52 protein-coding genes, 2 pseudogenes and 1 riboswitch (1 of these 55 cut by a window edge) are annotated in these 55831 nt (G+C 73.5%); of the genes and pseudogenes, 21 read left to right on the forward strand and 33 right to left on the reverse strand.

Annotation, left to right across the window (positions count from 1 at the left end):
• Positions 1–168: 168 nt before the first annotated feature.
• A complete protein-coding gene (locus ACP4IX_RS09960; RefSeq protein ID WP_426555287.1) occupies positions 169–1533 on the reverse strand; it encodes an FAD-dependent oxidoreductase in 1365 nt (454 codons plus the stop codon).
• A 218-nt stretch (positions 1534–1751) separates the two neighbouring features.
• Here ACP4IX_RS09960 and ACP4IX_RS09965 point away from each other — a divergent pair, with 218 nt between their 5' ends.
• Positions 1752–3224: an MFS transporter gene (locus tag ACP4IX_RS09965; RefSeq protein ID WP_426555288.1), complete on the forward strand. Its 1473-nt coding sequence runs from the start codon at positions 1752–1754 to the stop codon at positions 3222–3224.
• A gap of 37 nt (positions 3225–3261) precedes the next feature.
• Here ACP4IX_RS09965 and ACP4IX_RS09970 read toward each other — a convergent pair whose 3' ends face one another.
• Positions 3262–3408, reverse strand: a complete 147-nt coding sequence (locus tag ACP4IX_RS09970; RefSeq protein ID WP_426522575.1) for a hypothetical protein — start codon at positions 3406–3408, stop codon at positions 3262–3264.
• 153 nt (positions 3409–3561) lie between these two features.
• Here ACP4IX_RS09970 and ACP4IX_RS09975 point away from each other — a divergent pair, with 153 nt between their 5' ends.
• Complete coding sequence (locus ACP4IX_RS09975; RefSeq protein ID WP_073728798.1) at positions 3562–3735, forward strand: CsbD family protein; 174 nt, start codon at positions 3562–3564, stop codon at positions 3733–3735.
• Between the two features lie 211 nt (positions 3736–3946).
• On the opposite strand, the gene ACP4IX_RS09980 is transcribed toward ACP4IX_RS09975, so the two are convergent.
• Entirely contained in the window at positions 3947–6520 is a 2574-nt protein-coding gene (locus tag ACP4IX_RS09980; protein ID WP_426522576.1) for a SpoIIE family protein phosphatase, read from the reverse strand.
• Between the two features lie 265 nt (positions 6521–6785).
• A complete protein-coding gene (locus ACP4IX_RS09985) occupies positions 6786–9344 on the reverse strand; it encodes a SpoIIE family protein phosphatase (protein ID WP_426522577.1) in 2559 nt (852 codons plus the stop codon).
• Positions 9345–9585: 241 nt separating this feature from the next.
• Here ACP4IX_RS09985 and ACP4IX_RS09990 point away from each other — a divergent pair, with 241 nt between their 5' ends.
• Both ACP4IX_RS09990 and ACP4IX_RS09995 read left to right on the forward strand, forming a co-directional pair.
• Complete coding sequence (locus ACP4IX_RS09990) at positions 9586–10923, forward strand: endo-1,4-beta-xylanase (RefSeq protein ID WP_426555289.1); 1338 nt, start codon at positions 9586–9588, stop codon at positions 10921–10923.
• Positions 10924–11237: 314 nt separating this feature from the next.
• Complete coding sequence (locus ACP4IX_RS09995; protein ID WP_426522579.1) at positions 11238–11624, forward strand: ATP-binding protein; 387 nt, start codon at positions 11238–11240, stop codon at positions 11622–11624.
• 6 nt (positions 11625–11630) lie between these two features.
• Here the strand turns inward: ACP4IX_RS09995 and ACP4IX_RS10000 are convergent, their stop codons facing one another.
• Positions 11631–11996: an STAS domain-containing protein gene (locus ACP4IX_RS10000; protein WP_426522580.1), complete on the reverse strand. Its 366-nt coding sequence runs from the start codon at positions 11994–11996 to the stop codon at positions 11631–11633.
• A gap of 161 nt (positions 11997–12157) precedes the next feature.
• Here ACP4IX_RS10000 and ACP4IX_RS10005 point away from each other — a divergent pair, with 161 nt between their 5' ends.
• Positions 12158–12436 (forward strand): hypothetical protein, encoded by a 279-nt coding sequence (locus ACP4IX_RS10005; RefSeq protein WP_426522685.1) that lies wholly within the window; start codon positions 12158–12160, stop codon positions 12434–12436.
• A gap of 40 nt (positions 12437–12476) precedes the next feature.
• Here ACP4IX_RS10005 and ACP4IX_RS10010 read toward each other — a convergent pair whose 3' ends face one another.
• Both ACP4IX_RS10010 and ACP4IX_RS10015 read right to left on the reverse strand, forming a co-directional pair.
• Positions 12477–14066, reverse strand: coding sequence for a glycerol-3-phosphate dehydrogenase/oxidase (locus ACP4IX_RS10010; protein WP_426522581.1), 1590 nt, complete (start codon positions 14064–14066; stop codon positions 12477–12479).
• Positions 14063–14680, reverse strand: coding sequence for a TetR/AcrR family transcriptional regulator (locus tag ACP4IX_RS10015; protein WP_426522582.1), 618 nt, complete (start codon positions 14678–14680; stop codon positions 14063–14065). The genes ACP4IX_RS10010 and ACP4IX_RS10015 overlap by 4 nt, the downstream gene beginning before the upstream one ends.
• 79 nt (positions 14681–14759) lie before the next feature.
• Between ACP4IX_RS10015 and ACP4IX_RS10020 the strand changes: the two genes are divergently transcribed.
• Together ACP4IX_RS10020 and ACP4IX_RS10025 are read left to right on the forward strand one after the other, a co-directional pair.
• A complete protein-coding gene (locus ACP4IX_RS10020) occupies positions 14760–16358 on the forward strand; it encodes an FAD-binding oxidoreductase (protein ID WP_426522583.1) in 1599 nt (532 codons plus the stop codon).
• Positions 16359–16431: 73 nt separating this feature from the next.
• Positions 16432–17313: a YegS/Rv2252/BmrU family lipid kinase gene (locus tag ACP4IX_RS10025; protein ID WP_426522584.1), complete on the forward strand. Its 882-nt coding sequence runs from the start codon at positions 16432–16434 to the stop codon at positions 17311–17313.
• Between the two features lie 54 nt (positions 17314–17367).
• On the opposite strand, the gene catB is transcribed toward ACP4IX_RS10025, so the two are convergent.
• Together catB and ACP4IX_RS10035 are read right to left on the reverse strand one after the other, a co-directional pair.
• Positions 17368–19647, reverse strand: coding sequence for a catalase CatB (gene catB / locus ACP4IX_RS10030; RefSeq protein ID WP_426522585.1), 2280 nt, complete (start codon positions 19645–19647; stop codon positions 17368–17370).
• 137 nt (positions 19648–19784) lie between these two features.
• A complete protein-coding gene (locus tag ACP4IX_RS10035; protein WP_426522586.1) occupies positions 19785–20012 on the reverse strand; it encodes a hypothetical protein in 228 nt (75 codons plus the stop codon).
• A gap of 397 nt (positions 20013–20409) precedes the next feature.
• Between ACP4IX_RS10035 and ACP4IX_RS10040 the strand changes: the two are divergent.
• Positions 20410–20547 (forward strand): annotated as a pseudogene (locus tag ACP4IX_RS10040) (nuclear transport factor 2 family protein); the annotation flags it as partial.
• A 7-nt stretch (positions 20548–20554) separates the two neighbouring features.
• Here the strand turns inward: ACP4IX_RS10040 and ACP4IX_RS10045 are convergent.
• The 17 genes from ACP4IX_RS10045 to ACP4IX_RS10125 form a co-directional block, all read right to left on the reverse strand.
• Positions 20555–22468, reverse strand: coding sequence for a DUF2264 domain-containing protein (locus ACP4IX_RS10045; RefSeq protein ID WP_426555290.1), 1914 nt, complete (start codon positions 22466–22468; stop codon positions 20555–20557).
• Positions 22465–23496, reverse strand: coding sequence for a hydroxyacid dehydrogenase (locus tag ACP4IX_RS10050; RefSeq protein ID WP_426555291.1), 1032 nt, complete (start codon positions 23494–23496; stop codon positions 22465–22467). The genes ACP4IX_RS10045 and ACP4IX_RS10050 overlap by 4 nt, the downstream gene beginning before the upstream one ends.
• Positions 23493–24356 carry a carbohydrate ABC transporter permease gene (locus ACP4IX_RS10055; protein ID WP_426522589.1) on the reverse strand — a complete coding sequence of 288 codons (864 nt, stop codon included), beginning with the start codon at positions 24354–24356 and terminating at the stop codon, positions 23493–23495. The genes ACP4IX_RS10050 and ACP4IX_RS10055 overlap by 4 nt, the downstream gene beginning before the upstream one ends.
• Positions 24353–25339, reverse strand: a complete 987-nt coding sequence (locus ACP4IX_RS10060; RefSeq protein ID WP_426522590.1) for a carbohydrate ABC transporter permease — start codon at positions 25337–25339, stop codon at positions 24353–24355. The genes ACP4IX_RS10055 and ACP4IX_RS10060 overlap by 4 nt, the downstream gene beginning before the upstream one ends.
• A gap of 26 nt (positions 25340–25365) precedes the next feature.
• Positions 25366–26697 carry an extracellular solute-binding protein gene (locus tag ACP4IX_RS10065; RefSeq protein WP_426522591.1) on the reverse strand — a complete coding sequence of 444 codons (1332 nt, stop codon included), beginning with the start codon at positions 26695–26697 and terminating at the stop codon, positions 25366–25368.
• Between the two features lie 135 nt (positions 26698–26832).
• Positions 26833–27930 carry a substrate-binding domain-containing protein gene (locus ACP4IX_RS10070; RefSeq protein WP_426555292.1) on the reverse strand — a complete coding sequence of 366 codons (1098 nt, stop codon included), beginning with the start codon at positions 27928–27930 and terminating at the stop codon, positions 26833–26835.
• A gap of 150 nt (positions 27931–28080) precedes the next feature.
• The gene (locus tag ACP4IX_RS10075; protein WP_426555293.1) at positions 28081–28374 is read right to left on the reverse strand and encodes a gas vesicle protein K; all 294 of its coding nucleotides are present in this window, start codon (positions 28372–28374) and stop codon (positions 28081–28083) included.
• Positions 28371–28619, reverse strand: coding sequence for a gas vesicle protein (locus ACP4IX_RS10080; RefSeq protein WP_426522594.1), 249 nt, complete (start codon positions 28617–28619; stop codon positions 28371–28373). The genes ACP4IX_RS10075 and ACP4IX_RS10080 overlap by 4 nt, the downstream gene beginning before the upstream one ends.
• Positions 28616–29518, reverse strand: coding sequence for a GvpL/GvpF family gas vesicle protein (locus tag ACP4IX_RS10085; protein ID WP_426555294.1), 903 nt, complete (start codon positions 29516–29518; stop codon positions 28616–28618). The genes ACP4IX_RS10080 and ACP4IX_RS10085 overlap by 4 nt, the downstream gene beginning before the upstream one ends.
• Positions 29515–29859 (reverse strand): gas vesicle protein, encoded by a 345-nt coding sequence (locus ACP4IX_RS10090; protein ID WP_426555295.1) that lies wholly within the window; start codon positions 29857–29859, stop codon positions 29515–29517. The genes ACP4IX_RS10085 and ACP4IX_RS10090 overlap by 4 nt, the downstream gene beginning before the upstream one ends.
• Positions 29860–29877: 18 nt before the next feature.
• Positions 29878–30762 carry an SRPBCC family protein gene (locus ACP4IX_RS10095; RefSeq protein ID WP_426555296.1) on the reverse strand — a complete coding sequence of 295 codons (885 nt, stop codon included), beginning with the start codon at positions 30760–30762 and terminating at the stop codon, positions 29878–29880.
• Positions 30759–31295 (reverse strand): hypothetical protein, encoded by a 537-nt coding sequence (locus tag ACP4IX_RS10100; RefSeq protein ID WP_426555297.1) that lies wholly within the window; start codon positions 31293–31295, stop codon positions 30759–30761. The genes ACP4IX_RS10095 and ACP4IX_RS10100 overlap by 4 nt, the downstream gene beginning before the upstream one ends.
• A complete protein-coding gene (locus ACP4IX_RS10105) occupies positions 31292–31570 on the reverse strand; it encodes a gas vesicle protein GvpG (RefSeq protein WP_426522599.1) in 279 nt (92 codons plus the stop codon). Before ACP4IX_RS10105 ends, ACP4IX_RS10100 begins: the two co-directional genes overlap by 4 nt.
• 4 nt (positions 31571–31574) lie before the next feature.
• Positions 31575–32339 (reverse strand): GvpL/GvpF family gas vesicle protein, encoded by a 765-nt coding sequence (locus ACP4IX_RS10110; RefSeq protein ID WP_426522600.1) that lies wholly within the window; start codon positions 32337–32339, stop codon positions 31575–31577.
• Positions 32336–32854, reverse strand: coding sequence for a gas vesicle structural protein GvpA (locus ACP4IX_RS10115; protein WP_426522601.1), 519 nt, complete (start codon positions 32852–32854; stop codon positions 32336–32338). Before ACP4IX_RS10115 ends, ACP4IX_RS10110 begins: the two co-directional genes overlap by 4 nt.
• Before the next feature lie 36 nt (positions 32855–32890).
• Positions 32891–33208: a gas vesicle protein gene (locus tag ACP4IX_RS10120; protein WP_426522602.1), complete on the reverse strand. Its 318-nt coding sequence runs from the start codon at positions 33206–33208 to the stop codon at positions 32891–32893.
• Positions 33209–33290: 82 nt separating this feature from the next.
• The gene (locus ACP4IX_RS10125) at positions 33291–33947 is read right to left on the reverse strand and encodes a class I SAM-dependent methyltransferase (protein WP_426555298.1); all 657 of its coding nucleotides are present in this window, start codon (positions 33945–33947) and stop codon (positions 33291–33293) included.
• Between the two features lie 161 nt (positions 33948–34108).
• Here ACP4IX_RS10125 and ACP4IX_RS10130 point away from each other — a divergent pair, with 161 nt between their 5' ends.
• The 3 genes from ACP4IX_RS10130 (at position 34109) to ACP4IX_RS10140 (ending at position 37268) form a co-directional block, all read left to right on the forward strand.
• Complete coding sequence (locus ACP4IX_RS10130) at positions 34109–34534, forward strand: hypothetical protein (RefSeq protein ID WP_426555299.1); 426 nt, start codon at positions 34109–34111, stop codon at positions 34532–34534.
• A 241-nt stretch (positions 34535–34775) separates the two neighbouring features.
• The gene (locus ACP4IX_RS10135) at positions 34776–35447 is read left to right on the forward strand and encodes a lytic polysaccharide monooxygenase auxiliary activity family 9 protein (RefSeq protein ID WP_426555300.1); all 672 of its coding nucleotides are present in this window, start codon (positions 34776–34778) and stop codon (positions 35445–35447) included.
• Between the two features lie 120 nt (positions 35448–35567).
• Positions 35568–37268 carry a hypothetical protein gene (locus ACP4IX_RS10140; protein ID WP_426555301.1) on the forward strand — a complete coding sequence of 567 codons (1701 nt, stop codon included), beginning with the start codon at positions 35568–35570 and terminating at the stop codon, positions 37266–37268.
• 15 nt (positions 37269–37283) lie between these two features.
• Here ACP4IX_RS10140 and ACP4IX_RS10145 read toward each other — a convergent pair.
• A pseudogene (locus ACP4IX_RS10145) lies at positions 37284–37358 on the reverse strand (chemical-damaging agent resistance protein C); the annotation flags it as partial.
• A 77-nt stretch (positions 37359–37435) separates the two neighbouring features.
• Between ACP4IX_RS10145 and ACP4IX_RS10150 the strand changes: the two are divergent.
• The 5 genes from ACP4IX_RS10150 to ACP4IX_RS10170 all read left to right on the forward strand — a co-directional run bounded on the left by ACP4IX_RS10150 (position 37436) and on the right by ACP4IX_RS10170 (position 42241).
• Positions 37436–37822 carry a BlaI/MecI/CopY family transcriptional regulator gene (locus ACP4IX_RS10150; RefSeq protein ID WP_426522607.1) on the forward strand — a complete coding sequence of 129 codons (387 nt, stop codon included), beginning with the start codon at positions 37436–37438 and terminating at the stop codon, positions 37820–37822.
• Positions 37823–37828: 6 nt separating this feature from the next.
• Positions 37829–38761 carry a M56 family metallopeptidase gene (locus ACP4IX_RS10155; RefSeq protein WP_426555302.1) on the forward strand — a complete coding sequence of 311 codons (933 nt, stop codon included), beginning with the start codon at positions 37829–37831 and terminating at the stop codon, positions 38759–38761.
• 194 nt (positions 38762–38955) lie between these two features.
• Positions 38956–39141, forward strand: a riboswitch (cobalamin riboswitch).
• A 63-nt stretch (positions 39142–39204) separates the two neighbouring features.
• Positions 39205–40284, forward strand: a complete 1080-nt coding sequence (locus tag ACP4IX_RS10160; RefSeq protein WP_426522609.1) for an ABC transporter substrate-binding protein — start codon at positions 39205–39207, stop codon at positions 40282–40284.
• An 80-nt stretch (positions 40285–40364) separates the two neighbouring features.
• The gene (locus ACP4IX_RS10165) at positions 40365–41393 is read left to right on the forward strand and encodes a FecCD family ABC transporter permease (RefSeq protein WP_426555397.1); all 1029 of its coding nucleotides are present in this window, start codon (positions 40365–40367) and stop codon (positions 41391–41393) included.
• Positions 41390–42241, forward strand: coding sequence for an ABC transporter ATP-binding protein (locus ACP4IX_RS10170; RefSeq protein WP_426522610.1), 852 nt, complete (start codon positions 41390–41392; stop codon positions 42239–42241). The genes ACP4IX_RS10165 and ACP4IX_RS10170 overlap by 4 nt, the downstream gene beginning before the upstream one ends.
• Before the next feature lie 632 nt (positions 42242–42873).
• On the opposite strand, the gene ACP4IX_RS10175 is transcribed toward ACP4IX_RS10170, so the two are convergent.
• Positions 42874–43326, reverse strand: coding sequence for a flavodoxin family protein (locus tag ACP4IX_RS10175; protein ID WP_426555303.1), 453 nt, complete (start codon positions 43324–43326; stop codon positions 42874–42876).
• Between the two features lie 390 nt (positions 43327–43716).
• Between ACP4IX_RS10175 and ACP4IX_RS10180 the strand changes: the two genes are divergently transcribed.
• Entirely contained in the window at positions 43717–44244 is a 528-nt protein-coding gene (locus ACP4IX_RS10180) for a copper chaperone PCu(A)C (RefSeq protein ID WP_426555304.1), read from the forward strand.
• A 250-nt stretch (positions 44245–44494) separates the two neighbouring features.
• Positions 44495–45007, forward strand: a complete 513-nt coding sequence (locus ACP4IX_RS10185; protein ID WP_426555305.1) for a GNAT family N-acetyltransferase — start codon at positions 44495–44497, stop codon at positions 45005–45007.
• Positions 45008–45151: 144 nt separating this feature from the next.
• Here ACP4IX_RS10185 and ACP4IX_RS10190 read toward each other — a convergent pair whose 3' ends face one another.
• Both ACP4IX_RS10190 and ACP4IX_RS10195 read right to left on the reverse strand, forming a co-directional pair.
• Entirely contained in the window at positions 45152–46774 is a 1623-nt protein-coding gene (locus ACP4IX_RS10190; RefSeq protein WP_426555398.1) for an MDR family MFS transporter, read from the reverse strand.
• Between the two features lie 169 nt (positions 46775–46943).
• Entirely contained in the window at positions 46944–47627 is a 684-nt protein-coding gene (locus ACP4IX_RS10195; protein ID WP_426522614.1) for a TetR/AcrR family transcriptional regulator, read from the reverse strand.
• A gap of 615 nt (positions 47628–48242) precedes the next feature.
• On the opposite strand from ACP4IX_RS10195, the gene ACP4IX_RS10200 reads away from it, so the two are divergent.
• Complete coding sequence (locus ACP4IX_RS10200; RefSeq protein ID WP_426555306.1) at positions 48243–50633, forward strand: phosphoketolase family protein; 2391 nt, start codon at positions 48243–48245, stop codon at positions 50631–50633.
• Complete coding sequence (locus ACP4IX_RS10205) at positions 50630–53014, forward strand: glycoside hydrolase family 65 protein (protein ID WP_426522616.1); 2385 nt, start codon at positions 50630–50632, stop codon at positions 53012–53014. The genes ACP4IX_RS10200 and ACP4IX_RS10205 overlap by 4 nt, the downstream gene beginning before the upstream one ends.
• 70 nt (positions 53015–53084) lie before the next feature.
• Here ACP4IX_RS10205 and ACP4IX_RS10210 read toward each other — a convergent pair whose 3' ends face one another.
• Positions 53085–53567, reverse strand: a complete 483-nt coding sequence (locus tag ACP4IX_RS10210; RefSeq protein WP_426522617.1) for a hypothetical protein — start codon at positions 53565–53567, stop codon at positions 53085–53087.
• Positions 53568–54016: 449 nt separating this feature from the next.
• On the opposite strand from ACP4IX_RS10210, the gene ACP4IX_RS10215 reads away from it, so the two are divergent.
• On the forward strand, positions 54017–54319 hold the full coding sequence (locus tag ACP4IX_RS10215; RefSeq protein ID WP_426555307.1) for a hypothetical protein: 303 nt from the start codon (positions 54017–54019) through the stop codon (positions 54317–54319).
• 205 nt (positions 54320–54524) lie between these two features.
• Here ACP4IX_RS10215 and ACP4IX_RS10220 read toward each other — a convergent pair whose 3' ends face one another.
• The gene (locus ACP4IX_RS10220) at positions 54525–55388 is read right to left on the reverse strand and encodes a DMT family transporter (RefSeq protein ID WP_426555308.1); all 864 of its coding nucleotides are present in this window, start codon (positions 55386–55388) and stop codon (positions 54525–54527) included.
• A gap of 94 nt (positions 55389–55482) precedes the next feature.
• Positions 55483–55831, reverse strand: the 3' end of a protein-coding gene (locus tag ACP4IX_RS10225) for a hypothetical protein (RefSeq protein WP_426555309.1). It continues 473 nt past the right edge of the window; the window shows 349 of its 822 coding nt (coding positions 474–822); the start codon falls outside the window, past its right edge; its stop codon occupies positions 55483–55485.

Below are 55831 nucleotides of genomic sequence, written 5' to 3' on the forward strand. Positions count from 1 at the left end.
CCCCCCCGTTGTTTTCTCCCCCCCCCCCCCCCCCCAACCCCCCCCCCCCCCCCCCCCCACTCTCCTCTCCCCCCCCCCCCCCCCCCCCCCCCCCCCCCGTGCGCCGGCCCCCCCCCCCCCCCCCCCCCCCCCCCCCCCCCCCCCCGCGCCCGGTCACCGCAGCACGGATCAGGCGCCGCTCTCGCGGAGCATGTCCTCGCGCTCGACCAGCTTCACGCGCTCACGCCCCTGCGGCTCACCCAGCGCCTTCTCCGCGGCGTCGAGCTTGTACCAGCCGTCCCAGGTGGTGAAGCGGATGTTCCGCTCGGCGAGGAAGGCGTCCACGGCCTCCGGAGCGGGCGACGCGGGCGTGAGCAGCCTGTCGTTCGCGAAGTCGTCCAGCAGGTTGGACACCGTCTCGTTGGCGTCGCCCTTGGTGTGGCCGATCAGACCGACCGGACCGCGCCGGATCCAGCCGGTGACGTACGTGGACCGCAGGGGCTCACCGGACTCCTGGACGACCCGGCCGCCCTGGTCCGGGACCGTGCCCGAGTCGATGTCCCAGGGCAGCTTGGGGAGCTGGTCGGACAGGTAGCCGACGGCCCGGTAGACCGCCTGGACGTCCCAGTCCTTGAACTCGCCGGTGCCCTTGACGTTGCCGGTGCCGTCCAGCTCGGTGCGCTCGGTGCGCAGGCCGACGACCTTCCCGTCCTCGCCGAGGATCTCGGAGGGCGACTCGAAGAAGTGCAGGAACAGCTTGTGCGGCCGGTCGCCGACGTCGCGGATCGCCCAGTTCTCCAGGGTCTTGGCGACCATGTCGGCCTGCTTGTTGCCGCGCCGGGTCGCGATCGAGCCGTCGTCGTAGTCGATGTCCTCGGGGTCGACGATCACCTCGATGTTGGGGGAGTGGTCCAGCTCCCGCAGCTCCATCGGGCTGAACTTCGCCTGCGCCGGGCCGCGGCGGCCGAAGACGTGGACCTCCAGCGCCTTGTTGGCCTTGAGGCCTTCGTACACGTTCGGCGGGATCTCGGTGGGCAGCAGCTCGTCCGCCGTCTTGGTCAGGACGCGGGCCACGTCGAGGGCGACGTTGCCGACGCCGAGGACGGCGACCTTCTCCGCCTCCAGCGGCCAGGTGCGCGGCACGTCCGGGTGGCCGTCGTACCAGGACACGAAGTCGGCCGCGCCGTACGAGCCGTCGAGGTCGATACCGGGAACGGACAGCGCCCGGTCCGCCGTGGCGCCCGTGGCGAAGATCACACCGTCGTAGAAGGTGCGCAGGTCGTCCAGGCTGACGTCGGTTCCGTAGTCCACATTGCCGAAGAGGCGGATCTGCGGCTTGTCGAGCACCTGGTGCAGGGCCGTGATGATGCCCTTGATCCGCGGGTGGTCGGGGGCGACGCCGTAACGGATCAGTCCGAACGGGGCGGGCATGCGCTCGAAGATGTCTATGGACACACCGGGTTCGGTGGCCACCTCGGACTTGAGCAGGGCGTCGGCGGCATAGATCCCGGCCGGGCCGGATCCGACGATGGCTACCCGCAGAGGGCGGGGCATGTTCAGGTTCCCTTCGAGCGGTGACAGATCGACTCTGCGGGAAGCCTAAGCTAAGGCAAGCCTAAGTCGGTACGCGGGTCCGGTCTATGAGGCCATAAGGGAAGCTTATGAGTTCTCATGGTTCGGCTTTGCGGCCTGTTTGAACCACGTCCCACGGGTGACGCAGGCGTGAGGCGCGACGATCGCAGCCCCGCGTCCACCTCCTGAGGGGAGTCTCCGTGCACCGTCCGGACGCCCGCCCGGATCCGAACCGGTGGCGGGCCCTCTGGGTGACCCTGGTCGCCGGATTCATGACCCTGCTGGACGTGACGATCGTCGCCGTCGCCCTGCCCTCCATGCAGCGGGGACTGCACGCTTCGGCGGCGTCCGTGCAATGGGTCGTGTCCGGATACGCCCTCGCCTTCGCCCTGACGCTGGTGACGGCCGGCCGCATCGGTGACACGTTCGGCAGGCGCCGCGTCTTCCTCGCCGCGCTGGCCGCCTTCGTGGTCTTCAGCGCCGCGGCGGGGGCGGCACCGGGCATCGAACTGCTGGTGGTCGCCCGGCTGGCCCAGGGAGTCGCCGCGGGCAGCCTCGCGCCGCAGAACTCGGCGCTCATCCAGCAGATGTTCCGCGGCGCGGAACGCGGGCGCGCGTTCGGGCTGTTCGGCGCCACCGTGGGGGTGTCCAGCGCGGTGGGCCCGGTCGTCGGCGGTCTGATCCTGGCGCTGGCCGGCCCCGAGGGCTGGCGGTGGATCTTCTACGTCAACGTCCCGATCGGCGCTCTCGCCCTCCTGCTCGGCTTCCGCCTGCTGCCCCGGGTCGCCCCCGGTGGCCGGGGACACCTGGACCCGGTGGGAGTGGTGCTCCTCGGCACCGGAATCCTCGCCGTGATGCTGCCGCTGGTCCTCGCCGAGGGAGGCGGAGTGGGCCGGGTGTGGTGGCTGTTCCCGGCGGGGCTGCTCGTCCTGTTCGCCTTCGTACGGTGGGAGCGCCGCGTCGCCCGCCGCGGCGGACAACCGCTGCTGGACCCCGGGCTGCTCACCGAGACCCGGGGCTACGCCACCGGCGCGGGCCTCGCCGCCCTGTACTTCGTCGGGTTCAGCGGTGTGTGGCTGGTGTTCGCCCTCTTCTTCCAGAACGGGCTGGGCTTCTCACCCCTCGTGTCCGGCCTGGCGGTGACGCCGTTCGCGGTGGGCTCCGCCACCGCGGCGGCCGTGGCGGGCCGCCTGGTCGACCGGCTGGGACGGGCCCTGACCGTCTGGGGACTCGTCGCCGTCATGCTGGGACTCGGCGCGACCGCGCTGGTGCTCTGGCTCGCCCCCTCCGACCGAGCCGCCTGGCTGGCGGCCCCGGCGCTGCTGGTCGGCGGGCTCGGCAGTGGCTGTGTGATCTCCCCGAACATCACGATGACGCTGCGGGACGTCCCGGTGCGGATGGCGGGCGCGGCCGGGGGCGCCCTGCAGACGGGGCAGCGCCTCGGCGGCGCCGTGGGCACCGCCGCGCTGCCGGGGCTGTTCTACCTGACCCTGAACGCCACCCACGACGACTACCACGAGGCCGTCGCCCTGTCGGTCGGCTCCGGCGTCGCCGCCATGCTGTGCGCGCTGGCCGTCGCGGTCCTCGACTGGCGGCGGGACCGCCGCTCCGACCGCACCGGGCGCTGCCCGCCGGAGACGTCCCACAGCCACACCCACGCGGGGCAGTACTGACACGGTCCCGGCGCGACGGCGAACCGCCCCGGCGCGCTCAGCGGCGCTTGCCGAACCTCCGCAGCATCTCCTGGGCCTGCGCGCGACGGCGGGGGTCCGAGGCGGCCCGGCGCACCTGCTCCGCCGCCCGGCGGCCCTGCGGGCTGCGCGCGAAGCGCTTGATCCGGTCCAGCATTCCGGCCATGACGTGCCTCCGAGTCGGCGAGGGGTCTGCTTGTCCGTCCTCCTACCCCGCGGCCCTCCGCTCACCCCGGCGGCCGCACCCGGGTTTGACCGCTTCGTGTCGGGCGACCCGTGACGCGAGACATCGGAAGCGAACGCCGTGAGGTGAGCAGCTGTGGCCGGCAATCAGAAGTCCAAGGCCAAGATGGAGCAGGCCAAGGGGAAGGCCAAGGAAGCGGCCGGCCGGGCCGTCGGCAACGAGAGGATGACGGCCGAGGGCCGCGCCGAGCAGTCCAAGGGCGACGCCCGGCAGGCCAAGGAGAAGGGCAAGGACACGTTCCGGCACTGACACCGGAACCGGCGGGCGGTACGGAACGGGCCGCGGAACCCGGCGAACGCCGGTTCCGCGGCCCGTTCCGCCGGTGGGGCCGCTCTCAGGGTGTGGGGTCAGCCGCCGCGGCCGGTACGGCGCGCGGCGCCTGCGGGGTGCGCCGGGCCGGGGAGGGGCGGCGCGCGGAATCCCCGTGAGGCGGGCGAAGCCCCGTGCCCGCCCGTGTCCGTCAGGGCACCGGCTGCTCCGCCCAGATGACCTTGCCGGCCGGTGTGTAGCGGGTGCCCCAGCGCTCGGCGAGCTGTGCGACGAGGAACAGCCCGCGCCCGCCCTCGTCCGTCATGGCCGCGTAGCGCAGGTGGGGTGAGGTGCTGCTGCTGTCGAACACCTCGCAGATCAGGCTGCGGTCGCGCAGCACCCGGACATGGACGCTCTCGCCGCCGTACCGGATCGCGTTGGTGACCAGCTCGCTCAGGATCAGTTCGGTCGTGAACGCCAGCTCGTCCAGTCCCCACTCGGCCAGCCGCCCGGTGACCCGGGAGCGCACCTCGCCGACCGCCGCCGGGTCGTTCGGCACCTGCCACTCGGCGACCCGGTCGGGACCGAGCGCGTGGGTGCGGGCGACGAGCAGGGCGATGTCGTCGACCGGCCGGTCCGGGAGCCGGGCGTCGAGCACGGTCCGGCAGGTCTCCTCGGGCGACTCGCCGGCCGTCTCCAGCGCCCGGCGCAGGTGCTCGAGGCCGACGTCGATGTCGTGCTCCCGGTCCTCGACGAGCCCGTCGGTGTACAGCACCAGCCGGCTGCCCTCCGCCAGGCGCAGCTCGGTCGTCTCGAACGGGAGGCCGCCCAGGCCCAGCGGGGGGCCGACGGGCACCGCCGGGAACTCCACACTGCCGTCGGGCCGGATCAGCGCCGGCGGCGGGTGGCCCGCCCGGGCCATCACGCAGGAGCCGGAGACCGGGTCGTAGATCGCGTAGAGGCAGGTCGCGCCGGTGACCGGGGCGCTGCCGTCGTCGGCCGCCTCGTCCTGGTCGATGCGGCCGACCAGTTCGTCCAGCAGGCCCAGCAGCTCGTCGGGCGGCAGGTCGAGGGCGGCGAAGTTGTGCACCGCCGTCCGCAGCCGGCCCATGGTGGCGGCGGCGTGCAGCCCGTGGCCGACGACGTCGCCGACCACGAGCGCCACCCGGGCCCCCGACAGGGGCAGCACGTCGAACCAGTCCCCGCCGACCCCCGCCTGCGCGGGCAGGTACCGATAGGCGACGTCCAGGGCGTCCTGGTCGGGCATCCTGCGGGGCAGGAGACTGCGCTGGAGGGTCACCGCCATGCTGTGCTCGCGTGTGTAGCGGCGCGCGTTGTCGATGGAGACCGCGGCGCGCGCGACCAGTTCCTCGGCGAGGGCCAGCTCGTCCTCGTCGAACGGGTCGGGCTTCTCCGAACGCCAGAAGCTGACCACGCCGAGCACCAGGGTGCCTGCCCGCAGCGGCACGGTGATCAGGGAGTGGACGCCGTACTCCACCACCCGCGCGGAGCGTTCGCGGTCCTGGGCCCGCCAGCCCGGGGCCTGGCCGAGACGGGGTTCCAGGACGGGGCGGCCGGTGTCCAGGGACCGGCCCTGCGGGGAGGAGTCGACGAAGCGGATCTGCCGGCCCACCGGGTAGAGCGGGACCTCCTTGTGGATGCCGCTGAGCGCGGCGCGGCGCAGCGGGGTCACGCCTCCCGGCTGGCCGCCGGCCAGCACGGTGTCGAACAGGTCGACGCTGGCGTAGTCCGCGAACCGGGGCACGGCCAGCTCCGCCAGCTCCTCGGCGGTACGGGTGACGTCCAGGCTGGTGCCGATGCCCACGCCGGCGGCGTACAGGATGTCCAGGCGTTCCCGGGCGGTCTCGGCCCGGCCGGACAGGGCCCGCAGCTCCGTGGAGTCCCGGAGGGTGGCGACACTGCCGGCCGGGCCGCCCCGTACGTCGGTGGGCCGCTGGTTGACCGCCAGCAAGCGGTCCTTGACCAGATGCACCTCGTCCGTGGCGACCCGTCCGGAGACGAGCAGCTCCGCCGTGTCGACCGGGAGTCCGAGGTCGGTGACCTGCCGTCCCTCGGCATCGGCGGGCAGGTCCAGCAGACGCTGTGCCTCGTCGTTGGCGAGCAGCAGCCTGCCCTCTCCGCCGATGATGAGCACGCCCTCCCGGACGCTGTGCAGGACCGCGTCGTGATGTTCGTACATCCGGGTCATCTCGTGCGGTCCCAGGCCGTGCGTCTGCCGCAGCAGCCGCCGGCTGACGAACGCGGTGCCCGCCGTCGCCAGCGTCAGCCCGACGCCCGCCACGATCAGCACCAGCGGCAGCTGCCGTTCGGCGGCACCGCCCACGTTCTCCGTCGTGATGCCCGCCGAGACCAGGCCCACGACCGTGCCGTCGGGCGCCTCGACGGGCACGACGGCCTGGACCAGGGGGCCGAGCGTCCCCTCTATCTCCTCGGTCACCGTCTCCCCGGCCAGCGCGGGGGCGATGTTCCCCACGAACTCCTTGCCGATGCGGTCGGGCTTGGGGTGGGTGTAGCGGATGCCGTCGGTGTCCGTGACGGTGACGAAGTCCACACCCGTGGCCCTGCGCACCGCTTCGGCCCGGGGCTGGAGCACCGCCGTGGGGTCGGGGCCGCGCAGCGCCTCCCGGATGCCTGGGGATTCGGCGAACGCCGCGGCCACGGCGACGGACCGGTTGCGGGCCTCCACCGTGCTGTCGTGCCGTACCTGGAGCACCAGCGCGATCGCGGCGGCCACCACGAGCAGCAGCACGATCACCACGTTCATGACGAAGACCTGGCCGGCGACACTGCGTCTGGACAGTGCCGAGCGCACGGCCGCGGCACGCCGCCGCCCTCCCGTGTCCGTCCCCCGCCGCGACCGGTCCGCGTCTCGCGGGTGCCGGGCCGGCGGGCCGCTGGGACGACGGGGTGACCGCTCTCCCGATCGACCCATCAGTCGGACCATGTGCCCATGTCTACACTGCCGGGCCCGCGGAGGCGAGGGGCGCCCCGGTGCCGGAGCGGCCCGCCGGCTCCGGGTCCGCAGCCCCTCACGGAGGGCCCCCTCGCCGCGGGCGGCGGGTGGCGAGCAGCAGGGCGATGTCGTCGGGGCGGTCCGTGGTGCGGCGGGCGGTGACGACGATCCGGTCGGCGAGGCCCGCGAGCGAGTGGCTCCCGGGCGGCCGTTCGGCGCGCGCCCCGGCCCTGGCCAGGGCCAGCCGCAGCGCGGTGATCCCGTCCTCGATGTCGGTGCCGGGCCGCTCCACCAGCCCGTCCGTGTAGAGGGCGAGGACGGCACCGGGCTCGACCGGGAACTCCGTCAACGGGTACCGGACGCCCGGGTCCACGCCGAGTACCACGCCGCCGGGCAGGTCCAGTGCCTCGGTACGTCCGTCCGGGTGGCGCAGCAGCGGCGGCAGGTGCCCCGCGCGGGCCGCGCAGGCCCGTCCGGTGGCCGGGTCGAGGCGAACGTAGCAGCAGCTCGCGAACAGCCCCGGGTCCAGGTCGGTCAGCAGGTGGTTGACGCCGCTCAGCACCTCGTCGGGCGAACGGTCACCGAGGGCGAAGGCGCGCACGGCGCTGCGCAGTTGTCCCATCGTGGCCGCCGCCTGCACGCCGTGCCCCTGCACATCACCGATGACCAGGGCCATGCCGTCCCCCGAGGCGACGACGTCGTACCAGTCCCCGCCCACGTCCATGCCCTGGGTCCCCGGCACATAGCGCCCCGCGGTCTCCAGCAAGGGGTGTGCCGGCAGCCGCCGGGGCAGCAGTGCCCGCTGGAGTCCGCGGGCGAGGGCCGTCTCGGTCTCGAAGCGCCGGGCCTTCTCCATGGCGTGGGCGATCACCCCGGCGAGGGCGGTGAGCACCGCGCGCTCCTCGGTGCCGAACCCGCGGGAACGGTCGAAGCCGAGGATGCAGGAGCCGACCGGGCGCCCGGAGGCGATCAGCGGCAGGAAGGCGCGGGCGCCCTCCGTGGCGTCCAGGGGAATGCCCGGGTACGCGGCGGCCAGCGCCTGCATCGAGTCGAAGAAGAGCGGCCGGCCGCTGGTCAGCGTCTCGACTCCGGGCAGCCGGGCGTCCAGCGCCACCCCCTCGAAGCGCGTGAGGAAGCCCGGTGGGAAGCCCGTCTCCCACGCCAGATGCAGATGGCGGTCCTGGAGGAGGTAGAGGGCGAGCCGGCGGCCGCCGAACGCCGGCAGCACCTCCCGCACGACCACGGCGGACACCTGGCGGGCGGTGACCGCCTCGGTCAGGGCGACGGCCAGCACGATGGGGCGGTACACGGGTGCCGTCGCGGCGACGGCGGCCGGCGCGGGTCCGTCCGTGTCGGGCGCCTCCGGACCCCCGGGCTCGGGCGTGAGGCCGGCGGACGCGTCGGCCACCCGGTTGGCCGGGCGGAGCGTGCCCGTCAGGAGGTCCGGTCCGGGATGCACGGAGACGGCGAGCCAGTCTCCCTCGTAGGGCTGCGGAGTGGTCCGGCGGCTGTCGTCGGGCGGGCGCCGGACATGGAAGTGGACCGGCTCGGGGGAGAGCAGGGCGCCGCGGAGATGGTCCTCGTGGACGGTCTGGTCCAGCCAGGGCAAGGCCTCCCACAGGGAGTGGCCGACCAGCCGGGTCCGTGGCCGTCCCAGCAGCCGGGCGGCGCGCGGATTGGCGTAGACGATCGTGCCCAGCCGGTCCACGCAGAACACCCCGTCCGGCAGGAGGTCGGCCGCGGCGTCGGCCACGGCGCTGGACGACGGATCGCGTACGGAGCCGCGCACCGGGCCGCCGACGGGCGGTGCGGCCGGTGGTCTCCACAGCTCCACCAGGAGCGGCGCACCGTCCGAGGCGCGTACGTACAGGGGGAGCGGCGGAGGCCGGCCGGCAGCGGTCTGCCGCAGCGCCGCGGCGATCCGGTGCCCGTCGTCGGGGGCCAGCGCGCGGGTGAGCGTGCCGAGGGTGATGGTGGCGGATCCGGCGGTGGCCCCCGCCGTGCCGAGCAGGGCGCGCAGCGGCTCGTCCACGGTGACGTCACCGGTGGCCGGATCCCAGGCGAAACTTCCGGCGTTCAGGGCGTGCCGTACGGACGGGGGCGGCCGCAGGCACAACGGCTCGCCGTCCCAGCCGACCGGCGGGGCTTCGGGGTCCTCGTCCAGCCGCTCCAGGGCCGCACCGAGCTGCCGGGCCAGCCGCTCCATCCGGTCCAGGCCCTCCACCACCTCGGCGGTGTCCGACGCGCCGGGACGCAGGACGGTCAGGACGCCGTACGTCCGCGTCGCACCCGCGACGGGCAGGTACAGGGACCCGAACGGGAACGGCAGGCCGGCCGCGAACTGCGGGTAGCGGCGCATCGTCTCCGCCGCGTTGGGCAGCACCACCCGGACGCCCCGCCGGTAGGCGTCGGCGGCCGGGAACGGACTGTCGGAGTGCAGCCGCCACCAGGGCCGGAACAGCGGTCCGGGCAGTCCGGCGAGCACGGCCAGCCGCAGCAGGCCGGGGGTGCGCGAGCGCAGGTAGACCCCGCCCGCGTGGCCGCCGGCCACGCCGACGGCCTGGGAACAGGCGTCGACCAGGAGCACCGTCAGCCGCCCGGGCGTGCGGTCCGTGTCCTCGGCGCCTGCGCTCATCGGCCCCACCTCGTCGGCCCCACCTCGTCCGTGCGCCGTCACGCGGGCGGACACAGCAAGGATGCGGCACCCCACCGGGAACGCGCACGCGGTCGGGCCGCACGGGTGACCGCGACGGGCGTTGACCTCGCGGTCGGGAGTCCGTAACCTCCTCCGCGACATTCGGAAACACATCCGAAACTTTCGGGGTTTCCTGCCCTTCCGAACGGCCTCCGTGCACCGATTCGAGGAACGGGATGACATGCGCATGACTCTTCTACGGTTCTCGAGGGCGGCCACCGCCGGCCTCGTCGCCGCCGCGGCGCTGACGGCCGCCGCCCACTCCGCCGAAGCCGCCGACTCGCTCGGGTCCGCGGCGGCCGGCCAGGGCCGCTACTTCGGCACCGCCGTCGCGGCGAGCCACCTCGACGAGGCCGACTACGTCTCCACGCTCAACCGCGAGTTCTCCTCGGCGACCCCCGAGAACGAGATGAAGTGGGACGCCACCGAGCCCAGCCGCGGCACCTTCACCTTCGCCGCCGCCGACCAGGTCGTCGACCACGCCCGGAGCCGGGGCATGGACGTCCGCGGCCACACCCTCGTCTGGCACTCCCAGCTGCCCTCCTGGGTGAGCGGCCTCGGCGCGGCCGACCTGCGCACCGCCATGAACAACCACATCAACGGCGTGATGGGCCACTACAAGGGCCGGATCCACAGCTGGGACGTCGTCAACGAGGCATTCCAGGACGGCGGCAGCGGCGCCCGGCGCAACTCACCCTTCCAGGACAAGCTGGGCAACGGCTTCATCGAGGAGGCGTTCCGCACCGCCCGCGCCGCCGACCCGGCCGCCAAGCTCTGCTACAACGACTACAACACCGACGGCGTCAACGCGAAGAGCACCGCCGTCTACAACATGGTCAAGGACTTCAAGTCCCGCGGCGTGCCCATCGACTGCGTCGGCTTCCAGGGCCACTTCAACAGTGCCTCCCCGGTCCCCTCCGACCTCCAGGCCAACCTCCAGCGCTTCGCGGACCTCGGCGTCGACGTGCAGATCACCGAACTCGACATCGAGGGCTCCGGCACCGCACAGGCCGACAGCTACTCCCGCGTGGTCGAGGCATGTCTCGCCGTGGACCGCTGCACCGGCATCACCGTCTGGGGCGTCACCGACAAGTACTCGTGGCGCAGCGGCGGCACCCCGCTCCTGTTCGACGGCGACTACCAGGAGAAGCCCGCCTACGACGCGGTCCTCACGACCCTCGGCGGTGACGGCGGCGGCGAACCGGGCGACGGCACGGCGACCTGCACCGCCACGTACACCAGGACCGCGGACTGGAACAGCGGCTACAACGGCCAGGTCACCATCACCGCGGGCAGCGAGCCGATCGGCTCCTGGGCGACGACCGTCACCTTCGCCTCCCCGCAGCAGGTCCAGGCCACCTGGAACGCCACGCCCGCCTGGGGCGGCGGCAACGTCATGACGGCGCGTCCGAGTTGGAACGGTTCCCTGGCGGCCGGCGCGTCGACCACCTTCGGATTCACCGTGGCGAAGAACGGCAGCGACGCGGCCCCCACCGTCGGAGCCTGTACCGCCTCCTGACCCCTGCGGCGCACCGGCCGCGCCCCGAAGCCCGCGCGGAGCCCTCGGGGCGAACCGGTGTGCCTGGTCGGGAACCTCGGCCGTGCCCGTCGCCGACCGGGACGGTGCCCTTTCCGGCGCACTCGGCCCGGGCCTGTCCGGAAAACGGCGCGTCCGGCGGAAGTTGGGGCAAAGGGATCGCGAAAACCGCTCCGGTGCGTATCGTGAAGGGCCGGGGACCAGCGCACCCCTTACTCGGCTACTCGGCCCCGGACCGGACGGTGAGGCTCTGTATGACTCCGGCGCACAGATCCGATGCCGCGGACACCTCGGTCGTGTCCACGGTGGTGGAGTTCAGGGGCGGATCGGCGATGATCCCGGCCTCCCGGGACGTCGTGCACGGCTTCGTCACGCGGCTTCGCGAGCGGGGTGTGGGCCTGGCCGACACCTTCCTGGACGCCGCCCGCCTGGTCGCCAGCGAGTTGGTGACGAACGCGCTCCGCCACGCGCCCGGCCCCTGCCGCCTGGAACTGACCCTGTTGGAGGACGGCGTGGAGATCGCGGTGTCGGACACGGGGGACGGCTTCCCCACGTTCCTGCCCCGTGACCCCCTGCGGGTCGGCCGGCACGGCCTGGAGATCGTGACGCGCCTGTGCGACGAGGTCATCACCAAGCCCCGGGCGACGGGGAAGACGGTGTACGCGCGCCTGCCGCTGCGCTGACCTCCCTCAGGCGGCCAGGGCCTGCTCGAGGGTCGGGTAGCAGTCGATGAGCGCGTCGATCCCCACGAGCCGCAGCACGCGCTCGACGGCGTGCTGAGGAGCGGCGAGCCGGAACCAGGCGCCGCGGGACTCGGCGGCCCGGTGCGCGGAAATGAGCGCGTTGATGCCGCTGGAGTCCAGGAAGGCCACCTCGCCGAGATCGACCACCGTGCCCGGGGCCGTCCGCACGCAGGACAGCAGGACGTCGTGGAGCTGACTGCTGCCGTCGAGATCGACCTCCCCGGCGAGGATGACGATGCCGACGCCTTCGTCCGTGGTGGTCCGGGTGATCAGCAGCCGCTCCGGTACCGCCGCGCCCTCTGTGTCCGCCACGCCCAGCCTCACTCCTCGCCTGTGCCCGGCCCGCACCGGTGGCTCGATGCTAAGGCTCTCCGGGGCCCTCGTGGGCCACTTGTGCGGACCGGGGCCGCCCGGACCGGTCGGGCGGGGTTCGACGCGCGCGACGGCGCTCCTCTGACTACGGTCGAGATGTGGTGGCTCACACATTCGAGGAGCTCGTGCAGAAGCGTCGCGCGGCGGACCTGGCACAGCACCGGGTCGAGGAGTTGCGCGACTCGTACGGGCCTCCCACGCAGCATCAGTGGACCGCACGGCAGTCGCACACGTACGAGACCGCCGTACGGGCCTGGCGCGACCTGGACCGGGACGCGCAGACCGCGATGACGGAGTACGTCAAGGAGGGGGGTCAGTCCCGGCACAAGCTGGAGGCGAAGGTCCGCAAGGCCGTCCAGGACGCCGGACAGGGCACCTGACCGGTCCCCGGCAGGGCTGGAACCGGACGGCCCGGTCCGTTCAGCCCCGCCGGGCGGCGGGGACCTCGCCGACGAGATCGCGTACGGCCCGCAGCGCCGCCGCCCGGTCCTCGGGCACCAGCCCGATGCGGGTGCGGCGGTCGAGCAGGTCGCCCTCGTCGAGGGCCCCCTCGTGACGCAGCGCCCAGAGCAGCTCGGCCCCGGTGACGGGGTGGCCCGGCACGACGCGCTCGCCGAGCCGGGGGCTGCGGTCGGCGAGGGCCTGGACGGCCGGTGCCTCGGTGCCGTACCGCCGCACCAGGCGGCGCGGCGCCCGCAGCGCGGCCAGCGCGTGCGGTGCGGCGGCGCCGACCAGCGGCAGCGCGGCGGTGCGGGACGGTCCGGCGCCCAGGCGGCGGGCCGCGACGGCGGCGTCCACGGCGTCCTCGGCCATGCGCCGGTACGTGGTGAGCTTGCCGCCGACCACGGTGATCACACCCTCGGACGAGGTGAGCACGGCGTGCCGGCGTGAGACGTCCGCCGTGCGGGGCCCGCCGCCGGGCCGGTCGGCGGACGTGGTGTCCAGCAGGGGACGCAGGCCCGCGAAGGCGCCCACCACGTCCTCGCGGTGGACCGGCACCTCCAGCACCGAACCGAGCACGTCCAGCAGGAAGCCGACGTCCGTCTCGGGTACCTCGGGCACGTCCGGTACGTCCCCGTCCAGGGGCTCGTCGGTCAGGCCGACGTAGACGCGGCCGTCGCCCTGGGGCAGGACGAGGACGAAGCGGTTGGTCTCCCCGGGTACCGGCACGTGCAGGCCGGCGGGCAGCGGGCCGAGCAGGTCGGAGCGCAGGACCAGGTGGGTGCCGCGGGAGGGGCGGACCCGGATGCCGTCGACCAGGTCACCGGCCCACACTCCGGAGGCGTTGATCACCGCGCGGGCACGGATCACGCCCTCCTCGCCGGTGAGCTCGTCACGTATCCGGGCACCGGACGAGGTCAGCTCCAGGGCCCTCACCCGGGTCAGTATCCGGGCACCGCGCGCGGCGGCGGTCCGGGCGAGCGCGGTCACCAGACGGGCGTCGTCGGTGAGCCGGCCGTCCCAGGACAGCAGCCCGCCGCGCAGCCGGTCGGAGCGCAGCGCCGGCGCGAGATGGCGGGTCTCCACGGCGGACAGCCGGCGCGGCGCGGGCAGCGTGGCCCGGGCGGTGCGCGCCGCCAGGCGCAGGGCGTCGCCGGCCCGGAACCCGGCCCACGCCAGCCCGGCCTGACCACGGGAGACCATGGGCGTCAGCGGCAGCACGAACGGCTGGGCGCGCACCAGGTGGGGAGCGGTGCGCTCCATCAGCACGCCGCGCTCCACCGCGCTCTCGTGGGCGACGTCGAGCTGGGCGGAGGCGAGGTAGCGCAGGCCGCCGTGGATGAGCTTGGAGCTCCAGCGGGAGGTGCCGAAGGCCAGGTCGTGGGCGTCCACGGCGACGACGCTCAGACCGCGGGCCGCGGCGTCCAGGGCCGCGCCGGCACCGGTCGCGCCGAGACCGACGACCAGGACGTCCACGGCCGGGCCGCCGACGGCCTCGGTCAGCTCGCGCGAGCGCCGTGCGGCGGACAGGGAGGCATCGGCGGCGGGGCTGCTGCCGGTCGGGCTCATGGCGTGAGGGTCCTCTCCAGGACGGTGCGCAGCTCCGCGAGGAGGGCCGCGGGGGCCAGCTCGGCGTCGTCCTCCTCGGTCATGGTCCGCAGCGACAGCGCGAAGGACTGGACGATCAGCAGCACGGAGCGTGCCTGCCGTCCCGTGTGGGCGGGGCGCACCGACCCGTCGGCGTGTCCCTCGGCGAGCGCGTCGGCCAGCAGCCCCAGCAGGGCATCCTGGCTGGCCCCGCGCCGGTCGAGGACGTAGGGCAGGAGCAGCTCGGGATCGACGTCGACGATCTTGCGGAAGAGCGGATGGGCACGGAACGCCTCCACCCCGGTCACGAGTCCCTCGACGAGGCGTGGACGCGTGCCCAGGCCCGGCCGGGGCTCGGGGACGGCACCGGTGGCCACCGCGATCCACTCCCGGGTCATCAGGTCGCCGACCAGGGACCGCACGTCCGGCCAGCGCCGGTACAGCGTCATCCGGGAGACGCCGGCGCGGCGGGCGACGTCGGTCATGGTCGTCCGGCGGACTCCGACGGCCAGTACGCAGTCGCGTACGGCGTCCAGCACGGCGTCCCTGTCGGAGGTGTTCGGCCGGCCCGAGTCATTGTGACGATTAGGCGTCATGTGTAACAGTGTAACGCCCTGAGGCCGTGCGGACACCACCCGACGGCATCTCCCCGACCGACCGCGAGGACGACAGGCCATGGACATGCTGTGGAACGGCTGGGGCGACCCGGCCCGTGCGACGCCGCTGCCCGACACGGTGACCGGGTTGCTGCGCGAGCTGCTCGGCGTCGAGCCGCGCCACGCCGCCTCCGTCCCGCTGGAGGAGATCGAGGTACCCGCATCGCTGCTGGACGCAGCGGCCCGCCGCGCGCTGGAGGCCGCCGTCGGCGACCGCGCGGACGGCGTGCGTACGGACGCGGAGACCCGGATACGCCACACCCGCGGCAAGTCCACCCCCGACCTGCTGCGGATGCGGACCGGCGACACCGCGGACACCCCGGCCGCCGTCGTCCTCCCGGACGGCCACGACGAGGTGCTCGCCGTACTGGAGGCCTGCGCCGAGCACGGGCTCGCCCTCGTCCCCTTCGGCGGCGGCACCTCCGTCGTCGGCGGCCTCGCCCCCGGGCGCGACGGCACCTTCGTCGCCCTCGACCTGCGCCGCATGAACCGCCTGCTCGACCTCGACGAGGTCTCCCGCACCGCCACCCTGCAACCCGGCCTGCGCGTCCCCGAGGCCGAGGCGCTCCTCGCCGGGCACGGCTGGACCCTCGGCCACTTCCCCCAGTCCTACGAGTGGGCCACCGTCGGCGGCTCCGCCGCGACCCGCTCCAGCGGACAGGCCTCCGCCGGCTACGGACGTTTCGACGAGATGGTCCTCGGCCTCACCCTCGCCACTCCCCGGGGCACCCTCGACACGGGCCGCGCCCCGCGTTCGGCGGCCGGCCCCGACCTGCGCCAGCTCGTGCTGGGCTCCGAGGGCGCCTTCGGTGTCATCACGTCGGTCACCGTGCGCGTGCGGCCCGTGCCGGAGGTCCGCCGCTACGAAGGCTGGCGCTTCGCCTCGTTCGCCGAGGGCGCCGCGGCGCTGCGCCGGCTCGCCCAGGACGGCCCGCGTCCGACGGTGCTGCGGCTGTCCGACGAGACCGAGACCCTGATCGGCCTCGCCCAGCCCGACGCCATCGGCGCCTCCCCGGAGCGGCGGGACGCCGGATGCCTGGCGGTCGTCGGCTTCGAGGGCACCGCGCAGGACACTGCGTACCGCCGCGAGGGCGCCGCCGCCGTACTGCGCGCGAGCGGCGGCGCCTTCGCCGGCGAGGAACCCGGGAGGCGCTGGGCCCACGGCCGCTACTCGGCGCCGTACCTGCGCGACGCGCTGCTCGACGCCGGGGCGCTCGCCGAGACGCTGGAGACCGCGACCTACTGGTCCCGGATCCCCGCCCTGTACGCGGCCGTCCGCGACGCGCTCACCGGCACCCTCACCGGGGCCGGCACCCCGCCGCTGGTCATGTGCCACATTTCGCACGTCTACGAGAACGGCGCCTCCCTCTACTTCACCGTCGTCTCGGCCCAGGGCGACGACGCCGTCGCCCACTGGACCCGGGCGAAGCACGCCGCCAACGAGGCGATCCTCGCCGCGGGCGGCACCATCACCCACCACCACGGCGTCGGCACCGACCACCGCGACTGGTACGTCCGGGAGGCGGGCCCCCTCGGCGTCGGGGCCCTGCGCGCGGTCAAGCGGAGCCTGGACCCCGCCGGACTGCTCAGCCCGGGCGTCCTGCTGCCCGAGGACTGACCCCGCGGCACGGCGCGCTCCGACCCCCGTGAGACAACAGTCCGGCATCACCCGTCAGCCCGGAGGCACATCGATGCGACAGTTCACCGCAGTCGTCAACCCCACCGCCGGCGGTGCCACCTCGGCCGCCGCGCTGCTCGGGGTGGCCCGGCTGCTGCGGGAGGCGGGGGCCGAGCTGGAGACCGAGTACAGCCGCAGTCTCGCGCACGCCCGGGACATCGCCCGGCAGGCCGGGGCGCGGGGCCGGGTCGTGCTCGCCGTCGGCGGCGACGGCATGGCCGGCGGGATCGGCGGCGCCCTCAGCGGCACCGGCGCCCTGCTCGGCCTCGTCCCGGCAGGCCGCGGCAACGACTTCGCCCGCGCCCTGGCCCTGCCCACCGAGCCCGCCGTCCTCGCCGAACTGCTGCTGCGGGGCGAGGCCCGTCCCGTGGACACCATCGAGGTCACCTCGGCGGTCCACGACCGCACCGTCGTGCTCGGGAGCGTCTACGCCGGGGTCGACGCGCTCGCCAACCGCCACGCCAACAACGCGCGCCTGCTGCGCGGCACCGCCTCCTACTACGCCGGCGCGCTGCGCGCGATCACCACCTGGCGCCCGACGCGCTACCGCGTCACCGTCGACGGCGAGGAGCACGCGTTCACCGGCTACACCGCCGTGGCCGCCAACTCCGGCTACTACGGGTCCAACCGCCTCGTCGCCCCCGCCGCCCGGGTGGACGACGGACTGCTGGAGGTCGTGATGATCCACGACGCGCCCCGGCGGCTGTTCTTCGCGCTGATGAACGAGCTGGGATCGGGCGCCCACGTCCACCGGCCCCAGGTGCGCGTCCTGCGGGGCCGGGAGGTACGCATCGAGGCCGACCGGGCCATACCCTACGGCGCCGACGGCGAGGTCGAGGCCGTCGTCCCCGTCACGGCGAGAGTGCTGCCCGGGGCGCTGCGCGTCCTGTGCTGAACACGCCGCCGGGCCGGCCGCCGACGACGGCGACCGGCCCGACGGGCGGGCGGATCAGCCCCGGGGAGTGGTGAAGCGTTCCCACACCCGGTGGGCGCCCATCAGCTCCGTCACCTGCTCCAGGGCCGCGGTGCCGGACGCCGCGACGACCACACCGGGAGCGTCGGTGGGCACGCCCGACGCCTCGAGCGCGGCCTCGCCGCCCGCCCAGACACCGATCGCCTTGCCGTGCCGGTACGCCTCCGACACCATGAGGCTCACCCGAGGGTCGATCGTCCCCGGCCGCGCGGGCGGCGGAGTGGCCTTGTAGTCCCGCGGAGTGTAGGCGTCGCCGCCCATGTCGGGCGTCCCCGCCACCAGGACGGCGTCGAACTCGACGGACCGTGCGGTGACGTAGCTGCGCTGGACGGTCAGCGCCGCGTCGCCCGAGCCGATGGTGCCGCCGGTCGGCGCCACGACCAGCGGCACCATCCCGGCGTTCAGCACCGCCTCCCGCACGGCCGTCACACCCTCCAGGTCCGCCCCGCCGGTGACGATGCCGACGACCCGGCCGTCGAGGGGCCAGGTCCGGCCGACCTGGGACAGCGCCGGGCTGGGCTCGACGTCGGCCAGCGGCACGGTCGGTTGCGGGGCGGGCAGGCCGAGGCCCTCGGCGACCCCCGCGCACAGCTCCGGGTCGATGTTGGCCAGCACCTGGAGGGTCCGTTCCCTGACGGCCTGTTCGTAGCACTTGCCGAGCTCGAAGGTGTAGGCGCCGATGATGTGCTCGCGCTCCACCGGACTCATGCTCAGCCAGAACCGCCGCGGCTGGCTGAAGTGGTCCGCGAACGACTCCGGAGCCTCCCGCACCTTCGTCGCCTCCGGGACCCGGACCGGCGCCTCCACGAACGCACTCATGTCCGCCCCGGCCGTGAACGGGCAGCCGCCGTCCAGGGAGTTGGGCCGGTAGGGAGCCACGCCCCGGTGCACGGCGGTCTGGTGCATGCCGTCGCGCAGCATGTCGTTGACCGGCGCCTGAGGGCGGTTGATCGGCAGCTGCGGGAAGTTGGGGCCGCCGAGACGTGTGATCTGGGTGTCCAGGTAGGAGAACAGCCGCCCCGCGAGCAGCGGGTCGTCGGTGACGTCGATGCCCGGGACGAGGTGGCCGACGTGGAAGGCGATCTGCTCGGTCTCGGCGAAGAAGTTCGACGGGTTCCGGTTCAGGGTCAGCAGCCCGACCGGCTGCACCGGGGCGAGTTCCTCGGGCACGATGTTCGTCGGGTCCAGCAGGTCGATGCCCTCGAAGGTCTGCTCCGGGTTGTCGGGGAAGGTCTGGATGCCCAGTTCCCACTGCGGGTACGCGCCCGCCTCGATGGCGTCGGCGAGGTCCCGGCGGTGGAAGTCCGGGTCGATGCCGTTGATCATCTGCGCCTCGTCCCACACCAGGGAGTGCACGCCCAGCTTGGGCTTCCAGTGGAACTTCACCAGTGTCGTGGCGCCCTCGGCGTTCACCAGCCGGAAGGTGTGGACACCGAAGCCCTCCATCATCCGGTAGGAGCGCGGGATGCCGCGGTCGCCCATGAAGAAGATGGTGTGGTGGGTCGCCTCGGTGTGCAGCGACACGAAGTCCCAGAAGGTGTCGTGCGCGCTCTGCGCCTGCGGGATCTCCCGGTCGGGATGCGGCTTCGCGGCGTGCACGACGTCCGGGAACTTGATGGCGTCCTGGATGAAGAAGACCGGGATGTTGTTGCCGACCAGGTCGAAGACGCCCTCGCTGGTGTAGAACTTCGTCGCGAAACCGCGGGTGTCCCGCACCGTGTCCGACGACCCCCGCGAGCCGACCACCGTGGAGAACCGCGTGAACACCGGCGTCTCCACGTCCGCCGCGAGGAACCCGGCCTTCGTCACCGAGGCCGCCGTGCCGTAGCTCTGGAAGACCCCGTGCGCGCCCGCGCCCCGGGCGTGCACCACACGCTCCGGGATGCGCTCGTGGTCGAAGTGCATGACCTTCTCCCGCAGGTGATGGTCCTGCAGCAGTACGGGTCCGCGGGGCCCGGCCTTCAGCGAGTGGTCCGTGTCGTACAAGCGGGTGCCCTGGGCGTTCGTCAGGTAGCTCCCGGACTGCGCCACCCGGGCCTGGTCGGCTCCGGTGGGCTGACCGGTCGGCGACACGGTGTCCGGACCGCTCTGGTCCGGCTTCGGCGGCAACGGCTCCCGGGGCTCGGTGGGTTCCGCGACGGAGGGCGACTCGGGGCCGGGCTTGCCGGGAATCCCCTCCGCCGGTCCGCCACCGTCGCCCTGCAGGCTCTCGGTGACCTTGTGGGCTACCCGCTTGAGGGGGTTGGCCTCGCTCATCAGCCTTCTCTCCGTTCTGGGCGGGCCGCTGCACGCGGCCGGTCGTGTTCGAGTACCGACTGTCGTGTGGTGGGCCGTGACCGCGTACCCAGCGTTCGGGACTCAAGGCATGGGCGAGAGGGAACGGAGAGGTCGGCTCAGGTGACGCTCTCCCCGTCGTGGGTGCCGCCCTGGCAACCGGCCGTGAAGGAGCCCGCCTCCTCCCTGCCCGCCGATGCGGCGGTCACCGCGCCGCCCCGGACGCACCCGGTCGCCGTCACGTCGCCCGGACGAAGCCCGGCGTGGGGTACGGCGGCCTCGGCCGGAGCGGCGCACAGTACCGGCACGGCCAGGGCCGCGATCACGGCCCACGACGGCTTGCGCATGGCGGAGCTCCTTCTCACCGGTGCCGTACCAGCGTCACCGGGCCCGGCGCGGTGCGCCACCGGAGGCGTGCGCACGGGGGAGGACCCCGGCCGGGGTGTGCGGGCCGGGGCACCCGGAGGCCGCGGCGCGCGCCGGGACAGTACGCGGCGAGCCGGGCCCGGCCGGTCGGAGGAGCTCCTCGCCACGGGCACGTCCCCGCACCGAGCACGCCCCCGCGCGTCGGTGTTCACCCGAGGCCCAGGGGGCGTGCTGCGTGCTGCGTGCCGCGGCGCCCCGGACACCAGCACGCGCGACACCCCGTGCCCCAACAGCCCGCGGTCGCACCGCACCCGGCCTTCACGCCACCGAGGCGCACATCCCTCCCTGCCCGGCCCGGGCGGAAAAGCGGTTCGGCCGGACATCCGACGGCACCCGGCGGCAACCGGCACGACGGTGCGCTGCTCGACGGTGGACATGCCTGACGAGTGGACCCGGTGGTACCAGGGGGCCTTCACCCCAGTACGGTCCGGGTCGCCCCGGCGGACCGCGACCGACCACTCCGTCAACGAGACCCGGGCCGGCTCACCGTGTGCGTCACCCCCACCGGTTCGAACGAGACCAGGGTCCGCCCACCGCCGTCCGCCCAGACCACCTCGACGCCGGTGTCACCGGCCACGACCTCCGTGACGGCCTCCGCGAGCGGACCGGGGCCCGGCTCACCGGTGAGCGCGGCCAGGCAGACGTGCAGGGACGTGCCGCCCGCGTCGCCGGACAGCCGGGGCAGCTCGGCCCACGGCGCGTAGGCGGTGCCCTGCGGGGCACGGACGGTCTCCGGCTCGGGGCGCCAGCCGTGCAGGCCGTGCAGCGCCGAGACCAGCGGCTCCTCCGGGCCGGTCGCCCAACCGGTGTGCGTGAGGCGTGCGCCGGCCGGCGCGCCGAGCACCCTGTGCACCCGCAGTTCGTACGGCCCCCGCGCCACCGTCACGCTCTCCACCCGCAGCCCCGGCACCATCGGTGGTCCGCCGGCGAAGACGGGCCGGTGCCAGGACGCCGCCCAGCCCCAGCCGTCGCCCTGCCCCGCGCCGAGCGGATGGACGCGACGCCGCACACTGCGCCGGCCGTTCACCTCCACCGACAGGTGGTTGTCGGCGACGTTCCCGGGCGCCGTGGGGCCGGTCCGGGTCGAGTAGGCCTGCCGCCCGTAGTGCGGGTCGTCCTCGACGGCCGACTCGCCCTCGTGCGGCCGGACATGGTCGCTGCCGTGGTTGTGCAGCCGTACGATCCCGTCGCCGCGCGTCGCCTGCACCAGCAGTCCGGGCGCGGAGAGGGCCAGTACGCGGTCGGCCTCCTCCACCGGCGCGGCCTCCTCCGTGGCGGTCCACAGCGGGTGGCCGGCGGGGGCGAGGAGTGACACGAACGCCTTGGAAGCCCAGTAGGGGGAGGCCGGGCCGGAGTACGACTGCAGGGTGGCCCCGTGCGGGCCGTGCCAGCCGAGGCTCAGCAGCCCTTCGTCGGTCAGTGCGCCGCGTTCGACGAAGTAGCGCAGACTGCCGCTCGCCAGCCGCCGCGAGGCGCCCGGTGTCAGCGGCGTGTGCCCGGTGACCGCGCCCAGGCCCACGGCCGCGGAGGCGGCGAACCGGTACGACAACGAGCGGCCGTAGTGCAGCGGAGCCCCGTCCGCGCCGAACATCAGCGAGAAACCGTCGAGGTGTGTGCGCAGCCGCTCCCCGTACCGGGCGGCGGCCTGTCCGGTGTCGCCGGCCAGGTGGCCGTCGAGCACCGGGTACAGGTGCAGCGCCCAGCCGTTGTAGTGGTCGAAGGCGCGTCCGTCCCCGTCGGCGTACCAGCCGTCGCCCCGGTACCAGCCCTCCATCAGCTGCAGCGCCCGCCCGCGGGCCGCGGCCGTCTCGGCGTCCCCGCGGCCGACCGATTCCAGGAACCCGGCGACCGTGTACGGGAAGAGGTACCAGTTGTTCGGCGCGGGCACGTGCCGGAGCGCCCCGCGCAGCCATGCCTCGACCCGGTCCTGCACCCCGGCGTCGAGGTTCTTCCACAGCCAGGGAGCGGTCAGCCGCAGCCCGAGCGCCACCGACGCGGACTCGACCATCGGCTGGCCCTGCACGTCGTGGTCGAGGATCAGCGGCCAGGACTCGGTGTCCTCGCGGCCGGGTGTGCGGGTGCCCGAGTCGAGGCCGCGCGCATAGCGGTCCAGCCAGCCGTGCGGGTCGTCGCCGTCCGCGCCGGCGACCCGGAAGGCCGCTGCGAGGAAGGTCCGGGCGAAGCCCTCCAGTCCGTCGGAGCGCGCGCCCGAGCGCGAGGGGCGCCCCGGCAGGTCGAGCAGGGCGCGGCCGGGTGTGCTCCAGCGCCACGCGGCCCACAGCAGCCCGTCCGCGACGGCCTCCCAGTGCGTCCGGGTGTAACCGGTGTACGGGCTGAGCGCACGGTCCTCGGTGGGCAGTTCGAACGGGATGCTCATGCCAGGAACGCCAGCCTTTCGCGTCGTACGGGATGGAGGAAACCGGCACCGGACGCCCAGCGGGTCGTCTCGGCGAGGGCGAGGTCGGCCAGGCGGCGCCACTCGTTGCCCTCGGAGCCGGCGAGGTGCGGGGTGATCAGCGCGTTGTCGCAGTCCCACAGCGGGTGGTCCGGCGGCAGGACCTCGGGGTCGGTGACGTCCAGCACCGCCCGGATCCGGCCCGCCAGGACCGCGTCGGTGAGCGCCTCCTGCTCGACGACCGCTCCCCGGGACGTGTTGATGAGCACCGCGTCGGCCGGCATCGCGTCGATCAGCGAACGGCCGACCAGCCCGCGGGTGGCGGGCAGCAGCGGGGTGTGCACGCTGACGGTGTCGCAGCGCGCGAACAGCTCGGGCAGGTCCACGAGTTCGACGCCGAGTCCGGCGGCGTCCGCGTCGCTCACGTACGGATCGTGCAGCAGGACGTCGACGTCGTGCGGGCGCAGCAGTTCGACGACCCGGCGGCCGATCAGTGAGGCCGACAGGATGCCCACCGTGCGGCGGTAGTTGCCGATGCCGCGCGGGGTGCGCAGCCAGTTGCCGCGCTCCCGGGACACCCGGTAGTCGCGTGCCCGCTCCAGGACCCGTTTGCCGGTGAGCAGGATCATGCCGAGTGTGTACTCGGCCACCGGCAGCGCGTTGGCCGCGGCGGCCGAGGAGACCTCGACCCCCCGCTCCCAGCACGCGTCGGTGACATGCCCGCGGACGCTGCCCGCCGTGTGCACCACGGCCCGCAGCCGCGGCGCCGCCCGCAGGACCCGGGCGTCCAGCGGCGGGCAGCCCCAGCCGGTGATCAGCAGGTCGACGTCGGCCAGCACGGACCTGGCCCGCGGCGTGGACAGGTCGTCCAGCACCGGGAACGGCGCGAGGTCGCAGACCCGGCGGAAGGCGCCGAGGGACTGGGGGTCGAGGACGGCCGAGGCGGCGTCCCGGGACATGGCCACGGCGGCACGGGGCCGGAAACCGGGGCCGGGGGAGTGCGATGTCACTTGACGGCTCCGGCGGTCAGCCCGCTCCGCCAGAAGCGCTGGAGCAGGACGAAGGCGAGGATGAGCGGCAGCACGGCGAGCAGCGAACCCATGATCACCACGGGGTAGTACTCCGGCGAGACGGACGCCGCGCTGTTCCACTGGTACAGCCCGAGACTGACGGGATACAGGTCCTGGTCGGACAGCATCACCATGGGCAGGAAGAAGTTGTTCCAGATCGCGGTCAGCTGGAAGAGGAAGACGGTGACCAGACCGGGACCGAGCATCCTGAGTGCCACCCGGGCGTACGTGGTCAGCTCGCCCGCCCCGTCCACGCGCGCCGCCTCCAGGACCTCGTCCGGCACGTAGCCCCGCGCGAAGATCCGGCCGAGGTAGACGCCGAACGGGTTGAACAGCACCGGGATGAACACCGCCCAGAAGGTGTTGACCAGGCCGGCCTCCGACGCCATCAGGTACAGCGGCAGCGCGAGGACCGTCTGCGGCACCATGACCGCCGCCAGGACCAGGCCGAACAGCTTCTCCTTGTGCCGGAAGCGGTACTTGTCGAAGGCGTAGCCGCACGCCACGCTCACCAGCGCGCCGACGGCCGCGCCCAGCACGGCGTACAGCAGGCTGTTGACGTACCAGCGGCCGTACAGCCCGCCGTCCATGGCGAACAGGTCCTGGAGGTTCTGCACGAAGGAGAAGTCGCTCAGGGACAGCAGGTCGCTGCTGAAGAGCGCGTCCCGGGTCTTCGTGGAGGCGAGTACCAGCCACAGCACCGGCAGCAGGGTGTACAGGACGGAGATCGCGACGACCACGTTGACCGTCGCCCGGCCCAGCAGCCTCGGGCGGAGCAGGGAGCTGTCGGTGGCGCTCATCGGGCCTCCTCGGCGTCGACGCGGCTGGTGAAGCGGGTGACGGCGTAGGACAGGGCGATGGTGCAGACGAGCAGGACGACCGAGGCGGCCGCCGCGAGGCTGTAGTTGTTGCGGGTGAAGGCCGCGTCGTAGATGTACATGCTCGGCGAGAAGCGGGAGTTGATCATCGGGGAGGACTGGCTGAGCAGCATCGGCTCGGTGAAGAGCTGGAGCGCCCAGATCAGGGTGAAGATGGCGACCATGACGATCGAGGCGCGCACCAGCGGCGTCTTCACCTGGAGCGCGGTGCGCACCGGACCCGCGCCGTCGACGACGGACGCCTCGATCACCTCGCGGGGCACGGCCTGCAGGGCGGCGTAGAAGACCACCATGTTGTAGCCGAGGTTGCTCCACAGGGCGATGTTCACGATGGACGGGACGACCGTGTGGATGCCGAGGAAGTCGATCGTGATGTCGCCCTGGGCGAAGAGTTCGATGACCGGGCTGATGCCGGGCGTGTACAGGTACAGCCAGATCAGGGCCGCGATGATGCCGGGCACCGCGTGCGGCAGGAACAGCCCGAGCTGGGCGAAGGCGCGCAGCCGGACCACGCCGGAGTCCAGCAGCAGGGCGAGGACGAGCGCGCCGGCCACCATCAGGGGGATGTAGATCAGGCAGTACAGCGCTACCGTGCCGAGCCCGCCGAGGAAGGTCGGGTCGGTGAGCACGGCCGCGTAGGAGCGCAGCCCGACGAAGATGGTGCGCTCGGGACCGAAACCGAGGCCGGGCTGGTCGTCGCTGAAGAAGCTCAGGTAGACCGCCGTGCCGACGGGGATCAGGAAGACGGTGACCAGCAGGGCGAAGAACGGCGTCATCAGGACGCCGGCGGCGGTCAGTTGGCGGCGCTTGGCCGCCCTGCGGGCACGCAGGCCCGACGCGGAGGGCGCCGGGTCCGCGGCGGGGGAGGCGCCGGCCGGCACCCGGGCGTGGGTGGTCGTGGTCATGGGGGTGTCACCTGCCTTTCGTCGGCTCAGGTGCTGTGCTGGGTGGTGGACAGGCCGAGGGCCCTGAGGTCGGGCATGGTGCCCTCCTGGGCGGTCCGCAGGGACTCGACGAGGCTGCCCTGGCCGCCGCTGACGCGGGCGAAGGAGTCCTGCATGACCTTCTGGGTCGCGCTCATCCGCGGGCCCCACAGCCACTGCTCGCCGATCTTCTCGGCCTCCTGCTCGAACAGGGTGTAGACGTCCTGCCCTCCGTAGTACGACCGGTCGAAGGCGTCGCGGCCCACGGGGACCAGGCCGGGGGCGGCCGGGTACTGGCTGCTGGTGCCGCTGGAGAGGCGGGCGCGCAGGGCGTCCGGGTGGGAGACCTGCCACTCGATGAACTCCATGGCGGCCTCGGGATGCCGGCTGTCCTTGGTCACCGCGAAGGTCGACCCGCCGTGGGTGCCTGCGGACGGGCTGCCGGTGTCCCACTGCGGCAACGGCGCGATCCGCCACTGGCCCTTCTGCCCGGGCCGCGCGTTCATCTGCGCGCCGGCGTCCCAGGCGCCGCTGAGCCGGGTGAGGACCAGGCCGTTGCCGATCTGCGCGTCGGACTGCCTGCTCTCGACGGCGTTCATGAAGACGTCGTCCCGGTCGATGAGCTGTTGCCAGTAGTCCGCGACCCGCCGGGACGGCGCGTCGGCGAGGGAGACGTTCCAGGCGCCGCGCGAGGTGTCGAACCACCGGGCGCCCGCCTGCCAGGCGTACGCGGCGAACTGCGTCATCCCGTCGGTGGGGAACAGCACCAGCCGCCGGCCGGGCGCCTTGCGGCGCACGGTCGCGGCCTGCTCGGCGAACTCGTCCCAGGTGCTCGCGGCCCGCAGTCCGTAGTGGTCGAACAGGTCGGCGCGGTAGTGCATGACCATGGGTTCGACGTCCAGCGGCACGCTGAACACCCGGCCCTCGAAGGTGGTCAGTCCGAGCGCCTGAGGCAGCAGCTTGCGGCGCAGGCCGTCGCCGACCAGGTCGGTGATGTCGCGGGCGACGCCGTCGATGGCGTACCCGGGCACCTGCGGATACTCGATGGTGGCGACGTCGGGCGCGTTGCCGGCCCGGGCGGCGTTGCTGAGCTTGGCGTAGCCACCCTGCCCGCCGGAGGGGATCTGCTGGAACTCCACCCGGATGTTCCGGTGCGTGCGGTTGAACGCGTCCACCACCTCCTGGCTGCCGCGCAGCGCGGACCAGAAGGTGATGTGCGTGGTGGTGCCCGTACGGGCCGACGATGCGCTGGTACCCCCGCTGCAGGCGCTCACGGCTCCTGTCAGGGGTACGGCGGCCATCGCGGCGAGCACGGACCGACGGCTGGGTCGTCCGGGCATGGCGCCTCCCGCGGCTCCTGCGGGTCCGCGTGGGTGCGGACCCGACTGTTCGGGACACGGGAATCCTGGACGTCCTGAATCAAACGGTCAAGAGATCGATCAGAAGAAAAATAAAACACTCAAACGATCAAAGGATCAGACGCCCTTGTCCACCCGCTGTGTCGATCCCCGCACCGTCAGCCGCGGCAGCAGCTCGACGCGTCGGCCCGGCCGGCTGCCGGGCGCCTCGGACAGCCGTTGCAGCAGCAGCTCCGCGGCCATGCGGCCGACCTCGGTCTTCGGTGGCGACACGGCCGTCAGCGGCGGCGAGCCCAGCCCGGCCACGACATCGTCGTACGCCACCACCGAGCAGTCCTCCGGCACGCGTACCGCTTCCTCCGCCAGCCGCTGGACGATCATCAGCGCGTCCACGTCGCCGTGCAGCACCATGGCCGTCGCGCCCACCTTGCGCATCAGCGCCGGCAACTCGGCCGTCTCGTCCGCCGCGTACGGTCCGTCGGCCCCGGCCTCCGGCGCGACGAGCGTCCACGCCCACCGCTCCACCAGAGGGTGCGCCTCGGCTGTCTCGGCGAAGGCGGCACGCAGCGAGCGCGCGGTGGGGCTGTCGTGCCGCGTGGCGAACACAAGGCGCCGGTGACCGAGCCCCACCAGGTGTTCCACGGCCAGGTGCGCGCCGTACCAGTGGTCCGAGCAGACCGAGTCCAGGGCGTGCAGCGCGCTGCCGCGCCACGGGCGGCGCTCCATCAGCACCGTCGGCACCCCGAGCGCGGCGAGCCACTCGTGGTCGGCCTCCTCGTCGGCCCGGCCGCGCCAGCGGGGGGCGATCAGCAGACCGTGCGCCCCGTCCGCCAGCGCCCGTTCCACCAAGGGGCGTTCGGCGCCGGACGCCTGCGGCGCGAGGTGCAGGGCTATGCGCAGCCCGGCCTCCTCCAGGACCGTGCGGGCACCGTGCATGGCCTCGTTGAGGTACGAGTGCCGCACGGGAACCACCACGGCCACCCGGTCCCCGGCCGCCCCCGCCGCGTCGGTGGGCGCCTCCTCGGCGGGCAGGGTGGACCGGACGACACCGTGGCCCCGCCGCAGCCGGCCCTCCCGCGTCAGCTCCTCCACGTCACGGCGCACCGTCACCACGGAGACCTGCAACTCGTCGGCGAGATCGCGCACCCGCGCGGCACCGCGCGCCTGGACCGCCGCCAGAATCCGCTGGCGCCTGAGATCGACCGGCTCCCGCATCAGGTCTCCCCACCCGAGAATGTTCGTTTGAGCGTTTCGCCGTCATCATAGCGATCGCCGGTCCCGGCTGTGTGCCGCCTTCCCGCCCGTGCGCGGTCCCCACGGTCCCGGGTCCCCGAGGGGTTCTACGGTTCCGGGTCCGCGGGGGCCCTACGGTTCCGGGTCCGCGAGGAGCGGTCCCAGTGGTCCCAGGTCCAGGTTCAGGTCACCGCGGCTCAGACCGTGCTGCGCGCACAGGTCGTCCATGCGTTCGTCGAGCAGCATGAGCGCCGTGCCGAGCCGTTCCTCCTGCTCCGTGCTCAGCGTGCCCTCGTCGTAGCGGCGCACGGCCTGGCGTTCCATGAGCTGCCGCAGCAGCTCCACGACGGTCAGGACCAGGGCGGCCAGATCGTTCGTGACCCGCTCGGGGTCCAGGTCGAGGGCGTGCGCCCGGGGCGCCGTCACAGCGGCCCGCTGTCCGGCCAGGGGGCGGGCACCCGTTCGTTCACCGACGACAGCAGGGCGTGCAGCGAGATCCGCACCAGAGGCACGTCGGCGATGGCCAGGACCAGGTCCCCGCTGACGACGACACCGGTCGCCAGCACCCGGTCCAGGAGGTCGACCAGGGGCACCCCGACCGGCGCGTAGGGCTCCGGATCGCCCCAGGGCACGGGTGCCGGACCCGGCGTGCGGATGTCCGGGACGGTCATGCGCGGACCTCCTGCTCCGAGCGGTGTCCTTCCGTGCGGCCCGGTCCGGTGCGGTCCGCCCCCGTGGCGTGCGGATCCTCGTCCCAGCGGGCGAAGGAGTACGGGATCCACGGGCCCGAGGCACTGACCTCCACGGCCGGACGCCGGCCGTCGGCGGTGAGGCCGGCCAGGGCGCGGGTGAAGGCGGCGCACTCCGCGTCGTCCACCAGGTAGGCGGCGTTGAGCAGTTGCGGGGCGCGCCGGCCCGTCAACCGCTCGCTCTGCGGGCGGTGTCGCGTCGCGGCGACGGCGTACCCCCGCAGCTCCGCGTCCACGGCCTCCGCCTCGGCCGTGGCCCTTCCGTGCGCGTCCTGCCGGTCGCGCCGCCGCGCGCTGGCCCGGCTGAGGTAGGCACGCCCCCCGACCCGGGCCCCGGCCCCGGCCCCGGAACCGGCGGGCGCACCGGCACCGTCGGCGGCGTCCTTCGCGTGCTCGCGGGCGTGCACCTTCACCGCCCATTCCGTACGTCCCCGGAGGCGGTCGAGCTGCGCGACCAGCACCGCCTCCCGGGAGACGACGGCCTGCTCCGCACTCCGGTCGCCGCGGTACAGGGTCGTCATCGGCAGCGGCACGACGGGCCCCTGCCCGGCCGCGGCCTCGACGCCCCGGTGATGGGCCCGGGCGCAGCGTTCCAGGTCCTCGGGCCGGTTGAGCCGCTCCACCAACGCCTCCGCGTCGAACAACGCCGCGGGGACGTCCTGCACGACCAGGCACAGTCCCCCCGCGCGCAGCACGCGCAGCGGGCCGCCCTCCTCGTGACCGGTCACCGCGGCCAGTGCGGCGGCGTCCGGCGGGGTGCGGGTGACGGCGAACGCGCAGACGATGCCGGGGTCCGCCGGCCCGGCCGTGACCACGCTCACCGGGCGGCTCCCGCCGTCTCCTCGCCGGCCCCCTCCAGGGCGTCGAGCCGGGCCCGCAGCTGCGCGTTCTCCTCGGCGAGCGCGTCCCGCGCGGCCCGGGACGACAGTGCCGGGTCCGTCTCCCACCAGTCGATGCCCGCCTTCCTCGCGGTGTCCACCGAGGCGATGAACAGCCGCAGCCGGATGGTGAGCAGTTCGATGTCGAGCAGGTCGATCTTGATGTCGCCGGCGATGACGATGCCCTTGTCGAGGACCCGTTCGAGCAGGTCGGCGAGGTTGCCGGTGGCAGGCGCGCAGGGCTGCGTGTCCGGGCCCGCGTACCGGTGGTCGACGTCCGTCACCGCGTGCTCCCCACCGGGTCAGCGATCCGGGCGGGCACGTTCGTCGTCCTCGTCCTCGTCCTCATACTCGTACTCGTCCTCCTGGTCCTCGTCGTCGTCCTCACCGTCCTCGTCCTCGGCGCCCTCCTCCTCGCCGTCCCCGTACTCCCCGTACTCGTACGCGTATCCGTCGGCCTCGGCGGCGTCGGTTTCCTCCTCCAGCGCCTCCTCGTGGCTCTTGACGACCTCGCCGTCGCGGATCTCCCCGCGCCAGCCCTCCACTTCCTCGTCACCCCTCAAGGTCACGTGCCGCGCGAAGTGCTTCAGGTCCAGCCGCAGGCGGCGTCCCTGGGCGCGCCAGAGGTTGCCGGTCTTCTCGAAGAAGCCCGCTGGGTAGTACTCGACCACCACGACCACCCGGGTCAGCCGGGGCGCCAGTTCGTGGAAGGTGACCGCGCCCCTCGTACTGCCCTTGGCGCCCTCGGAGGTCCAGACGATCCGGTCCTCGGGGACCTGTTCCCGCACGGCCGCCCTCCAACTGCGGTGCGACGGACCGACCTTGACGTCCCAGTCGGTCGTCGTCCCGTCGTCGGCGCTGACGCTGCGGACGCCCTTGGTGAAGCCGCTGAAGTCCTGGAGCCGGGTCCACTGGTCGTAGACGGTGCGCAGGGGCACACCGATGTCGACGGTCTCCATGATGTGCGTCGCCTTGACACTGCCGCCGCCCGCCCCGCCCCGCGCGCCGCGGCGGCTCCCGGCACCGCGGTCGCCGGCGGACTCGGTGAGTCGTTCCGTCAGCCCGCCGATCCGTTCCCCCGCCTTGCCCACGAGGCTGTGCCCCGTGGCGGCGAGGTATCCGCCGAGCGCGTCCTTGAGGTCGCCGAGGGGGGAGGGGGCCCCGTTCTCCTGCCGGGCGGGGGTCATCGGCGTTCACCTCCGCGCCTACCGCCGGAACCCGTGGTCCGCCCCGCCGTACGCCGGGGCGGTGCGGGAGCGGGTTCGCGGTCCTTCTCCCGTTCCTCGTCGCCGAAGTAGGCGTCCTCGTCCGGAACGCCGCCGTAGCCGCGGTCGTGGTCGGAGTCGTGGTCGTCGTGGTCGCGCTCGTAGGCGCCGTCCCCGTCCGTCGCCCCGTCGGCCCACCGGCCCGCGCCCGTGAGCGCGTCGGTACGGTCGCGGAGCCTGTCCGCGAGGCCGGTGAGCCTGCGGTTCGCCGCGGCGGTGACGGCCGCACGTCCGGCGGTCAGCAGCTCGCCGCGCACCTGGTCCCTCAGTTCCTGGAGCTGCGGGTTCCGCTGGAGCCCGGCCAGGCCCTGGGACAGCGCCCGGCCGGGGTTCGGACCGACACGCCGGCCCACGAGGTAGGAGCCGACCACGAACGCCAGTGAGGCCTTCTTGGTACGGCCCAGGAGGTATCCGCCCGCCACGGCCGCCGCCATGGCCGCCTTGCTGTCGTTCATACGTGCCTTCTCTGCGCCGGATTCATGGTGGTCGTGCGGCCGGCGGACCGGGACGGGTGCTCGAGGAGGGTGAGCAGACGCTCCTCCTCCCGCTCGAAAGCAGCCTCGTCGATGGCCCCCTCGTCCAGGGCCCGGTTGAGCGCGGCCAGACGCGCCTGGACGGCGCGCGGGCCGCGGGTCTGGCGCCGCGCCTCCTGGAGCAGGTGGTCGGCGACCCACGCCGTGCCGCGCACCGGGGCGAGGGGCAGCAGCAGAAGACCGCTCAGGATGCCCACCGCGTCACCGCCCGGCCGGTGCGGGAGACGGGTCGACGAAGCTGTAGCAGGGCAGGGGCCCGGTCACGCTGAGGGCCAGCCGGTCCCCGCACTCGCGTGCCCGCGCCTCCACCGCCCGCCTGAACCGCGGCTCGTCGGCGGAGCGCAGCAGGAAGGAAGCGCTCAGCACCTGCTCGTCGTCGGTCGGACCCTGTACGGTGCGCACCGCGAGCGGGGTCAGGTGGTCGAGGACGTCCCGGGCCGCGCGCCGTGCCTCGCGGCGGACACCGCGGGCGAGCGCTTCACCGAGGCGGACGTTGGCCTCGTAGTCCGGTCGGCGTCGCGTCCGCAGGGCCAGGTTCCGCAGGCCCTCGTCCCGGCGTACCAGTTCGGCGAAGTGGCCGGGCACGACCGTTCCCTTGACGTTGAGCTCGACGCACCCCCGGACGTCCTCGAGCTGCCGTGACAAGTGGGCGGAATCGGCCCGCAGCTGGGAGAGGAGGACGTCCGGCCGGGGACTGAGGACCGCGAACCGCATGGGCAGCAGCGGACCCTGTGCCGCCAGTTCGTCCAGCACGGCCTGGTGGGCCAGCAGGTCACGGCGCCGGGGCCGCAGCCGCGCGGGCGCGGCCGACACCGCCGCGCACAGGCCGGACCCGGTCAGCAGCCGTACCGGGGCGCCGTCGACCCCCAGGGAGCGGGGGGCGAGGACGCCGGCGGGGGTGATGCCGTAGACGTACAGGGCCTTCACGGGGGCGGTGGTGGTCGTGGTGGTGGCCGGCGCGGTCATTCGTCCTCCGTCTCCACGCGCCGGCGGGGCCGGCTGTGCGGGCGGTCGTCCTCGTCACGGGTGCGTCGGGCCGGTCTGCCGCGCGGCCGCTGCGGGTCCCGGGCGCGTTCCGCGCGCTCGCGGGTGTGCTCGCGCTCGCGGGGCAGGGCTGCCACGTCTTCCGCCTCCTCCTCGGGGGTGAGGATGTCCCGCACCTTGTCGGTCAGGGAGCGAGCCGTCCGCTTGGCACCCGCCCTGCCCATGGTCTTGGCGACCGGCCCGCCGAACAGCTCCGGAACGGTCTTGGAGCGTGCGTCGTACTCCAGGTCCAGACGGTTGCAGGCCTCGGCGAACCGCAGGTACGTGTCGACGCTCGCGACCACGATGCGGGCGTCCACCTTGAGGATCTCGATGCCGACCAGGGAGACGCGCACGAAGACGTCGATCACCATGCCGCGGTCGAGGATGAGTTCCAGGACGTCGTAGAGGGTTCCGGCGCGGGGCGCGCAGACGACCTCGTCGTCGTAGGTGATCATGCGGTGGTCCTTCCGGGTGCGGGCCGCGGGGCCCGGTCACTGGTCCTGGGCACCGCGCCGGTAGCGGGCGACCCTGCGGTACTGGAGCAGGTCGCCCGCCGGGTCCAGCTCGACCTCATAGGTGGCGAGCAGGCTGGTGGTGTCGGGGATGCGTGCGACCTCCAGCACGTCCACGTTGACGATCCAGCCGTCGTCCTCGCTGCGGCACACCGCGGAGACCCCCTCCAGGCGATGCCGGATCAGCTCGGACAGGGCGTCCGCGGCGCGCTGGGCGGCGTCCCGGGCGCCCCGCACGGCACGCTCGCGCGTGGTCGTGGACGTCGTGCCGCGCCGTCGCTCGCCAGGTTCTGTCATGCTGCCCACTCTGGCCGCGGGGCCCGGTCCGCGCGTGTGCAGTTACCCCATCCGGGGGCTGGGAAGCCTGCCCGTCGGCGGGTCAGACGCCCGGCGCGGTGACGGCCCGGCGGCGGCAGTGCAGGAAGAGGTGCGGCTCCGGCCGTGCGTCCGGGTGGGCCGGGGTGAACAGCGACGCGTCCTGCGCCAGCACCTCCAGGCCGGCCTCCTCGGCCACAGCGGTGAGGTCCTGCGCGGTGAAGCTGGTCACGCGCACCGGCTGTCCCATGAAGGTGGCGTCGACGCCCTCGACGTCCAGCGGCACGGTGGCGAGGACCAGGTAGCCCTCCGGCTTCAGCACCCTCACCAGGCGCCGGACCAGGTCCGCCTGCTCCCGCCGGTCCAGCTGGAGCAGGGAGAAGTACACGCAGACCGCGTCGAACGAGGCGTCGGCGAGCGGCACGTCACGGACGTCGGCGCACCGGAACGTCGCCGCCGGCACCTGCCGCGTCGCCAGATCCACCATGACGGGGGAGATGTCGACGCCCAGCACGTCGTGCCCGGCGCCCGCCAGGGTTTCGGCGGTGGGGCGGCCCGTACCGCTGCCCACGTCCAGCACCCGGCTGCCCGGCGCGAGCCGCCCGAGCAGCCACTCCAGCGAGCGCCGGTGCGGGCGCGATCCGGCGAACGCCTTCTCGTACTCGGCGCCCAGCGCGTCGAACGCGGCGGCGGCCTGCGGCCGGTGCTGCTCGTCGGTCACGTCGGTCCCTTCGATGGTGGCGGGCCGGAGCCGCGAGCATCGTTCCACCGGGAACGGGCGCCCGGCAAGGGGCCCTCCGGGCGACCCACGAGCACCCGCCTGCTTCCTGGCCGCCGCTTCCCACGAGGGCCGGGAAGCGCGGCAGGCGGTCCCGGCAGGGCGTGAGGCAGGTCGGGCCGGACGCTCACCCACCGCGGGGCCGGGCGCCGTCCAGGGCCAGACCCACCAGCCCCCGCACGAGCGCGTCGTCCAGCGGCGCCCGGCTGAGCAGCGCCCGTACCGCGGACGACGGCAAGCTCGACGAGGGCGCCGTCCTCGACCCGTTGACGAAGGAGCGGGCCGGGACCATCGGGCGCATAGCGGCGGCCATCGACAAGGCCGGCGACCGTCCCGCGGACCTGGACACGCCGGAGGGCACGGGCGGCGGTGACGGTGCCGACGCCGGGCCGGCGGCCGGGCCGCGGGCGGTGCGGGGCGGACTCGCCGAGCCGGGACCCGGGCCCGGTCTCTGGCCGGCGGCGGCCGGAGGCGTCCTCTTCGCAGCCGGCCGCGCGCTGCTGATCCGCTCCAGGCGGCGTCCGCTGTGACCCCGGCGTGACGTCGCCGTGCGACGGGCGGGCGGGGGCCGGACCCGCCGGACCCCGCCCGCCCGTCGGGCCGGACCGCAGCGAACACGCCATCCCAGTCAGGCATCTGGCGCGTTTCGACTATTGCCGTTCCGTTTGCCCGGGCGCAACCTGGTGTCCGAAAGGCGTTGGGAGCGCTCCCAAAGACACTTCCGCCCCTCGGCCCCCCCATAGCCGTCCCCCCACGCGAAAGAAGGACGTCATGACTTGTCATGATCACACCAAAAGAGCCCGGCGTGCGTCGACCGTCGCCCTCGGCACCCTGACCGCGGCTCTGCTCGCCCTGATCCCCTGGAGCGGCACCGCCGTCGCCCACGGCTCGGTCGTCGACCCCGCCTCCCGCAACTACGGCTGCTGGCAGCGTTGGGGCGACGACTTCCAGAACCCCGCCATGGCTCAGGAAGACCCCATGTGCTGGCAGGCCTGGCAGGACAACCCCAACGCCATGTGGAACTGGAACGGCCTGTACCGCAACGGCTCCGCAGGCAACTTCGAAGCCGTCGTCCCCGACGGACAGCTGTGCAGCGGTGGCCGGACCGAGGGCGGGCGCTACAACTCCCTCGACACCGCGGGCGCATGGCAGACCACGGACATCGCCGACAACTTCACCGTCAAGCTGTACGACCAGGCCAGCCACGGCGCCGACTACTTCAAGGTCTACGTCACCCGGCAGGGATTCGACCCCGCCACGCAGCCCATGGGCTGGGACGACCTCCAGCTGGTCGAGACCACGGGCCGGTACGCCCCCAGTCAGAACTACGAGATCCCGGTGAGTACCTCGGGCCTGAGCGGCCGGCACGTCGTCTACACGATCTGGCAGGCGTCGCACATGGACCAGACGTACTTCCTGTGCAGCGACGTCGACTTCGGCTGATCCACGTCACCCCGTCCCCCCACCCCCGCCGGGCGCGCCGCGTCCGGCGGGGCCACCGGTCGGTGCGACCGCCGCGCGAAGTGCTTCGTGGCCGCCCCGGAGTGCGGTATACGTCCCCTCATGGACCCCCTGGACTACTACGACCTCGGCACCCACGGCCGGACCGTGACGACCTCGTCCCCCGAGGCCCAGCGGTGGTTCGACCGCGGGCTGGTGTGGACGTACGCCTTCCACCACGAGGAGGCCGTCGCCTGCTTCGAGACCGCCGCGGCGGCCGACCCGGACTGCGCCATGGCCCACTGGGGCATCGCCTACGCCCTCGGCCCGAACTACAACAAGCCCTGGGACGCCTTCGACGCCGAGGAGCTGACGCGCACCGTCGACCGCACCCACGCCGCCGTCGAACGCGCCCACGAGAAGGCGGCCCGCTCCGCCACCCCGGTCGAACGCGCCCTGGTCGGCGCGCTGCGCGCCCGCTACCCGCAGGCACGCGCCGTCGAGGACTGCTCGGTGTGGAACGTGCCGTACGCCGAGAGCATGCGGGCCGTGTACGAACTCGCCCCCGACGACCTGGACGTCGCCGCGCTGCACGCCGACGCGCTGATGAACCTGACACCCTGGCAGCTCTGGGACCTGCGCACCGGACTGCCCGCAGAGGGCGCCCGCACCCTGGAGGCGAAGGCCGTCCTCGACCGGGCCCTGGCCGCCGAGGGCGGACGCGAGCACCCCGGCGTCCTGCACCTCTACATCCACCTGATGGAGATGTCCGCCACTCCCGAGGCGGCCCTCGCCGTCGCCGACCGGCTGCGCGGCCTGGTCCCCGACGCCGGACACCTCGAGCACATGCCGTCCCACATCGAAGTGCTGTGCGGCGACTACCGGCGCGTGGTGTCGGACAACAGCGCCGCGATCGCCGCCGACGAGAAGTACCGCGCGCGGGCCGGGGCGATGAACTTCTACACCCTCTACCGCTCGCACAACCACCACTTCAGGATCTACGGCGCGATGCTCCTCGGTCAGTACGAGGCCGCCCTGGACGCCGCCGCGCGACTGGAGGCGTCCGTCCCCGAGGAACTGCTGCGCGTCGAGAGCCCGCCGATGGCCGACTGGCTCGAGGGCTTCCTGGCCATGCGGGTGCACGTGCTGATCCGGTTCGGCCGCTGGGCGGACATCCTCCGGCTGCCGCTGCCCGCCGACCCGCGCCTGTACTGCGTGACGACCGCGATGCTCCACTACGCCCGCGGGGTCGCTCTCTCGGCCACCGGCAAGGTCGCCGAGGCGGAGGCCGAACGCGTCCTGTTCCGCGAGGCGGCCGCCAGGGTGCCGCAGACCCGCACCCTGTTCAACAACACCTGCGCCGACATCCTCGCCATCGCCTCCGCCATGCTCGACGGCGAACTGGAGTACCGCAAGGGCGATCACGGCGCCGCCTTCGCCGCTCTGGAGCGGTCGATCGAACTGGACGACAACCTCCCCTACGACGAACCGTGGGGCTGGATGCAGCCCACCCGGCACGCCTACGGCGCCCTGCTCCTGGAACAGGGACGGGTCGCCGAGGCCGAGGCGGTCTACCGGGCCGATCTGGGGCTCGACGACACCCTTCCCCGCGCCCTGCAGCACCCGGGGAACGTCTGGGCCCTGCACGGACTCCACGAGTGCCTGGCGCGCCTGGGCAAGGAGGGGGAGGCGCGGATCGTGGCACAGCAGCTGAAGCTCGCCACCGCTCTGGCGGACGTACCGGTCGAGGCCTCCTGTTTCTGCCGCCTCGACACCGCGCCGGCCACCGGTGGTGCGGGCGGCTGCTGCGCCACGGACCACTGAGCGTCCCGGTCCGGGTCAGACGTTGACGCCGAAGTCCGCGGCGATGCCCGCCAGGCCCGAGGCGTACCCCTGCCCGACCGCCCGGAACCGACGATCTACAGTTCTGTAGAAGTACGCCCTATACGATGTGACCTCGGAAGGCGGACAGCGGCGGAAGGAGGCGGGACGTGAGGGATCACCGGCGTCCGCGGCGGCGGGGGCAGGGCGAGCTGGAGGCGCTGGTGCTGTCGGCGCTGCGCGAGGCGGACGGGCCCGCGACGGCCGGCTGGGTGCAGGAGCGCCTGGGCGGCGGCCTCGCCTACACCACCGTGATCACGATCCTGACCCGGTTGCTGGAGAAGGGCGCGGTCAGCCGCGAGCGCGCGGGCCGTTCCTTCGCCTGGACACCCGCCTCCGACCAGGCGGGCCTCGCCGCACGGAAGATGCGCAAGGTCCTGGACGCCGAGAGCGACCGGGAAGCGGTGCTGGCCAGCTTCGTCACCGGCCTCGACCCGGACGACGAGCGGCTGCTGCGCGAACTCCTGGGGCACGCGCGCGACGTGGGGGACGGCTGACGCCGCATGGGTGTATTCGTCTTCCTGCCGCTGGTCCTGCCCTTGACGGCCTGGCCGATCGCCCGGCTGGCCGAACAGCACCTGCACCCGCGGAGTGCGACCAGGCTGCTCACCGCGGTGGCCGCCGTGATGGCCCTGTGCAGCACGGTGTGCCTGGCCCTGGTGATGGTGGTCGGCACCGCGCAACTGCCCGGCAACCCCCTGCCGGACGGCTGGTCCGACCCCGAGGTGCGGGCGGCCGTGCCGTACGACGAGGTCGTCGGCAAGGCGGCGATCCCCGCGTTGTGCGCGGTGGTCGTGGCCTCGGCACGGGCCCTGTGGCGGCACGGCAGGGTGCGTCGCCGCGCCCACCGCGCGCTGGCCGGACTGCCGGGCACCGGAGTGGCCGTACTCCCGGACGAGGTGCCCTACGCGTACGCGCTGCCCGGCGGTCGCCGGGACCGCGTGGTGGTGAGCACGGCCCTGCTCGACTGCCTCGAACCGGCCGAGCGGCGCGCGCTGTTCGCGCACGAGCGGGCCCATCTGACCGCCCGGCACCATCACTTCCTGCTCACCGTCCGGCTCGCCGCCCTGGCCAACCCGTTCCTGCGGCCCCTGCGGACCGCCGTGTCCTACACGGCGGAGCGGTGGGCGGACGAGGAGGCCGCGCGGACGGTCGGCAACCGCCGTGCGGTGGCGACCGCGATCGGCAAGGCGGCCCTGGTCTCCCGGGGCACCCCGGTCGCCACCCTCGCCGGCCTCGCGGCGCCCGGCCCGGTACCGCGCCGGGTGGCGGCCCTGCTGGGCCCCGCTCCCGCTGTCCGCACCTGGCCCCCGGTGTTCACCTCGGTGGGCCTCGCGGCATGGGCCGCGGCCGCCGGAACCGCCGTGTCGGCGATGTCGTCCGCGAACGCCGCCGTCACGATGTTCCTCATCCTCCGCGCCGCGACGCCGCTCTGAGCGTCTCGCGCCCGCCCCTCCGAAGGACCCACGGAATCCCGGTCATTCGGGGCCGGCAGGCGGCAACGTCAGGGCGGCGAGCGCCGACGTCCACGTCATCGACACCGTACTCGGTCCCGAGAGCTGAGGCGCGGGCGGGCGGTGCCGCGGGAGGTCGGGCGGATGGCCGCCCCCCTGGCACCGCAGGGGCCCTGTGGTAGCTTGCGGGAGCCAGTCGAACCCACCTGGTGGGTCAGGGAATCCGGTGCGAATCCGGAGCTGACGCGCAGCGGTGAGGGGGACGGGCGGGACAACGGCCACTGGGCGGCACAAGCCGTCCGGGAAGGCGTCCCGCCCGGACGATCCCGAGTCCGAAGACCTGCTGGCACCCGCGCCGCGTACGGCGCGGGCCACACCGTACGAACGGGCTTCGCGTATGAGCCCTCGACGCCAGAGGATCTTCCATGTCCGCAGCGCGCCCCGCCGGCTCCCGCCGCTCCTTGCGTTCTTTCCGTCCCTTCCGCTCCCGCTTCTCGTTGCTGCTGTCCGGTGCCCTGCTGGCGTCCGGCTGCGGTTCCGGAACGACCGCCGCCGACTCCGCGGCGCCGGCCGAGGCCGCCGGTTATCCACGCACCGTCAGCGACTGCGGTCACAAGGTGGAGATCCCCGCGCCACCCGAACGGGCCGTCTCCCTCAACCAGGGCACCACGGAGATCCTGCTCTCGCTGGGCCTGGCCGACCGAATGGCGGGCACTGCCACCTGGACCGACCCGGTCATGAAGGGCCTGGAGAAGGCGAACGCCGGGGTGCCCCGGCTCGCCGACAACATGCCCTCCTTCGAGAAGGTCCTGGACGCCGAACCCGATTTCGTCGCCGCCTCCTTCGCCTCCACGCTCGGCTCCGGCGGCGTGGCCACGCGCGAGCAGTTCACCGAACTGGGGGTGCCCGCCTACCTGTCCCCGTCCGACTGTGTCGGCAAGGACAACAGCGGCGACGGCGACGGCGTCCGCAGCGAACCCCTGACCATGGACACCGTCTACGGTGAAGTCCACGACCTGGCCCGGGTGTTCGGCGTCGAGCAGCGCGGCGACGAACTGGTCGCACGCCTGAAGGCGCGGGTCGCGAAAGCCACTTCGGGCGTCGACGCCTCCGGTGTCACCCTCATGTACTGGTTCGCCGACTCCACTTCGCCCTACATGGCGGGCTGCTGCGGCGCCCCCGGCATCATGACCCGCGCGCTCGGCGCGGAGAACGCCATGGACGACACCCACGAGGAATGGCCCCAGGTCGGCTGGGAGACGGTCGCCGACCGAGACCCCGACGTCCTCGTCGTCGGAGACCTCACCCGCAAGTCCCAGACGGCCGAGACCGCCGCGAAGAAGATCGAGTTCCTGGAGTCCGACCCCGTCACCAAGAACATGACCGCGGTCAGGAAGAAGCGGTACGTGCTGCTGAGCGGGCAGGCGATGAACCCCACCATCCGCACCGTCGAGGGCGTGGAGAAGGTGGCGGCGGCGCTGCGCGCGTACGGCCTCACCCAGTGACGTCCGGAAGCCGGGTGACGCCGGGAAGCCGGAGGACGCCGGGCAGCCGAGAGACGTCCACGAGCCGGCGGACCCCCGGCCTGCGCGCGGCCGTCCGCCGCTCCCCGGTGTGGGTGGCGGCCGGCTTCGTCGCCCTGTGCGCCTCCGTGGCCGTCGCCGTCACCATCGGTCCCGCGGACATCGGCGTCGGCGAGGTCTGGTCCGTGGTCGTCGCCCATCTCGGCGGCGCCGCCCCCGGCGCGGACGTCACACCGATCCGCGACGGCATCGTCTGGAACCTGCGGCTGCCCCGTACCCTCCTCGCGGCGGTGTGCGGTGCCGGCCTCGCCGTGTGCGGCGCCGTGCTCCAGTCCCTGCTGCGCAACCCGCTCGCCGACCCCTTCGTCCTGGGCGTCTCCTCCGGCGCCTCGACCGGTGCCGTCCTGGTCGTCGTCCTCGGTGTGGGCGGCGGCGCGCTGTCCGTGTCGGGCGGGGCGTTCATCGGGGCGGTCTGCTCCTTCGCGCTGGTGATGCTGCTCAGTCACAGCCTCGGCGGCACCCCGGACCGGGTGGTGCTCGCCGGCGTGGCGGCGATGCAGCTGTTCTCCGCGCTCACGTCGTTCGTCGTGATGACCGCGGCCGACGCCGAGACCACCCGCGGCGTGCTGTTCTGGCTGCTCGGCTCGCTCGGCGGGGCGGGCTGGACGGACGTGTGGACGAATGCGGCGGTCCTGACCGTGGTCCTGGCCGTGTGCCTCGGGTACGCCGGGACACTGGACGCCTTCGCGTTCGGTCAGGACGCGGCGGCCACGCTCGGCGTCCACGTGGCCCGCACCCGGCTGGTGGTGCTGTGCGCCACCGCCCTGCTCACCGCGGCCCTGGTCGCCTCGGCCGGTGCCATCGGTTTCGTCGGTCTGGTGCTGCCGCACGCCGTACGGGCGTTGACCGGCCCCGGCCACGCCCGGCTGCTGCCGGTCTGCGCGCTCGCCGGGGCGGTGTTCCTGGTGTGGGTCGACACCCTGGCCCGTACCGTCCTCGAACCCCAGGAGGTCCCGGTGGGCGTGATGACCTCGCTCATCGGCGTGCCCGCCTTCGTCCTCGTCCTGTACCGCACCAGGAGGGCACGGTGACGCTGAACGCCGAGCGGGTCTCCCGCGCCGCCGGCGGGCGGCTCATCCTGGACGGCGTCGACCTGGCCCCCCGGCCCGGCGCCATGACCGGACTGCTCGGCCCCAACGGCTCGGGCAAGTCCACCCTGCTGCGGCTGCTCGCCGGCGTGCTCACCCCCGCCTCCGGCGTCGTCACCCTCGACGGCCGCCCGCTGGACCGGGTGGGCCGCAGGGACGTCGCCCGGCGGGTGGCCGTGGTCGAGCAGCAGGCGGACACGCAGGTCGAACTGACCGTCCGGGACGTCGTCCGGCTCGGCCGGATCCCGCACCGCCGCGCCTGGACGCCGACGTCGGCGTCCGACGAGGAGGCGGTCACGGACGCCCTGGAACGCACCGGACTGACCGGGCAGGCGGACCGGCTCTGGCACACCCTCTCCGGCGGCGAACGCCAGCGCGTCCAGATCGCCCGCGCCCTCGCCCAGCAGCCGCGGGAACTCCTGCTGGACGAACCGACCAACCACCTCGACATCCAGCACCAGCTCGACGTACTGACCCTGGTCGCCGCCCTGCCCGTCACCAGTGTGGTCGCCCTCCACGACCTCAACCTCGCCGCGATGTACTGCGACCACCTGGTGGTGCTGTCCGAAGGGCGGGTCGTGGCCTGCGGCGATCCCGCCGAGGTCCTGACCGCGGACCTGGTCGCCGAGGTCTACCGGGTGCACGCCGAGATCGCCCCCACCGGGCCGGGCGGCCGCCCGCACGTCCGGTTCCTCGGCACACTGACGGACACGCCCCGAGCGGCTGACGGTGCCCGGCTCGGCCGCCCGGGCGCCACCGCATCGCTCGAGCAACGCGAGCGACACGGCTGAGACGGCGCACAAGCCCGGGCCACCGACCGCCCCGCGGCCCCGGTGGACCCCGGACACCGTCGAGCGGCCGGGCTCACGGCTGCGCCGCAGGGGCGACCAGGAAGGGGGCCCACTCATCCGCCCCCGCCGTGGTGCGGCTACTGGCCCGGACGCCTCTCCCGCTCTGACGCCGAGGGCGTGGGGCGTACGCCGAGCCCAGTCGCCGACGGCCGACTGCCAGGAAATCGGCCGGCCCGCCCGACTGCGCCCGGCCGGCACCGCCCGCGGAGAGGAACCAGGACGCGCGGTCCGCCTCCCGCTCCCGCACCCCCGGCCCCCACGAGCCGGTCTTCGACCCGGAAGCCCCGCGCGCCGGATACCGCGCCGAACGCGACCGCGGGCCCGGCCCGGACGGCAACGCCCCGTACCCGCGCCCCACCGGCGCGTTCGCCTCCTCCGGCACCGACCCCCACGCCGACCCCGACTACGGTGGACCGCCCACTGACCGACCGCGTCGCGGCGCTCGTCATCGGCGGCAACGGCGGCGTCCTCCGCACCGAGCCTGCGCTCTTCCCGGCCGGCAGGCCCGGCCCGGATCCTCGCTCCGCCGGACTCGCCGCCGTACCGGACGCTCGGTCCTGCCGTCCGAGCGGTCAGTCCGTCAGCCCGGCGGCGAGTGCGGCCCCCAGTTCCCAGCAGGCCTCCAGCTCGCGCTTGCCGGGCTCACCGGCCACGCTCACCGCCGGCGCCGCGGGCTGCCAGCCGAGGCCGGTCGTGACCGACTCGATGCCGCGCACCGCGCCGGTGGTGTCGCTGCCGCCGTGCACGTAGTAGCCGAAGGGCCGGCCGCGCGTCTCGTCCAGACAGGGGTAGTAGACCTGGTCGAAGAAGTGCTTCAGCGCACCGGACATGTAGCCCAGGTTGGCCGGAGTGCCCAGCAGGTATCCGTCGGCCTCCAGGACGTCGACCGCCGTCGCTGCCAGCGCCGCCCGCCTGACCACCCGCACCCCTTCGATCTCGGGTGCGGTCGCACCGGACACGACGGCTTCCAGCATCGCCCGGCAGTTCGGCGACGGCGTGTGATGCACGATCAGCAGAGTAGGCACACCCCGAAGCCTGCCGCCGGCACCCGCCGACCGCAAGAAACGCCACCCCGTCCGGCGCACGGCGCTCCCGGCGTTCCGGCGGTCGGCGTGCGTCCGCCCGCCCCGCCCGCGGACGCCGGCGCTCCGCGCGCTCGCGGGCCTGCCGCTTCTCCGGCTCCTGCCCGGCGCCGCGGACGCTGCTCTCGGCCCCGCCCGTGAGGCAGGCACGGTGGTCCCTCCGACGCGCCGGAGCCCCCGGCCACGGCGGCCGCCGTGCGGACGCCCGTCCGCGGGCCCGATGGCCGGGTACTCCCCGGTCGCAGCGCCCGGCCTGCCGTATCACCGGCTGTTTGCAGTCCGGCCCCGGGGCAACCCGGCCGCGGACACAGGACCGACGCGAGTGGAGGCGCCATGCTGCTCATCCGTGGGAGAACCGCACGTTCCGCCGCCGCGACCGTGCTGGCCGCGGGAACCCTGGCACTGAGCGGATGCGGCGGGGACGACAGTTTCGAACTCCAGGACTGGCATGCCCCCGGCCAGAACGCGAGCGTCGGCGACGTCCTGATCCGCTACGCCCACGTGGCGGAGCCCAAGGGGGAACCGTGGCGACCGGGTGACGACGTCCCGGCCTACGTCTGGCTCATGAACGAGGGGGACAGCGCCGACCGCCTGGTGGGCGCCGGCAGCCCCGACGCGGAGTCGGTGGGCATCGTGAACGCGGACGGCAAGGCCCTGCCGGACGGGGTGGCACTGCCGCCGGACAAGCTGCGGCAACTGGAGCCGGGCAACAACCACCTGCTGCTGCGGGACGTGCGCGAGGTCGTCCGCGGCGGTGACTTCTTGAAGATCACCCTGAACTTCGAGAAGGCCGGATCCGTCACGTTCAACATCCAGTCGCAGATCCCCGTCTACGACTCCAGCCCTTCCCCCAGTGAGTGATCCCGCCGGTTCCCGCCGGTTCCCGCCGGTTCCCGCCGGTTCCCGCCGGTTCCCGCCGGTCCCCACCGGTCCCTCCACGGGTACACTGAGGCCGTTCGCGTTCGATCAGACGGGTACGACCAGGACGACAGGGAGGTGAGATCGATGACCGCGCTCCAAGCCGCGCCTCGCGGCGCCCGGGTCTCCCTCACGTCCCGGGCCACGACCTGACCCAGACGAACGCAACCCAGAAACGGATCCTCATCCCGTCATGTCCCGCACCTGGAACACCCGCGCCGAGACCGGCGCCGACGTCCCCGCCATCCGTGACATCGTCCGCACCGCCTTTCCCACGCCGGAAGAGGCCGCCCTCGTCGACGCTCTGCGCGCCGACCCCGAGGCCTGGATCGACGGCCTGTCCCTCGTCGCCGTGGACGGAGACGACCGCCCCGTGGGCCACGCCCTGCTGACCCGCTGCCACATCGGGGACAGCCCGGCGCTCTGCCTGGCACCCGTCGCCGTCCGGCCCGAGCTCCAGCACGGCGGCGCCGGCTCCGCGGCCGTCCGGGCGGCGCTCACCGCGGCCGAGCACCTGGGCGAGCGCCATGTCGTCGTCCTCGGACACCCGCAGTACTACCCGCGGTTCGGCTTCGGCCGCGCCTCCGTCCACGGGATCAACCTGACCATCGACGTCCCGGACGAGGCACTCATGGCCCTCACCCTGGACGCCGCCCACCCGCTGCCCGCCGGCACCGTCCGCTACGCGGCACCGTTCGGTAATTGACCGGCGGCCGGCCCACCGTGCCGCGCTGCAACAGGGGTTCGGGCACGGTGGTGCGCGGCCGAGGTGCCCGGCAAGCGGAAGGGGCCGCCCGCCATGCGTGGTGGGCGGCCCCTGTCAGGCCGTGACGCGCGGTGGGCCGACGGCTCAGCCGGCCGAGGACGCCGGTCCGCTGTCCGCCTTCGACGGGGCTTCACCGGAGCGCTGCGCCGGTAGGGAGACCGTGCCGCCGGCGGCCTCGCCGGCTTCCTCGGCCAGACGCTCCATGCCGCTGGTGGTCTTCAGCGGCTTCTCCTTGATGAAGACCACGGCGACCAGAGCCAGCAGCGCGAACGGGGTGGCGACGAGGAACAGGTCGGCGGTGGCGACACCGTAGGCGTGCTCCACGATCTCCCGCATCGGGGCGGGCAGCGTGTCCATGTCCGGGACGGCCCCGTGACCGCCGCCCGAGCCGCCCTCGGCGGCACCGGCGGCGCCGGCCTTCTCCAGGCCCTTGGTCATCTCGGTCGCGACCCGGTTGGCGAGGATCGCCCCGAGGACGCTGGTGCCGATCGTGCCGCCCATGCTGCGGAAGAAGGACAGCACCGAGGTCGCGGCGCCCAGCTCGGCAGCGGGGACGTCGTTCTGTGCGGCGAGCACCAGGTTCTGCATCAGCATGCCGACGCCGATGCCGAGGACGGCCATGTAGATGCTGAGCAGCCCGAAGTGGGTGTCGGCGTCGATCAGGGAGAGCAGGGCGAGGCCGGCGGTCATGATGACCGCGCCCGCCACCAGGTAGCTCTTCCACTTTCCGGTCCGGCTGATCAGCTGTCCGGCGACGGTGGACGAGACCAGCAGGCCCAGGATCATCGGCAGGCTCATCAGGCCCGCGACGGTCGGCGACTTGCCCAGGGACACCTGGAAGTACTGCGAGAGGAAGACGGTCCCGCCGAACATGGCGACACCGACCAGGAGGCTGGCGACCGTGGTCAGGGTGACCGTGCGGTTCCTGAAGATGTCGAGCGGGATGACCGGCTCGGCGGTGCGGGCCTCGACGAGGACCGCCAGGCCCAGCAGCAGCAGACCGCCGACGACGAGCGCGGCGGTCTGCCAGGACGCCCAGTCGAACTGGTTGCCGGCCAGCGAGACCCAGATGAGCAGCGCGCAGACACCGGCGACGATCAGGAAGGCACCGAGCCAGTCGATCTTCGCCTGGCGCTTGACGGTGGGCAGCTTCAGCGTGCGCTGCAACAGGAGGATGGCCAGCAGGGCGAACGGCACGCCGATGAAGAAGCACCAGCGCCAGCCCAGCCACGACGTGTCGACCAGCACGCCGCCGATCAGCGGTCCGGCCACGGTACCCACGGCGAAGACGGCACCGAAGATGCCGGAGTACTTGCCCAGCTCCCGGGGCGGGATGACGGCGGCCATGACGACCTGGGCGAGCGCGGTCAGGCCGCCCGCGCCGATGCCCTGCACGACCCGGCTGAAGATCAGCAGCGTCGTGTCGTGAGAGAAGCCCGCCAGCAGCGAGCCGACCACGAACATGAGGAGCGAGAGCTGGAGCAGCAGCTTCTTGTTGAAGAGGTCGGACAGTTTGCCCCACAGGGGCACCGTCGCGGTCATGGCCAGCAGTTCGGCGGTGACGACCCAGGTGTAGGAGGACTGGCTGGCACCCAGGTCGGCGATGATCGTCGGCAGTGCGTTGGACACGACGGTGCCCGCCAGGATGGCGACGAACATGCCGGCCATCAGGCCGGACATGGCCTGGAGTATCTGCCGTTGGTCCATGGAGGTGGGAGGCGCGTCGGCGGGCGCCTGAGCTGCGGTCACGACTTCTCTTTCGACGGTGGTGATCGGTGATCCGCGCAGTCCGGGCGGGGACGTCGGTCCTCGGGCGCGCGGGTCGGACGGTGGTGGCACTGGGGCGGCTCGGAAGCCGGACGGCCGGTGCGGTGGACTACGCGGGCGGCGCCGGCAGTCCGGCGGCGAGGAGGGTGAACACCTCCTGGAACACGTCGCGGAAGGCGCGCTCCTTCGGGCGGGCGCACCAGTGATCGATGCTGACCCGGACGGCGGTGACCGCCACCGCGGCCAGTAGCCGGGGGTAGAGGTCCAGGGCCTGGCGCCGCTCCTCGTCGGACGCGGCCGGTGGTGCGGGTGCGCCTGCGGGGACGCCGGTGCCGAAGCGGATCCGTTCTGCGATGGCCTCGGCCAGTTCCGTCTCGTCCGCCAGGTGCGCGCCGAGACTGCGCACGAACAGGTGCGGCGCGGCGCGCAGCACCTCACCGTGCAGCCGCCACAGCTCGCGCTGCTGCTCGGCCTCGGCCAGCTCCGCCGCCAGGGCGTCGCGCAGGGCTTCGAGCGGGGTGAGGGCGGCCGGTGCGGCGAGCAGCGCCCGGCGCACGTGCGCGCTGGTCTCGGCGCCGGTCAGGACGAAGACGTCGTCGCGGGTGTCGAAGTAGTTGAAGAAGGTGCGCACCGATACCCCGGCCGCGGCGCTGATCGCCTCGACGGTGACCTTCTCCGCGCCGTGCTCGGCGGCCAGACGTATCGCGGCCTCGGTGAGGGCGGCCCGCGTGGCCCGCTTCTTCCGCTCCCGCAGCCCGCCCCCTGCGGCGCTCTTCTCCGACATAAGTTGCATGGTATGCAAAGATGCACGTCATGCAAAATTAGGGGGGGCGCCGGTTCCCGAACGCGGTCGACGTCCGGCGGCGGGCCGGCCCCGGCCGACCGGACACCTCCTGCCGGGCAGCTGCGGTCGCCCGGTCCCTCGGTTTCCAGGGACGTCGCCGAAGAACGAGGAACACGGCGCACTCTCCTTCCGGCTTCACCCTCTGGGCGTCGCCAGGAAGGACCGCGAGAGAGTGGCCCCGGGGTATCGCCAGTGTGTGCTCCTCGGGGCGGCAGTGACCGGCGGGGCGCGTTGCCCTCCGCCGTGCGGCCGGGGCAACTCCTGCGTACTGCTGCAGAGTTGGGGTACACGGTGCGTCAGCACGGTCGGCGCCGGGGTCGGCGCCGGTGCCGGCCGTGCTCCTGGTGCCAGGCACGGACTCGGATGCCGCGGGAGGCGGACAGCGCCCGGATGCCGGAGCCGCTCGACGGCCGGCGCCGCCGGATACGCGCGGTACCGGCGGAAACCCACGTGACCCGAACGGCCCTGTCGGGTACCCGAGCGGTCCGCGCAGGGTTGGGATGTGGACGGGCACCCCCGTGCCCACGCGGCCCGACCGCTGTCCCGACACGGAAAGGACCCCCGATGTCCGTCGACCCCCAGCAGGCGTCCCGCGGGCTCACGGACGAGGAGCTCGTCGGCCTGGACGCCCACTGGCGCGCCGCGAACTACCTGTCCGTCGGCCAGATCTACCTGATGGCCAACCCCCTGCTGACCGAGCCACTGCGCCCGGAGCACGTCAAGCCGCGCCTGCTCGGCCACTGGGGCACCTCACCCGGCCTCAACCTGGTCCACACCCACCTCAACCGGGTGATCAAGGCCCGCGACCTCGACGCCCTGTGCGTCTGGGGCCCCGGCCACGGCGGGCCCGCCGTACTGGCCAACGCGTGGCTGGAGGGTTCGTACACCGAGACCTACCCGGACATCACCCGGGACGCGGCCGGAATGGCCCGGCTCTTCAAGCAGTTCTCGTTCCCCGGCGGCGTGCCGAGCCATGTCGCACCCGAGACGCCGGGCTCCATCCACGAGGGCGGGGAGCTCGGCTACTCGCTCGCGCACGCCTACGGCGCCGCCTTCGACCACCCCGGCCTGGTGGTCGCCTGCGTGATCGGCGACGGCGAGGCGGAGACCGGGCCGCTGGCGACGTCCTGGCACTCCAACAAGTTCCTCGACCCGGTGAACGACGGCGCCGTCCTGCCGATCCTGCACCTCAACGGCTACAAGATCGCCAACCCGACGGTGCTCGCCCGCCTTCCCGAGGCAGAACTCGACGAACTCCTGCGCGGCTACGGCCACGACCCGATCCACGTCACCGGCGACGATCCGGCCGTCGTCCACCGCGCGATGGCCCAGGCCATGGACACCGCCCTGGACCGCATCGCCGCGTTCCAGCGCGCCGCCCGCGAGGACGGCGCCACGAGCCGGCCCCGCTGGCCGGTGATCGTGCTGCGCACCCCCAAGGGCTGGACCGGCCCGGCCGAGGTCGACGGCCTGCCCGTGGAGAACACCTGGCGCGCCCACCAGGTCCCCCTGTCCGCCGTACGGACCGACCCGGAACACCTGAGGCAGCTGGAGCGGTGGCTGCGCTCCTACCGGCCCGAGGAACTGTTCGACGCCACCGGAGCACCACGCCCCGACGTCCTCGCCGCCGTCCCCCAGGGCGCGCGCCGACTGGGGGCCGGCCCCTTCGCCAACGGCGGACTGCTGCTGCGCGAGCTGCCGCTGCCGCCGCTGGAGAAGTACGCCGTCCCCGTCGACGCACCCGGCGCGAGCACGCACGAACCCACCCGGGTCCTCGGCGACCTGCTCCGCGACGTCATGGACGCCACGTCCGACCGGCGCGACTTCCGCCTCGTCGGCCCCGACGAGACCGCCTCCAACCGCCTCCAGGCCGTCTACGCCGCCAGCGGCAAGGCCTGGCAGGAACGGACCCTGCCCGTCGACGAGAACCTCGACCGGCACGGCCGCGTGATGGAGATCCTCTCCGAACACACCTGCCAGGGCTGGCTGGAGGGCTACCTCCTCACCGGCCGGCACGGACTGTTCTCCTGCTACGAGGCCTTCGTCCACATCGTCGACTCCATGGTCAACCAGCACGTCAAATGGCTGAGGGTGACCCGCCGCCTGCCCTGGCGCGCCCCCATCGCCTCCCTCAACTACCTGCTCACCTCCCACGTGTGGCGCCAGGACCACAACGGCTTCTCCCACCAGGACCCCGGCTTCGTCGACCACATCCTCAACAAGAGCCCCGAGGCCGTACGGGTCTACCTGCCGCCGGACGCCAACACCCTGCTGTCCGTCGCCGACCACGCCCTGCGCAGCCGCGACTACGTCAACGTGATCGTCGCCGGCAAGCAACCCTGCTTCGACTGGCTGTCCATGGAACAGGCCAGGGTCCACTGCGCGCGCGGCGCCGGCATCTGGGACTGGGCCGGCACCGAGGACGGCACCCGCGAACCCGACGCGGTGCTCGCCTGCGCGGGCGACGTCCCGACCCAGGAGGTACTGGCCGCCGCCCAGCTCGTCCGCCGCCACCTGCCCGGGCTCGCCGTTCGTGTCGTCAACGTCGTCGACATCGCCCGGCTGCTGCCCAGCGGGGAACACCCGCACGGCATGAGCGACTTCGAGTACGACGGCCTGTTCACCGCGGACAGGCCGGTCATCTTCGCCTACCACGGGTACCCCTGGCTGATCCACCGGCTCGCCTACCGGCGCACCGGCCACGCGCACCTGCACGTGCGCGGCTACAAGGAGATCGGGACCACCACCACCCCCTTCGACATGGTGGTCGGCAACGACATGGACCGCTACCGCCTCGTCATGGACGTCATCGACCGCGTACCGGGCCTCGCCGTGCGCGCGGCGGCCGTACGGCAGCGGATGGAGGACACCCGGGTGCGCCACCACGACTGGATCCGCGAACACGGAGTGGACCTGCCCGAGGTCGCCGACTGGTCCTGGGAGGGCTCGAAGTGACGGCGACGCCCTCGACCTGGGACTACGACCACTACGACCCCGCGGACGAGCGGCTGCGCGAGTCACTGTGCACGCTCGGCAACGGCTACTTCGCCACCCGCGGAGCGCTGCCCGAGTGCGCCGCGGACGACGTGCACTACCCGGGCACCTACGTGGCCGGCTGCTACAACCGGCTGACCTCCACCGTCGCCGGCCGAGAGGTGGGGCACGTAGAGAACGAAGACATGGTCAACCTCCCCAACTGGCTGCCGCTGCGTTTCCGGGCCGACGGAGGGGACTGGCTGACGCCGGACACCGCGGAGGTGCTCGACCACCGGCAGACCGTGCACCTGGACTCGGGCGTTCTGGAGCGCCGCACCCAGTTCGGGCTCGGCGGGGGACGCGTGCTGTCCGTGCGCCAGCTGCGCATGGTGCACATGGCCGATCCCCACCTCGCCGCGCTGCGCACGGAGTTCACGGTCGACGCCGGAACGGCGGACCTCGACGTGGAGGCCGCCCTCGACGGCGGCGTCACCAACTCCGGGGTGCCGCGCTACCGGGACCTGGAAGGGCGCCACCTGACCCACGTGCACACCGGCGGGGCGGACGACGGCACGGTGTGGCTGCGCTGCCGCACCCGCACCTCGGACATCCGGGTCGGCATGGCGGCCCGCACGACGGCCGACGCGCCCGTCACCCGGGCACGGGAGCACCTGCGGGTCACCCAGCGCACGACGCTGCGCGCGGAGCCGGGCCGTACCGTCACCGTCGACAAGCTCGTGGCCCTGCACACCTCCCGCGACCCGGCGATCAGTGACCCTCTGCAGGCCGCCGTCGACCGGGTGGCGGACGCTCCCGGCTTCGACGAACTGCTGGTGACGCACCGGACGGCCTGGGGCCAGTTGTGGCGCCGCGCCGAACTCGACGTACCCGGCGAGGCGGGCAACATCCTGCGCCTGCACCTCTTCCACGTGCTGCAGACCCTCTCCCCGCACACCGCCGACCTCGACGTGGGTGTACCGGCGCGCGGACTGCACGGTGAGGCCTACCGCGGACACGTCTTCTGGGACGAGCTGTTCGTCCTGCCCTACCTCAACCTGCACTTCCCCGAGGTGTCCCGGGCCCTGCTCCACTACCGTCACCGCCGCCTGGAACGGGCCCGCGCCGCCGCCCGCGCGATCGGCAGGCGAGGCGCGCTGTACCCCTGGCAGAGCGGCAGCGACGGACGTGAGGAGACCCAGCAACTGCACCTCAACCCGCACTCGGGCCGCTGGCTCCCGGACCACTCGCACCTCCAGCACCATGTGGGGTCGGCGATCGCGTACAACGTCTGGCAGTACTGCGAGGCCAGTGGCGACGCCGAGTTCCTCCACACCAAGGGTGCCGAGATGCTCCTGCAGATCGCACGTTTCTGGGCGGACTCCGCGACCTGGGACGAGCACCTGGGACGGCACCGCATCCGCGGCGTCGTCGGCCCCGACGAGTACCACGAGGCCTACCCGGGTGCCGGGCAGCCGGGCCTCGACGACAACGCGTACACCAACGTCACCGCCGCCTGGGTCCTGGCCCGCACCCTGGAGGTGCTGGCCGACCTGCCCGGACCCCGCCGCCGTGAACTCGTCGAGCGCACCGTTCTGGACGACGGTGAACTCGAACAGTGGGAGAGCGTCTCACGCACCCTCCACGTCCCCTTCCACGACGGCGTCGTCAGCCAGTTCGAGGGCTACGGCGACCTCGCCGAGCTCGACTGGGACGGCTACCGCGAACGGTACGGCGACATCCGGCGGCTGGACCGTGTCCTGGAGGCCGAGGACGACAGCGTCAACAACTACCAGGCGTCCAAGCAGGCCGACGTACTGATGCTGGGCTACCTCTTCTCCCCGGCCGAACTCCGCTCGCTCTTCGAGCGGCTGGGCTACGGCCTGGACGAGAGGACCTGGCAGCGCACCGTCGACTACTACCTGGCCCGCACCAGCCACGGCTCCACCCTCAGCGGGCTCGTCCACGGCTGGATCCTGGCCCGGGCCCGCCGCGCCGAGGCCTGGACGTTCTGCCAGGAGGCGCTCAAGGGCGACGTCGCGGACCTCCAGGGCGGCACCACCGGCGAGGGGATCCACCTCGGGGCCATGGCCGGCACCCTGGACCTCGTCCAGCGCGGCCTGACCGGACTGGAGACCCGCGCGGGCGCCCTGTGGCTGAACCCGGTGCCGCTGCCGGAGCTGTCGTCGTACGGGTTCTCGATCCGTTACCAGGGCCACTGGGGCGTGCGACTCCGGCTGGAGCACGGCCGGCTGGAGATCGCCGTGCCGTCGTCCGGTCCTTGGCCGATCGACGTCCGGCTGCCGGACCGCGCGGTGCGACTCCAGCCGGGCGACACCTGCCGGCTGGCGCTCCCGGACTGACCGACCGGCCGGAACCAACGGTTCCGGCAGGTCGGACCGGGAGGCCGGTCCCGCAGGCCGGTCCCGCAGGTCAGTCCCACAGGGGGTAGGTCACCACGCGGGGGAAGCCGTCCGGCCTGCCGTCGGTGTAGGTCAGGGTGATCCGGGTGTAGTGCTGTTCTCCCGGGTCCTTCTCCCAGGGTCGCGGCTGGTCGAGCCGAACGGTCACGGGATACGAGTGGAACGTGCCCGCGGCGCAGTAGGGGTCGCAGTCGTTGATGGCGTTGGTGCCCCGGCCCACCGCGGCGTTCGTGTCCCAGCGGACCCAGTGCAGCGAGACCAGACGGCTGTTGCCGTCACCGCAGGCGAGCAGGAACGCCTCGGGACGTACCTCCGGCTGCCAGGAACAGCCGACCAGCACGGGGGTCTGCGCCTGCTGTGCCTGTGCCTGTGCCTGTGCCTGCTCCTGTGTCGTGTCGTCCGCCGACGGTGCGGCGGAGGCGGCGCCCAGGGGTATCGCGAGCGCGGCGGCGGCACACAGTGTGACCGCTGCCCTCCTCGGGTTTCTGCCCATGTCTGCTCCCGGCCGTCTCGGGGTCACGTGTCTCCGCTCTCCCTCACCCGTACCGACCGTAAGGCCGTGTCCCGGGATGCACCACTCGTACGGAGCAGGGCTCGGGAGTCGGGCTCCTCGCCTCACCGGAACCACCTGCAGGTCAACTGTCCGCTCCAGGGGGTTGCGGATTCTGCGGTGGGCAGACGCAAGCCCACCGCCTTCAGTGGCCCGAGTGGGAGACGGGCATCGACATGCGCACCCCGCACCCTCTCACCCCGGCACGACCGTGGGCGACGGTCGCCGGCCAGAGGTGACGCCTGCCGGCCGGCGCCCGTGCCGGGTCGGTTCATGCGATAAGGCGCCGATTGCGTCGACCGTGTGGTCGTCGGGCCGGCCCGCAACCGCCGTCGCCGCCCCGGTGTCTCATCCCGTCAAGAACGGCGACCCATCAAGTGGAGGACCGCGGTATGCACACGATGACTGCCCCGACTGCCCCGACTGCCCCGACTGCCGCCGACCCGGCGCGCTCGCGCTCCCACGACACACAGGGCGACTTCCTGCTCCAGCCGCCCGACCCCGCCCAGCGCGTCCCCTGCCGCATCGACCCCGTCGACCTGCGCCGCCTGGACCTGCTCGCCCTTCTGACCGCAGCGGGCATCGCGCCCTCCGCAGGGGACCGGGCCGCCATCGCACAGCTCAGCGAGCTCCCCGGCAGCGTGCACGCGGCACTGCACCGGTGGCTGCGGCAGGCGTACGGGTTCCGCCGGTGACGTGTGGTGGCGTGCCCGCGGGACGCTCAGAAGCCGAAGCGGCGCTCAGACGCCGAACCCCGCCCGACCGCGAGAACGGCCAAGGCCGGGCGGGTACTGACGCCCCGTCCCTCGCCGGTGCGTACCGGCCGCACGCGGCCGGTCAGCCATGGACGGAGCGAGGTACGGGGCGAGCGGGGGGTCGCCACCCGGGCCGGCGCGGCGCTCACCGCCCGGTGCGCAGGTCGATGCCGCGCCGGGCGAGGGTGAGGACGCCCACGACGATCAGCGCGACGCCGAGCAACTGCGGCACGACCCACCACCCCGTGCGCACGTCCTCGCGGTAGAGGAGCACACCGAGCAGGAGACTCACCGTCGCGTCCCCCAGGGTGAGGGCCGGCTGGGAGGCGACGAGAGGCCCGCCCTGCATGGCGTGTTCCAGCAGGAGCACGGCACACACACCGGCCGCGGCGAAGCCGTACGTCTGCCAGGTGGTCAGGAAACCGACCACACCGTCGGTGTCCAGGACGCGCATGGAGTCCTTCATCAGTGCGGCCGTCAAGGCGTACCACACCGCCGTGGACGCACCGAGGCAACCGGCGCGGGCCTTGCCGACGGGGCGCTTCAGACCGGCCGCTGCCAGCAGCACGGCCGCCCCGGCGCAGGCCCCCAGCGCGGGCAGCCAGCGATCGAGGGGCACGGCGGCCTCGCCGGCGTCCGGAGCGGCCGACGCCAGCGCGACACCGAGTCCGACGACCACCCCGCCCACGGCGAGCCACATGGCGCGGGGCAGATGGCGGCCGGTCATCAGCGAGGCCAACAGCAGGGCCAGCGGAAGTTCCAGCACGAACAACGGCTGTACGAGTGACAGTGGCCCCGTCGCCAGAGCCACCGCCTGCCCCACACCGGCGACGACGACGGCCAGCATGCCGCCGATCCACACCGGCCGCCGCAACAGGTCGATGACGAGCCCCGGGCGGAACCCCTGGGACTGCGGCACGGTCAGCGCGGCGCGCCGCTGGAGCACGGTGGCCAGCGCGTTGCTGAACGCGGCGAGGAGTGCGAAGAGCACCGGCAGTACAACACCCATCCACCGATCTTCACCCGGTTTCCCCCCGACCGCGCGCCGCGCCACGGCGAGGGACGCGGATGTCACCGACCGGTGGTGCCGGGTGCCGCGGCCGTCAGCTGTCGCTCTGCGGGGACGGCGTCCGGGTCCCGGCGTCCTGCTTCTGCTTCGGCTCCGGTGCGTCGGTGGCGGTGTAGTAGACCGAGGTGCCCTGCTTGGTGCGCTGGGCCTGGTTCTTGGCGACGAGTCCCTCGAGAGTGGTGCGGACGACCGTGGTCTTGATGGTGCGTCCGGAGTGGGCCTGCCCGAGCGCCGTGGTGACCTCGGCGGCCGAGCGCGGCCCGCTCTGCTCGACGAGGTGTTTGCGCACCAGCTCGACCAACGTGGGCCGGTCGGCGACCTGCTTCGCGGACCCGGAAGCGGACGCGGAGTCGGACGAGGCAGCGGATGGAGCGGTGGACACG

Origin of the sequence: Streptomyces sp. WG5 (genome assembly GCF_049974565.1) — a bacterium.
GTDB lineage: Bacteria > Actinomycetota > Actinomycetes > Streptomycetales > Streptomycetaceae > Streptomyces.

Bases quoted from the DNA above. Each gene is read 5' to 3' on its own strand.
- ACP4IX_RS09960 (WP_426555287.1), bottom strand. From the start codon at position 1,533: ATGCCCCGCCCTCTGCGGGTAGCCATCGTCGGATCCGGCCCGGCCGGG.
- ACP4IX_RS09970 (WP_426522575.1), bottom strand. From the start codon at position 3,408: ATGGCCGGAATGCTGGACCGGATCAAGCGCTTCGCGCGCAGCCCGCAG.
- ACP4IX_RS09980 (WP_426522576.1), bottom strand. From the start codon at position 6,520: ATGAACGTGGTGATCGTGCTGCTGCTCGTGGTGGCCGCCGCGATCGCG.
- ACP4IX_RS09985 (WP_426522577.1), bottom strand. From the start codon at position 9,344: ATGAGCGCAGGCGCCGAGGACACGGACCGCACGCCCGGGCGGCTGACG.
- ACP4IX_RS09990 (WP_426555289.1), top strand. From the start codon at position 9,586: ATGCGCATGACTCTTCTACGGTTCTCGAGGGCGGCCACCGCCGGCCTC.
- ACP4IX_RS10010 (WP_426522581.1), bottom strand. From the start codon at position 14,066: ATGAGCCCGACCGGCAGCAGCCCCGCCGCCGATGCCTCCCTGTCCGCC.
- ACP4IX_RS10015 (WP_426522582.1), bottom strand. From the start codon at position 14,680: ATGACGCCTAATCGTCACAATGACTCGGGCCGGCCGAACACCTCCGAC.
- ACP4IX_RS10020 (WP_426522583.1), top strand. From the start codon at position 14,760: ATGGACATGCTGTGGAACGGCTGGGGCGACCCGGCCCGTGCGACGCCG.
- ACP4IX_RS10025 (WP_426522584.1), top strand. From the start codon at position 16,432: ATGCGACAGTTCACCGCAGTCGTCAACCCCACCGCCGGCGGTGCCACC.
- catB (WP_426522585.1), bottom strand. From the start codon at position 19,647: ATGAGCGAGGCCAACCCCCTCAAGCGGGTAGCCCACAAGGTCACCGAG.
- ACP4IX_RS10035 (WP_426522586.1), bottom strand. From the start codon at position 20,012: ATGCGCAAGCCGTCGTGGGCCGTGATCGCGGCCCTGGCCGTGCCGGTA.
- ACP4IX_RS10045 (WP_426555290.1), bottom strand. From the start codon at position 22,468: ATGAGCATCCCGTTCGAACTGCCCACCGAGGACCGTGCGCTCAGCCCG.
- ACP4IX_RS10055 (WP_426522589.1), bottom strand. From the start codon at position 24,356: ATGAGCGCCACCGACAGCTCCCTGCTCCGCCCGAGGCTGCTGGGCCGG.
- ACP4IX_RS10060 (WP_426522590.1), bottom strand. From the start codon at position 25,339: ATGACCACGACCACCCACGCCCGGGTGCCGGCCGGCGCCTCCCCCGCC.
- ACP4IX_RS10065 (WP_426522591.1), bottom strand. From the start codon at position 26,697: ATGCCCGGACGACCCAGCCGTCGGTCCGTGCTCGCCGCGATGGCCGCC.
- ACP4IX_RS10070 (WP_426555292.1), bottom strand. From the start codon at position 27,930: ATGCGGGAGCCGGTCGATCTCAGGCGCCAGCGGATTCTGGCGGCGGTC.
- ACP4IX_RS10080 (WP_426522594.1), bottom strand. From the start codon at position 28,619: ATGACCGTCCCGGACATCCGCACGCCGGGTCCGGCACCCGTGCCCTGG.
- ACP4IX_RS10095 (WP_426555296.1), bottom strand. From the start codon at position 30,762: ATGACCCCCGCCCGGCAGGAGAACGGGGCCCCCTCCCCCCTCGGCGAC.
- ACP4IX_RS10100 (WP_426555297.1), bottom strand. From the start codon at position 31,295: ATGAACGACAGCAAGGCGGCCATGGCGGCGGCCGTGGCGGGCGGATAC.
- ACP4IX_RS10110 (WP_426522600.1), bottom strand. From the start codon at position 32,339: ATGACCGCGCCGGCCACCACCACGACCACCACCGCCCCCGTGAAGGCC.
- ACP4IX_RS10115 (WP_426522601.1), bottom strand. From the start codon at position 32,854: ATGATCACCTACGACGACGAGGTCGTCTGCGCGCCCCGCGCCGGAACC.
- ACP4IX_RS10120 (WP_426522602.1), bottom strand. From the start codon at position 33,208: ATGACAGAACCTGGCGAGCGACGGCGCGGCACGACGTCCACGACCACG.
- ACP4IX_RS10135 (WP_426555300.1), top strand. From the start codon at position 34,776: ATGACTTGTCATGATCACACCAAAAGAGCCCGGCGTGCGTCGACCGTC.
- ACP4IX_RS10140 (WP_426555301.1), top strand. From the start codon at position 35,568: ATGGACCCCCTGGACTACTACGACCTCGGCACCCACGGCCGGACCGTG.
- ACP4IX_RS10155 (WP_426555302.1), top strand. From the start codon at position 37,829: ATGGGTGTATTCGTCTTCCTGCCGCTGGTCCTGCCCTTGACGGCCTGG.
- ACP4IX_RS10160 (WP_426522609.1), top strand. From the start codon at position 39,205: ATGTCCGCAGCGCGCCCCGCCGGCTCCCGCCGCTCCTTGCGTTCTTTC.
- ACP4IX_RS10180 (WP_426555304.1), top strand. From the start codon at position 43,717: ATGCTGCTCATCCGTGGGAGAACCGCACGTTCCGCCGCCGCGACCGTG.
- ACP4IX_RS10185 (WP_426555305.1), top strand. From the start codon at position 44,495: ATGTCCCGCACCTGGAACACCCGCGCCGAGACCGGCGCCGACGTCCCC.
- ACP4IX_RS10190 (WP_426555398.1), bottom strand. From the start codon at position 46,774: ATGGACCAACGGCAGATACTCCAGGCCATGTCCGGCCTGATGGCCGGC.
- ACP4IX_RS10195 (WP_426522614.1), bottom strand. From the start codon at position 47,627: ATGCAACTTATGTCGGAGAAGAGCGCCGCAGGGGGCGGGCTGCGGGAG.
- ACP4IX_RS10200 (WP_426555306.1), top strand. From the start codon at position 48,243: ATGTCCGTCGACCCCCAGCAGGCGTCCCGCGGGCTCACGGACGAGGAG.
- ACP4IX_RS10210 (WP_426522617.1), bottom strand. From the start codon at position 53,567: ATGGGCAGAAACCCGAGGAGGGCAGCGGTCACACTGTGTGCCGCCGCC.
- ACP4IX_RS10215 (WP_426555307.1), top strand. From the start codon at position 54,017: ATGCACACGATGACTGCCCCGACTGCCCCGACTGCCCCGACTGCCGCC.
- ACP4IX_RS10220 (WP_426555308.1), bottom strand. From the start codon at position 55,388: ATGGGTGTTGTACTGCCGGTGCTCTTCGCACTCCTCGCCGCGTTCAGC.